Genomic DNA, 57,671 nt, shown 5'->3' with positions numbered 1-57,671 from the left:
TTCACTACCTATGAGTATGTGTAATTTTGAATTGAATTGAATGTAGGCTGCATCATCTGCTTTTCCTTTTAAATATCCGCTACTGTTTGTGCCTTTGTGAATTATACTTGAGGATATGATGTTGTTGTTATAGTCTAAAGCACTTAATAAATCGATTGCAATTACTTCATGAATTTCTCTGTCGATTGCATTAGTGTTTCTTTTGTGAAAAAGGATTCTGTATTTGTTTTCGAATTTTGTTAAGGCTAGGGGAAAGCTGTTTTGGTTTTGTCCATTCCACCCAGGTATCATTATCTCTTTTGGTTGTTGTATGATATTTAGGTTTTCATCTATTATCATGTAAGCTGATGTGTAATTGTTATTGGGTTGTTGAACACCTAATAAAACGAGATAATTTCCATTGTCTAATTTATATGGATTGTCTGTTGAGAAAACATTTCCGTTTATTTTTGCAAACGGTATCATATCGGTACTTAGAATTTTTTGATTATGGAATGTCCAATCTTCTAAATTACTACTTGTTGCAAAATAAATACTTCTTGTGTCATGTGATCCGAATACTACCGGTGTTAAAAGTACATAAGTTCCGTCTGTTTTTTCAATAATTCCACCTGGTTGCATGTAATTAAAAACGCCTTCGGTAACGCTAGTAGGGTAGGGATTGAATAGCGGACGATTATTTATTATGTTGTAGTTTATAAATGGGTTAAAGAACTCTATGCTTTCTCCTATATTCTTATTTAAACTACCTAAATATGTATTTCCAAGAGTAATCCAACCGGTTTGTAAATCTACGTTTTCAATTTCGACTAGGTTTGAAGCTTCCATACCTTGAGTTATAAACCAACTTTGACCACCACTGCCTTGAATTATTAAATTTGTTAGATTGGCATAGTTTGTTTTAATTCTATTATTAGTTGGGTCGTATGCGGTAATTTTTATGGGATTAAGCCTCTTAATATTACTTATGTTGTCTGAAATTAAAGCATTCGAGAAAAAGGTATTTAGACTACCTGCTGGAAAAACTTCTTCAGAACCAATTTCAGGCTCTATTTCAGGTGTAGTTTCAATTTCAGGTTGATTATTTTCAGTGTTAATTATGTCATCATTTCCACAAGAAGTGATGAATGAAATTATAAAGAGTACTATTATTTTTTTCATTTATTAATTTGAAAGCAAGGATTTAGACTTTTTGCTATTTAATTATGGCTGTGATTTTTATTAAAAGGATTTAACATCTTTATAATTATTGGTAAATATAAAAAGAAGTGATAAATTTTTAGTGTTTATTTGAAATAGTGCAAAAAAAAATCCTCAACGATATTTGTTAAGGGTTTTTTATTTAGTTTTTTTATAAAGCTTCTTCGTTTATTTCATCTTCATCAAGTTTTGTTTTTTCATTAGGTTTGATGATCATTCTAAAGTATTGGTCTTTGTAAATGTAATAACCTATCCAATTGACAAAAGTACGCAGTCTGTTTTTAAAGTTTACTAATCCCATGATGTGAACGAACAACCAAATTAGCCAAGCTAAAAATCCTTTGATGAAATATTTTTCGTTTGGTAAATCAAAAACAGCTTTGTTTCTTCCTATAATGGCTAAAGAACCTTTATTTGTGTATGTAAATGGTTTCCAGTTTTTATTATCTTTATCTAAATTCGTAGCTAAGTTGTCGGCTTGTTGAATAGCTGGTTGTGCTAATTGTGGATGACCATCAGGATAATTTGTATCACCAGAAAGTATAGCACAATCACCTAAGGCATAAATATTTTCATAACCTTCTACTAAGTTGAACGCGTTTGCTTTTAGTCTTTTTCCTCGTCCATAGCTTGATAATTCAAAACCTTCGAACGTTTTTGCCGATACACCTGCTGCCCAAATTAAGTTTCGAGATTCGATTTTACTTCCGTCTGAAAGTTCAATAACGTCTTTGTTAAAATCTTTTACTAAGCAATTCAGTTTTATTTCTACGCCCAGTTGTTGTAATTTTTGATACGTATAGTCTTGCGATTTTTTGGACATTACGTTTAAGACTGTTGGCATTCCGTCTACTAAGTAGATTTTAAGGATGTCTTTATCAGCTAATTCTGGGTAATCTTTTTTAATTATGGAAACATTCATTTCTGCTAAAACTCCCGAAAGTTCTACACCTGTTGGTCCAGCACCAGCTATTACAAAGGTTAGCATTTTTTGTCTTTCGACTTCGCTTGTTAATCTTGTAGCACGATCTAAACGTGTTAAAATTGTATTTCGTAAGGTTAAGGCATCACTAATGGTTTTCATAGGTAAACTATAGGCTTCTATGTTTTTATTACCAAAGTAATTACTTTCTGTTCCTGTTGCCATGACTAGGACGTCATAGTTTAGCTCTCCATTGTTCAGTATGATTTTGTTTTCATTAGGAACGACTTTTTCAAGGCTACCTAATCTAAATCGTGCATTTTTGCTGGGTCTAAGTATTTTTCTAAAAGGATAGCTAATTGCTGATGGTTCCATTAATCCGGTAGAAACCTGATATATTAATGGAGGAAAGAAGTTATAGTTGTTGGCATCGACTAATATGGTGTTGTATTTTTCGGAATTCCCTAGTTTTCTTATGAACTCTAAACCTGCAAATCCACCACCTACGATAACTATTGTCTTTTTCATTGTATGTTAATTATACAGTAAAGTTACGTTTTTTAAAGTTTTTATGACTTTAAATTGTCTTAAGATTTTGTTAGTTTTTCTTTATATGTTTATGGATACAAGCGCTAAGTAAGTTTGCAATTGTTTTTAATAAACTCCAGCTCCTGGATTCTTATATGTTCCATTTATTTTTTTAAATGATTGATTATTTAGAATTAGATAATGATCTTTATCAATTGTAGCTTTAATAGTATCTTTTTCGATGATGATTTTTAAAATTTCTTCGTTTTCTATAGCTGGATATTTTTTTGTATCATCTATATTAACACTGTAATAATCGCCAACTTTTGTAATAACGATAACTTTACTTTTATCGTCAATATTTACCCATTTTCCTTTAAAACCATCATTTGTATTCTTTTTACAAGAAAAAGAAGCTAAGACAAGTGCTACTAATAAAATAATTTTTTTAAACATAATTTATAATTTTATGATTTATAAAGTATTAGTAAGGATTTGAGTTAAAACGTTACAATAAGTGAAAATGTGGTAAATACTATTATTTCGCTTCAATAATCAAAAACACAGCTGTGCTATCTCCAATGTTTAATACTTCATGCCAAGTAACTTCACTTTTTGAAAAGGTTGTTCCTGTGGGTACATCAACTTCTTTGGTTCCGTTTTGGTCTGTAATTCTAAATTTGCTTCCTTGTAAAGTGTAGCCAAAATGTGGGTTATGGTAATGTTTTTCGTGTCCAACTCCAGGTGGAAAAGAACATTTTAGAATTCTTTGTTTGGCATTATCTTCTAAAACTTCGCAAACGGGTTGGTTGTTCCAACCTGCTTCTAAAGGATCTGGTAGGCTTTGTTTGGGTTTGCAATTTGTGAATAAAGTTAGTAGTATAATAAATTGAAAAAGTTTGAATAGTGGTTTCATTGGTTCGTTTTAAATTTTTACAATATTGTTTAATGAAATTAATAGTTCTCCTGTAATGTCGTAGCGATAATTTTTGGGAGGTTTATCTTTTTCGTAATCGTAATTTATGGTTGCAATTTGTAGTGTTTCGTTGTTTTCGAAATATAGAATAACTTCAACAATTTTAGATACTTTTTCTAATTTCATTGTGTAATCAATTACTTCATTAAAATCTAAAGTTTTAAATTTTACATCAACTACTTTTTTTCCAATTAGGTTGGACAGTTTTTTAGTTTCTTCTATATTTATTTCTTCTTCATTTTCATTATCGTATAGTTCTGTGAATGGAGTAGCTTGAAACATATTGTATTCATATTCAGATGAAAAACCGATTGAGAAGAAGCCTTTTTTAAATTTGAATTCAATGCCTTCAAAAATAAATAAATTTTCACTTTCTTCATGATAATAGAAATCATTTACTTGAAATATTTTTAAATCCATCAATTCACCTGATAAAAAAATGGATTCAAAATCGTTTAATAAGTATTGATTTATTTGAGGCACTTTAAATTCTAAATGAATTTCTTCATCTAATCTTTTTTTAATTTCTTCATTGTATATTTTATCTTCTTTATAAGCGCTTTTAAAAAAAAGAACAAAAATGATTACAACAATAACCGTTACTATTTGATATGTTTCCATTTATAAATTTTGATTTTAAACATAAAAAAATCCTCAACAATTTGTCAAGGATTAGTTTGCTAATTTACTTTTTTATGATTGTCATGTTTACCAAATGATTTCCTGAAACATATTCTTTTTTAAAAACAACTAGATAATTATCATTTTCAAATTGTCGATTTATGTCTATTAAAGGATTTTTTGTAGGTTCTTTTGAAATTTCAGTATAACCCAGAGCTTTAATTTTATTAGGAAAAGTATAAATTGAATTATGAGCAGTTATAAATGAAACCGAAGTTCCTTCTTTCATAATAAGTGATTTATAAGAATCATTTACCCAATTATTTTGATTGTAAACCCAACCATATTTTATTTTATTTAGCTGGTCTAAAACCTTATCATTTGGGGTTTCTAATAGGCTGAAAATATCGTCAATCGTTAAATCTCTTTCTTCTGAACCTTTATAATTTCTTATGTTTTCTTCTTTTATTAATAATTCAACATTTTGTGTGTCAATGGATGAATATAAAAGTTTTACGCTTTGTCCTTTATAAAAATTTCCGAATTCACTTTTAGAAATTTCTTTAGTAACCTGAATTTTTCTACCATCTTTTGTTCTGTATTCAATAACTAAATCAGTCATGTCAAAACTTTTTGAAGATAACGACGAACCAGAAACCACTGTTCCAACAGTTTCAACTTGAGTTTCTTTCAAAATAGTTTCTTGACCGTTTCCTAAAACCCAAGAAAAAATAAAATAAAACAAAACCATTGGAATAAACAACAATGCTATTGGAACTTCGCTATTTGGAGCATTTGAAACATTTCTTTTTTCTTCAATTTTTTCTTTTTTCCAACTTTTATAATATTTTAAAACATAGAATAATCCTATTGTCAAGAATATAGTACCAAATATGGAGAAGATTCTAACATGAACAAATGTTTTATATGGAAAAACAAAAAACATTAAAATTAGAGTCAATAAAACCAAACCTAATGCAACTCCAAATTTTATTTTATTTTCTAAAGGTAAAGAATCATTGTTTTTTTGTGTACTGATTTCTAGTGCTTTTACAATATATTCTTCAGCTTTTTCATCTGAAAAGCCTTTGGCTAATAAATAGCTTTTTAATTCTTTTTGTCTAGCAGATTTATTTTTCATTTTGATTAATTCTGCTATAATTTTTTCGTCGAACATATTTTTAAATTAGATTGGAACAAACATAAAAAAAAATCCTCAACAAATTGTCAAGGATTAGTTTTTGGAGGTATAAATATGTATAATTATTTATTGATGATTGATTCTAGATTTATGGTGAAATTAATATATCCTCCAAAGTTTCTTGTTTTATTTGTTTCAGAATCTAATGTATTGGTTAAATTAATTTCTGGTAGAAGTTCTAAACCAAAATGATGAGCAAAATTTACTCCAAAACCTAACATTGCTCCAAAATTTGATTTTTTATAAAAACCTTCAGTCTCTTCACCATCAGCTTTAGCACTTAATACATTTGTCATTCTGAAGCCACCAATCAAATAAAAGCCCTTGTTATATTCGCTATTGACATCATATTTCAACAAACCATGAATTTGTAGTGAATTCACTTTTAACTCATCAATTAATTTTCCATCAAAAGTACTTGTACTTCCTGTGATAAAATTATCTTCAACTACACTACTATAAAGTAGGTTTCCTTTAACACCAAAGTTATTATTAAGTTGATATTCTAAAAACCCACCAAAATTTAACCCACTAAATCCACTATTAGCAGATATTGGGCCATCGATTTGAACATCATAAGCATTAAATCCTAATAAAGCACCATAACTCAAATCTTGAGCATTTGTATTATTTAATCCGAATAGTAAAAAAGTTAAAAGTATAATTTTTTTCATAAAAATGTTTGTTTTAAAAAAATCCCCAACAAAACTGTCAGGGATTACTATATTTCTAAATTCTAAATTTCTTATAAGTGAATTACTTCTCCGTAAGCATCAGCAACAGCTTCCATTACAGCTTCACTCATTGTTGGGTGAGGGTGAACTGCTTTTAAGATTTCGTGTCCTGTTGTTTCTAGTTTACGCGCTACAACTGCTTCTGCAATCATATCTGTTACACCAGCACCAATCATATGACAACCTAACCATTCACCGTATTTTGCATCAAAAATTACTTTTACAAAACCATCTTTTGTACCAGCAGCACTTGCTTTACCTGATGCAGAGAATGGAAATTTACCAATTTTTAATTCGTATCCTTTTTCTTTAGCTTGTTTTTCTGTTAAACCTACAGAAGCAATTTCGGGAGTTGCATAAGTACAACCTGGAATGTTTCCATAATCTAATGGATCAACGTGTAAACCTGCTAATTTTTCCACTAATAAAATTCCTTCAGCAGAAGCAACGTGTGCTAAAGCTTGTCCTGGAGTTACATCACCGATTGCAAAGTAACCTGGAATATTTGTTTGGTAGAAATCGTTAACTAAGATTTTATCTTTGTCAGTAGCGATTCCAACATCTTCTAAACCGATGTTTTCGATGTTTGTTTTGATTCCAACTGCAGAAAGTAAGATGTCAGCTTCTAAAACTTCTTCTCCTTTTGCTGTTTTTACATAGGCTTTAACTCCTTTTCCAGAAGTATCAATGCGTTCAACAGAAGAGTTTGTCATGATTTTTACACCAGCTTTCTTCATTGATTTCTCCATTTGTTTAGAGATATCTTCATCTTCAACAGGAACTACATTTGGCATGAATTCTACAACAGTTACATCAGTTCCCATTGAATTATAGAAATGAGCAAACTCAACACCAATTGCACCAGAACCTACAACAATCATAGATTTAGGTTGTTCAGGTAATGTCATTGCTTGTCTGTAACCAATTACTTTTACACCATCTTGAGGTAAGTTAGGTAATTCACGAGAACGTGCACCAGTTGCGATAACAATATTGTCAGCACTATATTCTGTAGTTTTTCCGTCTTTATCTGTTACATCTACTTTTTTACCAGCTTTTAACTTTCCAAAGCCGTCTATAACGTCAATTTTGTTTTTCTTCATTAGGAATTGAACACCTTTGCTCATTCCGTCAGCTACATCTCTAGAACGTTTTACAACAGCACTAAAGTCTTTGTCAAATGATTCAACTATTAAACCATAGTCAGATGCATGCTTTAAATAATCAAATACTTGAGCTGATTTTAATAAAGCTTTAGTTGGAATACATCCCCAGTTAAGGCAAATTCCACCTAAGTTTTCTTTTTCAACAACAGCAACTTTAAAGCCTAATTGTGAAGCTCTAATGGCAGTAACATATCCACCAGGACCACTACCTAAAACTATAATATCGTATTTCATTTGTATTTATTTTTCAATTTGTAATAATGCTTGCGAAATTATGGAAATTATTTGTATCGTAAAAGTTTAATTGTGTAATTGTTTAACTGATAAATCGTAAGTTCATAATTTACAACTGATAATTCATAATTATCCTGCTACTTTAGTATCAAACTGTGCTTCATATAGATTTTTGTAGAAACCAGATTCTTTGGCTATTAATTCGCTGTGCGTTCCTTGTTCTACAATCATTCCTTTGTCCATTACTATGATTTTATCTGCATTAATAATCGTTGCTAATCTGTGAGCAATTACGATTGATGTTCTTCCTTTAGTAATGGTTTCGGTTGCAGTTTGAATTAATTCTTCTGAATACGTGTCAATTGATGAGGTTGCTTCATCTAAAATTAGAATACTTGGTTTGCTTACATACGCTCTTAAAAACGCAATTAACTGTCTTTGTCCAGATGATAACATTACACCACGTTCTTTTACGTCATAATCATAACCGTTTGGTAAGCTCATGATGAAATCGTGCACACCAATTTGTTTAGCACAAGTGATTACATACTCGCGAGTAATTTCTGGATTATATAGTGTGATGTTGTTGTAAACGGTATCAGCAAATAAGAATACATCTTGTAAAACGACAGCAATTTGTTGGCGCAAACTTTCTAAAGTAAAGTCTTTAATATCAATATTATCAATCTTGATTGTACCTGAATCAATTTCATAAAAACGATTTAGTAAGTTGATAATGGTTGTTTTTCCTGCGCCCGTACTTCCTACAATAGCAATAGTTTCTCCTGAATTTATTTCAAGATTTACACCTTTTAATACTTCTTCATTTTCTATATAGCTGAAACGAACGTTTTCTAAATCTACTTTTCCAGCAAAACTTGTCGCAACTTTTGTTCCTTTGTTCTGAATTTGACTATCTGTTTCTAAAATTTCGAATACTCTTTCGGCAGCGATAATTCCCATTTGCATGACGTTAAACTTATCTGCTATTTGACGCAATGGATTGAATAACATAGTTATAAACATTGTGTAAGCAAAAAAGTCTCCAAAGGTTGTTGTGTCACTTCCATCAAGAATGTTTATTCCTCCATACCAAATAATTGCACCTAAAGTTAAAGATGAAACGATATCGGCAATAGGGAAGAAGATAGAGTTATATAAAATATTTTTTTGCCAAGCATTGTTGTGTTTCTCATTAATGGCTTTGAATTTCTCAAATTCTATGTCTTCTCGGTTAAATAGCTGAACAATTTTCATTCCTGTTAATCGTTCCTGCACAAAAGTATTTAGGTTAGAAACTTGTGTACGTACTTCATTAAAAGCTACACGCATTTTCTTTTGAAAAATATTGGTTGCCACGATCAAAATAGGCATGGCTAGAAGTACGATTAAGGTAAGTTTCCAATTCATGTAAAGCATTATTCCGAGAATAACAACCATTTTTAGCATGTCACTAACAATCATGAATAAACCTTGACTGAAGATACTTGCAATAGATTCAATATCTGAAACAGAACGCGTTACTAATTTACCAACAGGTTCATTGTCAAAGTACTTCATTTTGAACGAAGCAATATGATTGAATAACTTATTTCGAATGTCTTTAATTATATCTTGACCCAACCAATTTGCCCAATACGTAAAGAAAAATTGCGAAATAACTTCAACGATTAGAACAATTCCCATTAAAATTATATAGAATAATAAGCCATTTCCATCTTTGGGTTCCAAGTAATTATCAACAGTCTGTTTTAATAGATAGGGACGTATAGCTGCAAATAAAGCTAGAACTATAGCCCAAACAATTACCCAAATAAACCGAGATTTATAAGGCTTTGCGTAAATGAGTACTTTTTTTAATGACTTGATTTGTATTTTGTTTTTCATGTATTTCTAATTGAAATCCTGTGTGTTTTTTCCGTTGGCTAAACCAAACTTATTTATTTTCTAAAAAAGGATAATCTACTTTAACCAAAAACAATCCATGAGCAGGAACAGAAAATCCAGCTTTTGAACGGTTTTTACTTTCAATAATTTCTTTAAATTCTTCTAAACTAGTTTTTCCAGAACCAATATTAATCATGGTTCCGACAATTGCTCTTACCATATTTCGTAAAAATCTATCAGCTTTTATAGTAAAGATTAGTTGATTGTCTTTTTGTTTCCAATTAGCTTCGGTAATAGTACAATTGAATGTAAATACTTCTGTATGCACTTTTGAGAAACATTCAAAATCTGTATGTTTGAATAATATCTTACAAGCTTTGTTCATTAAATCGATGTCCAACTGCTGAAAACAATACCAACTTATATCTTCTAAAAATGCATCTTTAAAAGTATGAATATAGTATTCATAAGTTCTTGCAGAAGCTTCAAAACGAGCATGTGCATCTTCTTTGACCTCAAAAACATCATATATTACAATATCTTTCGGTAAATAAGAGTTCAATTTTGGCAACCAATACGAAGTCTCTAAAGGATTTTCTATATCAAAATGAGCAAACATTTGCTTGGCATGAACTCCAGAATCAGTTCTTCCGGCACCAACGATTTCAATAGATTTATCGATTAACAACTGCAAAGCTTTTGTCAGTGTTTCTTGTACAGACGTAGCATTAGGCTGTGTTTGAAAACCGTGATAATTTTTTCCGTTGTATGCGAATTCTATGAAATATCTCATTTTTGAGGTTAAAAGGTTATGTGTTTAAAAGTTTAAAGATTTAGCACATAATCGACAAATTTACAAAATTCGAGAGCATTGACAATTTCAATTTCAATAATTAAGTTATTTTTGTGACATGATTAAGATATTATTGCTTTCCGACACGCACAGTCACATTGATGATACCATTTTGAAATACGTTAATCAAGCCGATGAGGTTTGGCATGCAGGAGATATTGGAAATTTGGTTGTAACTGATACAATAAAGAAATTAAAGCCTTTACGTGCTGTTTATGGAAATATAGACGATGAAAAAGCTCGAATGGAATTCCCTCTTATTAATCGCTTTATGTGTGAAGGTGTTGATGTTTTAATTACACATATTGGTGGTTATCCTGGAAAATACAATCAAGCTATTCGGGAAGAACTTTATAAAAATTCACCGAAACTTTTTATTTGTGGACATTCTCATATTTTAAAAGTCATGTTTGATAAGAAATTAAATTTATTACACATGAATCCTGGTGCAGCTGGAATTTCTGGATTTCATCAAGTTAGAACGATGTTGAGATTTGAAATTGACGAAGAAAAAATCCAAAAACTTGAAGTAATTGAAATTGGTAAAAAGTAGTATGAACCCTTAAAATTTTATTAAAGCGCTTGATTTTTTCATTCATTATTAGTATGTTAATATTATATTAGTATGTTAATATTATAATTTAAATATATATATGATGAAAAAAGTAGTAACAATCTTAATTTTATGTTTAACATTTTTAACAAATGCTCAAGAAAAAATTACATTACCAGCAATTGTAGAAGCTAATTTTGAGAAAGAATTTAAGGATATTAAAGATGTCAATTGGTCTATTTTTTATAGAGGAAAAAACAATAATGACCTTAGATTTGAAGCTGAGTTTTTAAAAGGTAATTCAAGACTTCTAATTAGTTATAGTGATGATGGTGTCATTAAAGCTATTCAAAAAAGTATTGCCTTAAGCTCTTTAAAAGAAAAAATTAAAAAATATTTAGTAGATAAATACCCAACATACCAAATTAACGAGGCTTCTTTAATTATCAAACAAGATCAAAAAACGTATTATGATGTAGGAGTTTCTGATGAAACGAATTATTTTATTTTAGTTTTTGATGGTGAAGGAAATTATTTATACTTAACACCTCTTTCTAATAGACTTTAAATTTTTAACCACAAAAAAACCCGAAACTTTCGAATCGGGTTTTCTTCGCACTAATAAACTAAGATGATAGGTTTATCGTAGACGATCCACAGATTTTACGAGATCTTCGTCCTTTTTAATAGCTTTGTTGGCCAAAACTAGTAACACGATAGAAACTAAAGGAACAAACATCGCAATACCTTTCTCAGAAACCGAAGCTTCTCCAGATAAATTTAGCGTTCGATACACAAATAATCCTATTAAAATAAAGTTCAATATGATATTCAATCTGTTTAAAACAAACTGATTTTGTCTCTTTTTAAATAACAATATGCTAATTAAAGCCATTGTTGCAATTAATCCAAACCCTACAATATATATAATATCACTTGTAAAATAAATAGGCATTTGTTTTGCATCTTTCCACAAAGGAAGAAACATAGGCACTAAAGCCGACAACAAGGCACACACAAATAAATATAAAGATTGTATTCTCTGAATCATTTCTAAAACATTATTAGGCCAAAATTAAGTTTTCTTTTTTAAAAAAACTATTGTTTTATTGTAAAAATATCGTATTATTGCATAAGAAATTCGTAATCACTTCTTTACGAATCGTTACAAATCTTTACTTACAAAGAATCATATTATACATTCTGTATCAACTTAACATTACGAAACCTTCATGTTTGACATTGAAAAATTAAATGAGATGAAACTCTCAGATTTGCATGAAATTGCAAAAGCGGCCAAGCTAAAAAAAGTAAGCGCCTTAAAAAAAGATGAATTAATTTACCAAATATTAGATCATCAAGCTTTAAACCCAATTCCTGTAGATGTTGTAAAAACAGATGCTCCAATCGAAAAAAGAGCTAAAGTTACAACTCCAAAAACAAAAAAACCAGTAGCAACCAAGACTACAAAACCAGTTGCTGAAAAAGCTATAACAACAGAAGAAACTCTAGTTGAAAAAGCACCAATAGCTAAACCTATTGCAAAACCAAAGTTTACTAAAGAAGCAAAGACTACTCCAAAACAGGAAGCAATAGATTTTGAGGAAAATCCAAAACCTGAAAAGAAAGCTCCACAATTAACGGAAGAGCAAAGAAAAGCTATCATTGAGAAAGCTAATCAAAACAATCCCAATCACCCAAGTTATATTGGCCCAAAAACCACAAACGGTGATGCACAACCCAAAAAAGAAATTAAAAGTACCCCACATAAAAAAAATAATTACAGAGAACCTGATTATGAGTTTGATGGAATTATAGAAAGTGAAGGAGTTTTAGAAATGATGCCTGATGGTTATGGTTTCTTACGTTCTTCTGATTATAATTATTTAGCTTCACCCGATGATATTTATTTGTCAACTTCTCAAATTCGTTTATTCGGATTAAAAACAGGAGATACAGTAAAAGGTGTAGTTCGTCCTCCAAAAGAAGGAGAAAAATTCTTTCCTTTAGTGAAAGTATCCAAAATAAACGGACATGATCCGCAAGTTATTAGAGATAGAATCTCATTTGAACATTTAACACCAATTTTCCCAAAAGAGAAATTTAATTTAGCTGAAAGAGGTAGTACAATTTCTACACGAATTTTAGATTTATTTGCTCCAATTGGAAAAGGTCAACGTGGAATGATTGTAGCACAACCTAAAACAGGTAAAACTATGTTGTTGAAAGAAATAGCAAATGCTATTGCAACCAATCACCCAGAAGTTTACTTAATAGTGTTACTTATTGACGAAAGACCTGAAGAGGTAACCGATATGCAAAGAAGTGTAAAAGGAGAAGTTATTGCTTCAACTTTTGACCGTGAACCACAAGAACACGTAAAAATTGCAAATATCGTTCTAGAAAAAGCAAAACGTTTAACGGAATGTGGTCATGATGTTGTAATCTTATTAGATTCAATCACACGTCTGGCTAGAGCTTATAACACAGTACAACCAGCTTCTGGAAAAGTATTGAGTGGTGGTGTTGATGCAAATGCGTTACAAAAACCAAAACGTTTCTTCGGAGCAGCTCGTAATGTTGAAAATGGTGGTTCATTAAGTATCATTGCAACAGCTTTAACCGATACAGGTTCTAAAATGGACGAAGTTATTTTTGAGGAATTCAAAGGAACTGGAAACATGGAACTTCAATTAGATAGAAGAATTGCTAACAAACGTATTTTCCCAGCTATTGATTTAGTTTCTTCAAGTACGCGTAGAGATGATTTATTGTTAGACGAACAAACAATCCAACGTATGTGGATTATGCGTAAGTACTTAGCAGATATGAATCCGGTAGAAGCAATGGACTTTATCAACGATAGATTCAAGAAAACAAAAAACAATGAAGAATTCTTAATTTCGATGAATAATTAATTTAGATATTCGGATTTTCAGTTTTCAGATTTTCAGATATAAAACTCTCATTAATTTGGGAGTTTTTTTTATACAAAACTCAAAAACCTTTTAAACTCATAAACTTTTAAACTAACTTTGCTCAAAATAAATCAAAATGCTACATTTAGGACAATACAATACCTTAAAAATACTTAGAGACACACAAGTTGGAATCTTTCTTGGTGACGGAGAAAACGAAGAACATGACGTTTTACTTCCTAATAAATACGTTCCCAAAGAATTTTCTATTGGAGATGAAATTACTGTTTTTGTATATTTAGATCATGAAGAACGTCCTGTAGCGACAACAATAAAACCTTATATCAAATTGAATGAATTCGCACACTTAAAAGTGAATTACATTAATAAATTTGGTGCTTTTATGAATTGGGGTTTAGAAAAAGATTTATTTGTCCCTTTTAAAGAACAAGCACGTCCTATGGAAATTGACAAACGCTATTTAGTGTATTGTTATATGGATGAAAAGACCAATAGATTAGCTGCAACGAGTAAAACGAACCAATTTTTATCTAATGATAATATTGATCTGCAAACTAACGAAGAAGTTGATTTAATCGTTTCTCACATTACAGAAGCTGGAATTAATGTTATCATTAACGAAAAGCACAAAGGTTTGGCCTATGCGAATGAAACGTACCAAGATATAAAACCTGGTAAGCGATTAGTAGGATATATTAAGCAAGTTCGCGAAGACGGAAAAATTGATGTTTATTTAAGAAAGGTTGGAGTAGAAGCTATTGAACCAACGTCTCAAATAATTTTAGATGAATTGAAAGCTAACAGAGGTTTTTTGCGTTTAAACGACAATTCGCATCCAGAAGATATTAAAACAGTTTTGAAAATGAGTAAGAAATCATTCAAAAAAGCAGTAGGAAGTTTATACCGTCAACAATTAATCGAGATTAAAGAAGACGGAATTTATTTGATTTAATTTATTTATTGAGTTGAAATGCCATACATAAAAGATTCAAAATATGATAAATCAATACCTTTTTTACATAAAAATGCACATTTTTCCACTATTTATGCCGCAAAAGTAAAAAACTTCTCAGCTCCAAAGTATAAAAGAGAAAAGCTAGAACTTTCTGATGGTGATTTTTTGAATGTAGATTATAAAATGCAATCTAAAACTAAAGCAGTTGTTTTATGCCATGGTTTAGAAGGCAATTCACATAGAACTTACATTAACAGTTGTGCTGATTTTTTTTTAAAAGAAGACTTTTCTGTTTTTGCTTGGAATAATCGCAGTTGTGGTGGCGAAATGAATCGTTTGCCAAGACTGTATCATCATGCTACTATTGACGATTTGGATGCTGTAGTACAATTTGCATTAAGTAAAGAGATTCAAGAAGTATATTTAATTGGATTTTCAATGGGTGGAGCACAAGTCATGAATTATTTTGGTAGAATTTCTGAAATTAATTCAAAAGTAAAAGCTGGAGTAGCTGTTTCTGTTCCCGTTGAAGTTAAAGCGAGTGCTGAATCTTTAAAGAAAGGTTTTAATCAAATATACATGAAAAATTTCGTGATTGATTTAACTAAGAAGCTTAAAATAAAATCCAAACAATTTCCTGAACTAATGGATTGGAATAAGATTAAAAACATCACTAACTTCGATTATTTAGACGATAATTTTACAGCTCCAATTCATGGTTTTACAGATAAAGATGACTATTATAATAGTGTTTCCCCAGCACGAAGTATAGAAAAAATAAACAAGCCGGTTTTGGTGTTAAATGCGCTAGATGATCCTTTTTTAGGCGATGGATGTTTTCCGATTCAATGGGCAGAAAAAAATTTATTTCTTCATTTGGAAACTCCAAAATATGGCGGACATTGTGCTTATCCAATGAGAAATTCGTCATATTCCTATGCAGAAATCAGAGCTTTCGAATTTTTTAAATCCTTATAAGATGATTACCAAAAAGAATATTTATTTAGGTTTAAGCGTTTTAGTCTTTGTCATGACTATGTTTTCAATTTTGACAAGTAATAAACCTGATGGAGTTTTAGATAATTCTCTTTCGATTCAATGGATTATACTTTTAGTATTTGCTCTTTTGTTACCCATTTTTAATTTAGCTGAAATCATTATTAATAGAAATGATTGGAGTAAACTTTATTGGTTAGGTTTAGTTTTTAATGTTTTAACAATTATTTTTGTAATGAGATTTTTTGAAATTGGATTGTTCTAATTTTTTAATCAAAACTTACTCACTTTCCTCATTCAACTTAAAAGGATAATCACCAAAAAGTGCCGAAGCTTTCATGGTTTGATACACTTTTCTTGAATACTTGTTTGATAAAGCAATCATAGTAACCGTATCATTTTTTAAAGTTATGTAAGAAGAAGTGTTTCCATGCCACCAACCATTGTGATAAAAGACTTTCTGACCAGAATCCCATTCGCGTAAACGAATTCCTAAACCATAATTCTTAATTCCTTTTTTCTCGTAACTATAACCTTTGTATATTTCTTTTTTTAAATCTTCCGAAATAAAATCAGGTTTATAAGTAGCTAAGTCAAATTTTAACAAATCTTGAGGTGTAGAATAGATGTTTTTGTCACCATAAACTGCATCTAATTGATCATATCGTATTTTTTCTTTTGTGCTTTTATAAGTTTGACTAACAATATCTTTATCTTTTTCGAATTCAAAAACAAAAGTATTATTCATTTTTAAGGGTTTAAAAACAAGACTTTGCATGGCTTCAGGATACTTTTGCGAGGTCAGATTTTCAATAATTAAAGCTAAAATTGCATAATTAGTATTGCAATAAGCAAATTTGGTATTTGGTTGAAATTCTAAAGGAATACTTTTAGTACCTAATAAACTTAAGATATCACTATTGTGAAGTGTTTTTTTCTTTCCCCAAATATTATCGGGTTCTGTAAACCTTGAATATTGTGCCAAACCACTTCTGTGATTTAATAGCATTCGAACAGTAATTTTTAAATAAGGAAATGAGGGTAAAATTGTTTTTACTTTTTCGTCTAATGTCAATTTTTCAGCATCAACTAATTTAAAAATTGCAGTTGCTGTCAATACTTTACTTATAGAAGCTAAATGAAGAGCAGTAGTTTCAGTAATATCTTCATTAGTTGAGAAATTTGATTTTCCTTGATACTTTTCAAAAATAATTTGACCATTTTTTGCCACTAGAAAACCACCATTAAAATCTTGGTTGTTATTGATATGAGCCTTAAAAAAACTTTCTACCAAAAAGCTTTTTTGTTGTATATATTCTTCGGGTAATTCACTAAAAATAGATTTAGGCAAACTATCATTTTCTATATCATTATAAGAAACATAGTTATGAGTAAGTGAATTTTTAGTATCGTCTTTACACGATAATAGAATTAGCAGAAGGATTATATATATAGGGTTTTTCAATGTAATGGGATTTGTTTTTACAAAAATATAAAAAACAGTTAGACTATTTTTTTGAATTTAAAATTTTGTGAACAATTTAATGTGTATAAACCTAAATACTGTAAAATAATAGGAAGTTTAAAATTTAAATTATTTCTATTGTTGGATTAATTTCTAAAAGTTGAACAATAAAATCAGCTTCATTTTGAGGTGAAAGATAAATATCATCATACTTATTGTAAGTAATGATTAAACCAACTTGACTTAAAGCCGGTTTCCAGACAGTTGGAACAAAAATGCCATCATGATGTTTTATTTTAATAATAGTTTTGATATCAATTTTGCCATAAAAAGGTCCAGATTGCCAATAAAGTTGGTTGTTCTTAATTCTGTATTCAGTTTTTAAAATAATAGAAAGTAAAAGTAAAAGCGTCAATAAATTGATACCAACAACAATATAAAATTCATTTCCTATATCATTTAATAAAGCCGGAATTGTTACACCGATAATAATGATAAATGTTAAAATAAATATTACATTTAATCGTTTGCTTTTTTTTGATTTATAGACTTTCATAGCCTATTTTAAAGGTTTAATTTCTTTTTAGAATCTTTAATTAAAGCATCTTTATGTACTAAAACCGAAATAGTTTTTAATCGCATATAAGGAACACTCATGTAAACAAATCCACCATTGGTAACTCTTTTTTCGTCTGTTCCCCAAGAATTTTTTACTTTGTAGTACATATTTCCTTTTTGATCTTTTACTTTTCCAACAATATGCATTAAATGATCGTCAGTAGTGTCATAATTTTCAAATTGAGCCTGACGATATGCTTGTGAAATTGGCATTTCTTCAATGATTTCAGCTAAACCAGTTTTCGTGTCATCTTCATTTTTAGGAACAAAAGCAACACCATATTTTGCAGAAAAAGTAGCTTCAGAAACATCACAATCTAAAGACAACGAATAGCCTTTTGCTAATGCATTATCAATATTTTGCATTAACTCATCTAGAGGTAAGTTATACATTGATCCATTAGAAAAATTATCAGGAATATTTAGGATAAAAGAACTATAAAAAGGTTGGTGTGAAAACGAAGTTAAAGTCAAATAATTATCAGGTTTAATTTTTACAAATTCAGCAAAACTCTTTGGAGAATATTTTTTTCCTTCAAAAGTGAATACAGTTGGATTTTTACCTAAATAAACATCCAAAACACCAGAAACTGCTTCTTTCCACTTTGGAGATAATTTTCTTCCAGGATTATCAATATATACTTTTAACATAGCTTCTAAAATAGCTTCTAATTCGCTATGGTTGTGTTTTTTTTCGTCTTCGGTTAAACCAGAATATACATCAATAGGAACTAAACCAAAATCAGCCACACTATTAATTACGTCATGAGCTAAACCACCTTGACTAAATTGCGCTTTTCCTTGACGCATAACAAAATTGTCTGCTTTTTTTGGATATGTATTTCTAACCTGATACATTTCCGATAAATCAATTTGCTTTCCTGTTAAACGAATAATTTCTGACTCTAAAAATGATGAAGTTGAAAAACTCCAACAAGTTCCAGTGATGTCTTGCGAAATAACTGGAGTCGTTTCGATATCTATAACCGACTGAAAGTCATAGATTTGTGCATTTGAAGTCAAAAATCCAAAACCAAGCAATAAAGCAATATATGTTTTTTTCATAGTAGTAATTCATTTGAAGATGCAATATAATGTAAAAAATGGTTTATTTTTACGTGAAATTTCATTTTAACTTTAACTTGATTTTTTAGAAAAACAGATTAAAGAAATTAGAGTAATTATTATAATCTCTTAATTTGTACTTAAAATCATAACTAAATTTTTAATACAACATGAGTCAAATCAATTGGAAAACCGTAAAAGAATTCGAAGATATAACCTATAAAAAATGTGATGGTGTAGCACGTATTGCCTTCAATCGTCCAGATGTGCGAAATGCATTTAGACCTAAAACAACACGAGAATTAATCGAAGCATTTTATGATGCTCAGGAAGATACTTCCATTGGAGTAGTACTTCTTTCGGCTGAAGGACCTAGTTCTAAAGACGGAATTTACTCATTTTGTAGTGGTGGAGACCAAAAAGCACGTGGTCACCAAGGTTATGTTGGTGATGATGGATATCACAGATTAAATATTTTGGAAGTACAACGAATGATTCGTTTTATGCCAAAAGCTGTGATTTGTGTAGTTCCAGGTTGGGCCGTTGGTGGTGGACATTCACTTCATGTAGTATGTGACTTGACTTTAGCAAGTAAAGAACACGCAATTTTTAAACAAACGGATGCTGATGTTACTAGTTTTGATGGTGGTTATGGTTCAGCTTATTTAGCCAAAATGGTTGGACAGAAAAGAGCAAGAGAAATTTTCTTTTTAGGAAGAAACTATTCAGCTCAAGATGCTTTTGAAATGGGAATGGTAAATGCAGTTATTCCTCATGCTGAATTAGAAGATACAGCTTTTGAGTGGGCTCAAGAAATATTAGAAAAATCTCCAACATCAATAAAAATGTTAAAATTCGCAATGAATTTAACCGATGACGGAATGGTTGGACAACAAGTTTTTGCAGGAGAAGCTACTCGTTTAGCCTACATGACAGACGAAGCCAAAGAAGGAAGAGATGCTTTCTTAGAAAAACGTAAGCCTAATTTTGAAAAGAAATATTTACCTTAGAAATTTAGAAGTCAGAATTTAGAATTTAGAATTCAGAAAAACAGAAACTATAGATGAACGAATTTACAAATCAAACAATAGATATTTCAACCTTACCCAAGTTTGAAGAAACAACTTTAAATCCTTTGCAAAAAGACTATTTCAAAGTCATGCTTATTCAATTTGGAATCGTCTTTGGAATACTTTTAATCGGAATCATTGCACTTTACTTAATTTCTATTGAAGAGTTAATCCAAAATAAAATTATCTATTTCATTATAGGTTGGTTGGTTTTGTTGCTATTGAGTTTTCTATATTTAAAAATAAGTTTTGCTAAAAAAGGATTTGCCTTACGTGAACATGACGTGATTTTTAGATCAGGTGTAATTAGTGAAACTACTACAATTGTAACCAACAACAGAGTACAACACGTAGCTTTACATCAAGGTATGCTTTCTAGATATTTTGGATTAGCTTCTATTGAATTGTTCACAGCTGGAGGAAGTGCAAGTGATTTGAAAATCAATGGTTTATTATTGGAAGACGCCAAAAAAGTAAAGGAAAGTGTTTCCCTAAAAATCAATGAAATAGAAGCTGAAGTTGTTGAAGAACAAATTAATGAGGATCAAATTCAAGTTTCAGAAAATAATTTAAAAGAAGATTCAGATGAAATCTAATTTTGATTTTTCTATTCCTCAAAGACAATCCTTAATTGGTGTTGTTGTTTTGTTTGCAAACACCTTACAGAAATCTGTTCGTGCACTTTGGCCATTTATATTAATAGTTTTCTTTAAAAAAGATTCTTACAGTGCTATTCAGGTTTATTTAGGAATAGTTGGAATAATTATATTTATTGCTATTATCGCATTTTTAAGATATTGGTTTTTTAAATTCTACATAGATTATAAGTTGGAAGAATTTGTTATTGAAAATGGAATTTTAAACAAAACCAAAACAACTATTCCTTTTCACAAAATTCAAAAAGTCAATATTGATCAAAGTTTAATTCAACGCATTTTTAACGTTCATAAAGTAGAATTAGATACAGCAGGGAGCGATAAAAAAGAAGCTTCAATAAGTGCAATTTCTCAAGAAATGGCTGTTGAGTTAAAACAACATTTGTTAGAAAACGCGGATAAAAATACAAATTCAACGAGCGAAGTTTTTCATGAAGAAGAACCAAAATCGTTTATCACAATAGGAATTCCAAGTCTTTTAAAAATTGGAATTACAGCTAATTATATTAAGAGTTTTGCATATATTTTTTTAGTTTTCACTACTGTTTCAGATAATTTAAGACAAATTGGCCGTGATGATTTGATTGATGACAATATTAATCAGTTAGAACAAATTCCAATTGCAAGTTTAATTCTTGGTTTTCTGATTTTTATTTTTACTGCTATTATTGTGGTGAATTTATTTATCACAGTAATTAAGTATTTCAATTTCACGATCAAGAAAGATAAGAAATCATTTGTGTTGACTTACGGATTATTAAATATAAAAAACACTATTATTAATCCTGAAAAAGTTCAAATTATTAAGTTGACGCAAAACTTTTTTCAGAAGAAATTAGATGTTAATACAATTGAAATATTTCAAGCTTCTAGCGATATTAAGCGAGCTAGTGCAAAGGATAAAACAAAAGTTCCAGGTTGTAATAAGTCAGAAAAAGAGCAAATCTTAAAACTGCTTATTGGAAAATTGCCACAACATCAAAAAACCTTAGTTCCAAACATTAGAAAATTACTTTTAAGTCTATTCTTTTTAATTCTAATTCCTGTTAGTATTGGACTAATCATAAATTATAACATCAATAAATTTACCTTAATAGAAATGGTAATTGTAATTTCAATTTACGTTTTATTTTTTGGAACAATTTTATATTTTTCATATCGTAATTATCGATTGTTTATTTCTGATGAGTTTATTGTAAAACAAAGTGGTGCTTGGGATATTGATCATGAAATTATGATACCATATAAAATTCAAGCTATTGAAACCCAACAATTCATATGGCAAAAAATCACAAATATTGGTTCAATAGTTTTATACACTGCTGGTGGAAGAGTTTCTTTTTCAACGGGTAATTACACAGAAATTAAGGAACAAGTTAATAAGTGGTTGTATCAAGTAGAAATTTCTAAGGAAAGTTGGATGTGATTTTAGTTTTAATGTTGCAAAGAAAAGAAGCTTAGTAGCTAAGTTTAATGATTAAATTAATAAAAAAGTAGTATGTTTGATATTTCACAATTCATAGTTACTCTCTTTGGAATTTTCTTAATTTTTGCTAGTTTTTTGATGTTTTTTAGTCCTGAAAAAGTTAGAAATATTATTGCAAAAGCAGGAAGTACTTATTTAATTAATTATTCAGAATTACTAATTAGATTTATTGTAGGATTAGCATTCCTTAATTCAGCAATATTTTCAACATATGGGTCATATCTTGAATTAATTGGCGAATTTTTGATGATTACTGCTGTTTTATTAATGTTTGTGCCAATAAAATTACATAATAAATTTGCAAAAAATGCAGCAGATAGATTAAAACCTTTTTACTTGAAGTTAGTAGCTCCAATTTCTTTATTTTTGGGAATATTTTTAATAAGAGCAATAAAAATTGGTTATATAAACTTTTAAAAACAATGAAAAACTGGATACAAGCCGCAAGATTACGAACATTACCTTTATCACTTTCCGGAATAATTGTAGGAAGTGCTTATGCCTATCACCAAGGATTTTATGATTATAGAATTTTGGGATTAGCTCTTTTAACTACTTTAGGACTACAAATTTTATCAAACTACGCTAATGATTACGGAGACGGAATAAAAGGCACAGATGCCAATAGAATAGGAGAGAAACGAATGGTTGCTGCTGGATTTATAACAGCAAATCAAATGAAGAAAGCTGTAATTATAACTGCTATTATTACTTTGTTTCTTGCTTTAGCTTTAATTTACGTTGCATTTGGCAAAGAAAATTTTGCATTAAGCATGATTTTTATTCTTTTAGGAATAGGTTCAATTGGAGCAGCTATAAAATACACTGTTGGAAGTAATGCTTATGGTTATAATGGTTTAGGAGATTTATTTGTTTTTATTTTCTTTGGATTTGTTTCTGTTATAGGTTCAAATTTTTTATACACTCATTTTTTAGATTGGAAATTGTTTTTACCTGCAACAGCAATTGGTTTGTTGAGTGTAGCAGTTTTAAATTTAAATAACATGAGAGATATTGAAAATGATAGAATTTCTGGAAAAAGAACCTTAGTTGTCAAAATGGGATTGAAAAAAGCTAAAAATTATCACTACTCATTATTTATTATAAGTTTTATATGCATGTTAATTTTTGCTAAATTGATTCATCTTACATTAATACCAATTTTAATTGTTAATATACTTTTCATAAAACATATAGACACGGTAAAAAAAGCTAAAGAATTCAAAGATTTTGACCCTGAACTCAAAAAGGTTGCTTTGGGAACATTTGCTTTGAGTTTACTGGTAAGTCTTAGTTTAATATATTTGTCTAAATAATAAAATCATCAAAATTAACCATGAAAAAAATCCTTTGTATTGCTTTACTATTTTCAATTAATCTAGTAAAATCTCAAACAACAACTCAATTAGCAGTTTCAGAAAGTCCAGAATTTAAAGATGAAATTTCTGTGGATGGTGTTTTGGCTATTCATACTACAGAAAGTGGAAAAACCGGTTTGGTTAGAGCCAATAAGAACAACTTTCTATTAGATGTTTTTGATGCTAAATTGAATAAAATTTTCACAAAAAGAGTAGAAAGTAGTAAAAAAGAAAGTTTTGATGGTTATGTGAGTTTTGAAAACGAAATTAAGTACATAACCGTTATGTCACCAAGCAAAAGAGAACGCATTGTGTATTGTAATACTTTCAATATTGAAAGCAAAACCTACTCTCAAAAAGAACTTTTTAAAGCTGATGTAGAAAAAGGTGGTTTGTTTACTGGTAGAAACAAAAGAGGTACAAATGTCTCTATCTCGCCAAACGGAAAGTACATTGCCATTGCAACGGACAACATAAAAAAGAACTTAAATTCTTATAAAATTCATGTTTTTGATTCGGAAACACTTAATTTGGTCTTTCAAAAAACATATCAAGAAGATAAAGATAATTATTTTGAACCTAATGATTTAGTTGTCGATGATGAAGCTAACGTTTTTGCATTAGGTAAATTGTTTATCAGTGGAAAATCACAAAAGAAAAATGGTGATGCCAATTATGATTTTGTGTTGAATAAAATTTCAAAAAGCAACAATCAAAACATTAAAATTAGTTTAGAAAGTGATAATTTTATATCTTCATTAGCCATAAATTATTATGAAAATAAATTAAGTTTAGTTGGGTTTTACTCGAACGAAAGAGAAGGAAATATAAAAGGTGGATGTAATTTTCTAATAAATGCCTTGTCGTTATCAATTACAGGTAAAAAGAATTCAGAATTACCAAAAGATGTTTATCAGGATTTGTATGGTGATGCAAAAGCCGAAAGACATGATAGAAAGAAAAAAGAACTAAACTCTTTTTATGTTGATTATGTGGTTAGAGATAATATGGGAAATACGTTTGTATTAGCCGAAGAATTTTATGTAACTCAAACCTATGTTGCTACAGGAATGAATGGAGCTGGTTATTGGACTACAACGTATCATTATGATGATATTTTGATTTTAAAATTTGATAAAAGTGGTGAAATAAGTTGGGGAAGAAGTATTTTTAAAAGATCAACAGTTCCTTCTTATAACGCATTTTTAAAAGATGATAAATTACACGTAATATTAAATTCAGGTAAAAATTTGACTGAAAAAAGTGATGGAAGAACCAAAGTATCTAAAGGTTGGTTTGAATCCTCTGCTTTATATGACTTTACTTATTCTCCTGACGGAAAAGTTGAGTACAATAAAATTCAAGATAATAAAGGAAATACGTATTATTTGCCTTTTTACGGAACCTATAATTTAGATACATTCATTATGATGAGTGATGGTGGAAGAAAAAAACAATTTATGATACTTCAATAATTTAAATATACTAACTATGAAAATTACATTTTACGGTCACGCTTGTGTAGGAATCGAAATTGAAGACATAAATATTCTTATAGACCCATTTATCACAGGAAACCCAAAAGCTTCGCATATTGACATTAATTTGCTTAAAGCGGATTATATTTTGGTGACTCACGCTCATCAAGATCATGTTTTAGATGTTGAAACTATTGCTAAAAGAACGGATGCAGTAATTGTTTCTAATTATGAAATTGCTACTTATTACGGAAATAAAGGTTTTCAATTTCACCCAATGAATCATGGAGGAAGTTGGGATTTTGAATTTGGAGTGGTAAAATATGTCAACGCAATTCACACTTCAGCTTTTGCAGATGGAACTTATGGCGGTCAACCTGGAGGATTTGTAATCGAGGGAGAACGAAAAAATATCTACATTGCTGGTGACACTGCTTTAACAATGGATATGAAGTTAATACCAATGAGAACAAAACTAGATTTAGCCATTTTACCAATAGGAAGTAACTTTACAATGGATGTAGAAGATGCAATTTTTGCTTCAGATTTTGTAGAATGCGATAAAATATTAGGGTATCACTATGATACTTTTGGTTACATCGAAATCAATCATGAAGAAGCAAAACGTAAATTCTTTGAAAAAGGTAAAGACTTAATGCTATTAGAAATTGGTGAATTTATAGAGTTATAATATTGGAAAAAACGGCATATAATTTGCAAACTTGTTTCAAACGCAATTCATGAAAAAAATTATTATAGTAGCAATCTTGTTTTCATTTAAAACATTTGCACAGAAAGAAGGATATTGGGACAAGGAAAGAGCGACTTCAAAAGAAGTTACGCTTTCAGCTGGAAAAAGAACACTTATTAAATCGGAAGATTTACCTGTTGGAACAACCGAATTTATTTATAGAATTACAGTTTTAGACGAAAATCAGAAATTGAGTGGTAGTTTGGTTTCGGTTTTAAAAGCGATTCCTGATCCTTCTGGAATTAGTCAAGGTGCTGCTGGAGCAATTCATTTAACATCAACAATTGCAGGAAGCGATAAATGTACCTATGCTTTGTTTTCATCTGCAGATGCTGCAAATTTATTTTTAAAGGAAGCAAAACTTGATGGTGCTTGCTTAACTGATAAAGAGAAAGTTAATAAAGTAGCTCGTTTAGTTTCAACAAGTTCTACTTGCTTAATCAATATTCCTTATTTGTGGTTCGGAATTGAAAGTCAAAATTGGGTAATGAACCAAAAAATAGTTGTCGAAGTTGTACCATGGGTTGATTATAAAGCTAGTAGAGGTTGGGATTTATCGGCTAAAAATGAAATAATTTCACTTGTCAAGAAATTACCGGTTTATTCAAAGCTAAAAAATACAGATTTATTTGCGGGAAATTTTATCAATTTACTTTCTACAACATACACTTACAAAGAGTTTACGCAATTGGTTGCAGCTGAAAAAACAGTTGCTATTGAATCTATTACTGAAGGCAGTTTAAAGAAAACAGGTGAAACTAAGGTATTTTATGATTTAATTAGAGATAAATCATATTTTGAATTTAAGAAAGGAAATACCGATAAAGCTATAGCTATTATTCAAAATGAAATCTTTACTAAAAAAAGAGAAACATATATTGATTTTGGAGTTTTAGGAGATTATTATTTGTTTTCAAAACAATTTACTAAAGCAGAAGAAGCATATAATAAAGGATTACAATTAAATGCAACTGAACTAAGCTTTTATTTGAATTTAGCCCATGTTTATATGTTTACTGATAGACTTTCAGAAGCTAAAGTAATACATAAAAAATACGGAAACGAGTCAGTTTCTAGTAAAACAACATGGAAACAACAAGTTGAAAACGATTTTAAACTATTTGAATCTAAAGATTTACCAACAGAAAATTTTAAAAAAATACTAAGAGTTTTGGATTAGTGTTCAGTTAGTAGAAGGTAGATTTCAGATTTTATAAATTTAACTAAAAAGTTCACAAAGAATCTATCTAAAACTATGCTAAGCAAAGTGATTTTTACATAAACAAAACTCTATGATTCTATGTTTTTAAAATAACTCTGTAATACTTAGTGAAACCTTTGAGAAACTCTGCGTAAAAAAAAAAAAAAATTGAAAGCAACTTACAAAAAATACATACTAAACTTTAAACGACCAAGCGGAACTTCAAGAGGAGTTTTAACCGAGAAAGAAACTTGGTTTATTATCTTAGAAGAAAACGGAAAAATTGGAATAGGAGAGTGTGGAATTTTGAGAACATTATCCATTGATGATCGACCAGATTATGAAGAGAAATTGCAATGGGTTTGTGAAAATATTCATTTAGGAAAAGACACACTTTGGGAAGCACTTTTAGAGTTTCCTTCTATACAGTTTGGAGTTGAAACAGCATTCCTTTCTCTGGTTTCTAAAACACCTTTTGAGTTGTTTGAATCTGAGTTTACTTCTGGACAAAAAAGCATGCTGATTAATGGTTTGGTTTGGATGGGTGAAGAAGCTTTTATGAAGCAACAAATTGAAGAAAAACTAGCTCAAGGTTTTACTTGCATAAAATTAAAAATTGGAGCGATAGATTTTGAAAAAGAATTAGGATTATTACGTTTTATTAGACAACATTTTGACGAAAAAACTATTGAAATTCGTGTTGATGCTAACGGAGCTTTTAGTTCAAACGATGCTTTATATAAATTAGAACAATTATCTGGTTATCAATTACATAGTATTGAACAGCCAATTCAAAAAAACAATACTGACAGGATGTCAGAGCTGTGTAAAATCACTCCTTTACCCATTGCTTTGGATGAAGAGTTGATTGGTGTGTTTTTACCTTCAGAAAAGGAAACTTTGTTGCAAAAAATTAAGCCACAATACATCATTTTAAAACCAAGTTTAGTGGGTGGTTTTAGAGGAACTTTAGAGTGGATTACGATAGCTGAAAAGCTAAAAATTAAGTGGTGGATTACATCTGCTTTAGAGAGTAATATTGGTCTGAATGCTATTGCACAATTTACTTATACTTTGCATAATTTGTTGCCTCAAGGATTAGGAACAGGTGGTTTATATACTAATAATTTTGACTGTCCTTTAGAGGTTTTAAACGGACAAATTTGGTATAATAATGAGAAGAATTGGGAAGTAGATTTTAAAGATTTTGCATAAAAAAAAACCAACAAAATCTAATTTTTCCGACGATACTTTTTTTTGTTCTAAAAAGATGTGAATTTAATAATAAATTTAAAAAAAAATACTTCATATTCTTGCCTTGAAAAAATTTAAATTTTTAATCAAGCATTGAGTATCTGATATTTTTCAAATAAATTTATGTTAATTTTTTAACAAATAACTTATTTTGTTTAATGTTTTTTTATATTTGTTAAACAAAAATAATAAATTCTTACTTATGAAATCCTTTTTTATAAAATTCGCTTGTCTATCTTTTATCTTTTTTATGTCATTTAAACCATCTGTTCCTGATTTTCAAGGTCAGGCATATTATTTTTCAAAATCATCAATGGATTTAGGAACTTGGGGAGCACGAATGAGCGAAGAACAGAAAAAAGAGACTCAAGCTCGTCTAAAAAACAGATTGGAAAAATCATACATATTGAGCTTTAATAAAGAAGAATCTATCTTTAAAGAAGAAGATAAAGTAGATGCTATTTCAGGAGCAACTGATTCTTGGGGTAGTAATTTTACTCGTGGAGAACAATATAAGAATGTAAAAGAAAACCGTTTAGTACAAAGTCAAGAATTTTATGGTAAACGTTTCTTAGTAAAAGATTCCTTAAATTCAATTCCTTGGAAAATGGGTAAAGAGACTAAAAAAATTGGGCAATATTTGTGTTTTAAGGCAACAGCATCTATTCCCACAAGCGAACTTTCATGGTATGATTTTTCATGGAACGATTTAAGAGAAACTGAACAAAAAGATGATTCAACACAACCTGCTGAAGTAAAAATGACGTCTGTAGAAGCGTGGTATACTTTACAAATTCCTGTGAATAACGGTCCTGCTGAATATTGGGGGCTTCCAGGTCTAATCTTAGAAGTTAGTGCTGGTAATACGACTATTCTATGTTCTAAAATCATTCTAAACCCTAAAGAAAAGCTTGTCATTTTAGCACCAGATAAAGGAAAAGAAATTACAAAAAAGGACTATCAGTCAACTATTCAAGAAAAAATGCTTGAAATGAGAAACAATCGTGGTAGAAGAAATTAAATCCTATTTTGTTAATTTAAAGATCTAAACGTACAGAAATACAAGACCATGAAAAATATTATTTATATACTGTTACTTTTGGTAGCTAGTTTCTCTAATGGCCAAATAAAATTAGAAGGTGTAGTTAGAGATAGTCTAAAAAATCCATTAGAGTTAGCCAATGTAGTTGCTTTAAATCAACAAACAAGTAGTTTAGAATCGTATGCTATTACTGATAAAGAAGGAAAATATAAGCTTGAATTAGGAAAAAATGGAACTTATACCATTCAAGTTAGTTACATTGGTATGAAAACTTTTGAAGAAGTATTATCTACAAATGAATTGAACATTCAAAAGGATTATACATTAATTTTCGAAAATACGCTTGATGTAGTTGAATTGATTTATGAAATGCCAATTTCAATTCGTGGCGACACACTTACTTATAATGCTGACTCATTTAATACAGGAACAGAACGTAAGCTTGGTGATATTTTAAAAAACTTACCTGGTGTAGAAATTAATGAAAATGGTCAAATAGAAGTAGAAGGAAAAGTAGTCAATAAATTAATGGTAAATGGTAAAGATTTCTTTGATGGTGATACTAAATTAGCTTCAAAAAACATTCCATCTAATGCTGTTGATAAGATACAAGTTTTGCGTAATTATGCCGAAGTTGGTCAGTTAAGTAGTGTGCGAAATAACCAAGATAACTTAGCCATCAATATAAAATTAAAAGAAGGAAAAGAGAATTTTTGGTTTGGTGATATTACTGCAGGAGCTGGAGCTTCTCCTGATAAAGCACTTTATGTAGTTCAACCTAAACTATTCTATTACAGTCCAACGCATAGTATAAATTTTATTGGAGATCTTAATAACACAGGTGAATTGGCTTTAACAAGACGTGATATTAGAGGTTTTGGAGGTGGTTTTAGGCCACCAAGTAATAATAATGGAACAAGTATTAGTCTTGGGGATAACAGTCTTAATTTTCTAACAAATCAAGCTAATGCACTTGAAATCGATAATAAGCTAGCTACTGGTAACTTTAGTTATGCAGCTTCAAAAGCTTTAGATTTAAGCGGTTTTTTGATATACAATAGCAGCCGTATTCTCTCAAAAGAGACCAGTTTTGTGCAATACACTAATCCAGAATTAGGTATCCCTGATGAAGCTACAGAACAAAAAAGTGATGAACGTTCTAATCAAGGTTTACTTAAGTTAAGTGCATCGTATAAACCAAATGCAAGCAATCAAATGGAGTATGATGTGCTAAGTCGAATTTCTAATGACAGACAAAATCAAAATGTGTTTTCATCTGTAATTGGAAATACTAAACAATTGGATGAAGTAACACCTTATAGTATAAATCAGAATATCAATTATTACTATACTTTGGATGAAGATAATATTTTTGCTTTTGAAGCTCAACATTTATTTAAAAATGAAAACCCTTTTTACAACGCTTTATTGGTTAATGATCCCAATGGAGTTGATGCTTTTGATACAACAGCATCAGCATTGGGTTTAGATACTTCTTTAATCAACTATGATTTGAATCAAAATAAACGCATTAAATCAAACCAACTTGATGCAAAGTTAGATTATTATTATATCATCAATCAGAAGAGTAATCTTAATTTAACAGCTGGAACCATACTAAGTCGTCAAGATTTTAATTCGAATATTTTCCAATTCTTAGAAAATGGCAATAGCTTTCAACCAACACCAACTTTCAATGATGTTCGAGCTACAAATGATACAAAATATATTTTTAGTGATTTGTATTTAGCTTTTCGTTATCGTTTTAAAACAGGTAAGTTTACAATGACACCAGGTTTTTCGGTCCATTCATATAGCAATAAAAACACTCAATTTGGGGAAACATTTAAAAACAATTTTTTCCGTTTTTTACCAGATTTTGAAACCCGAATTCAATTCAAAAAGAGCGAATCTTTGACATTACGTTATGATATGCGAAATCAGTTTACAGATGTGACTCGATTAGCAGAAGGATTAGTACTTAATAATTTTAATAATATTCAGTTTGGTGAACCTGATCTTCAAAACGCATTGTCACATAACGTAAGTTTGTTGTATTCAAGTTTTAATTTATTTAATTATACAAATGTATTTGCTCGAGCTGCTTACTCTAAAAATATTGATCAAATACGAGGTCTTACAAATTTTGAAAATGTAATCCGAACAAGTACCTATTTTAATTCTAATTTTGCTGATGAAAATGTAAGTGTTGTAGGGCAAATTCAACGAACTTTTGGTAAAGTTAGAGCTAGTTTAAACGGAAATTTTAATTATAGTAAAATCAACCAGTTTATTCAAGGACAACAATCTTTAAATGAAGCATATACACAAACATATACACCAGGTTTACGAACTAATTTTAAAATCGCTCCAAATGTAAGCCTCAGTTATAGATATAGTGTAACAGAAAATAATCAAGGTAGTCGTAAAACAGTATTTAAAACAAATGCACCAACAATTTCTTTTGATGCTTACATTTGGAAAAAAATAACAGCTAAAAGCAATTATAGTTATACAAGTCAAAGTGATGGAAGTGGTGAATCGCAATCCTTTCAAAATTGGGATGCTACGCTTTCTTATAGAAAAGATAAAGATGCAAAATGGGAATATGAAATGCGAGCAACTAATATTTTAAACATAGATTCACAGGTTCGAAATAGCGCAAATAGTGTTTCTGTTTTCTCTTCTGAAACATTTATTCAGCCACGTTTTTTAACCTTTAGATGCACTTATACGCTATAAGTATTCCCAATAATTAGAAATTATGATTTTTTAACTATAATTTTATATTTTAAAGATTTTACATAAAAAAAACCGACAAAATTTGTCGGTTTTAATCTTTTTCTTTTTCAATTTTTTCTATATTCTATTTTTCAACTTTAACAGTTCCAGAACCGTCTTTTACTTCAACTTCTGTTTTTTTATCTCCATCTTTTGTTGAAAATTCTACACCGTCAGAATTTACGCTAATAGATGTTCCATCATTTTGTTCTGCTGCAGGTGCTGCTTCTTTTTCAATAATAACAGTTTCTTTTTCAACTACTGTTTCTTTTTCTTGATTATCCTTACAGCTTACTGTTGCAAATATTGCTAAACTAGCTAATATTAATGTTACTTTTTTCATCTTTTTAGTTTTAATGATTATGGTTGCAAGATAGTCACAGAATTACGTTTTTGTGTTATAATACTTTTATGAAGTTTTATAGAATTGCCATTTAAGAATGTATTTTATCAATCAAAGTTCCAATAATTATTACAAGAACATAAAAGCTTATAAATCCTAAAATGTAAGCAAATAAAGCTTTTAGATAGTTCATTTTCTTATTTTTATCAAAGAAATTACCAATTGCCCAAGAAATATAAATAAACCCAATAATGCCTCCAATTTGTAGAACTTTCAAACCAGTTAAACTTTCAAATAATCCAAAAACAGAATATATCAACATTCCAATTCCCATTACAAAACATAGGACTATTAGTATTTCATAAAAGTTGTATTTGTATTTTTTGAATAACAGTTTTGTCCAAAAAGCAATGAATACTCCCATTAGAATGTTGGCATAACCATAATTATTCTGAATCCAATCCATAAGAATTGTGACCGTTGTTTTTTTGGTATTGCTATATTTTACATAACCATCTTCAAACCTAAAAATCTCTTTGAATAATGTGTAAATTAAAGATGATATAATGATAAAAATTAATGGTTTAACTAGTCTGTTCCTATCGTTTTCAATAAAGTCTTTGATTGTTTTTCCTGGTCTGATTACTAATTCTCTGATGGTATAGAAAATTCCTTTGTCAAAATTTATGATACTGCTAATTTCGTTTAGAACATAAGCTCTATCAATTCTATTTAATTCAATAGCTTGTCCGCAGTTTGGACAGTAGTTGCTGTTGATTTCTATGTTACAGGTTTTGCAGTGGTTCAAGTTGTTTTGGTTTAGACTAATTAAGAAAGTATTAGTTTGATTTTAAGTTATAGGCTTGATTTTATATTTTTAATTATTATTCAATGCTTTATATTCCTGCATTACTTTATTAAATAAGTCTAAACTTAATTTAGAATTAATAATCCTATTTTGAAATCCTGATATTGCAAACAAAAGTGGAAGTTGTTGAGTATTATATTCATTATTTCTTATTACTTCTTTCCAATCTTTTATTTGAAATTTATCTTTTAAGGTTAATAATAATTCTTTTTGAAAATTTTCAGCTTCTTTTGTACTAAAATATTCAGGCAAAGCGTTGCAACCAATTGCTTTTTGATATAATTCTCGTATTTCAATTTCTTTTTCAGAAACTTTATTTCCAAAGTAAAAGAAAAAATAAACTGATGATAAAAGCATAATTCCTCCAATTGTTAAAGATAAAAGTGGGTTTAAAGGAAAAACATTTCCAAAACTAGCTCCAATAAGAAAAATAATAGAAAATAATAAAGTAAACCAAGAGAGGTATGTTTTAAACATACTCTTGTAATTTAATCCTATATCAATTATGTTTAATTCACTTATATAAAACACACTATGTACAGGTATTAATGGGATTCCGATAATAAAAAATATAGTTTTAATATATTGTTCATTCAATCCATCAGTTTTTCCTAACTTTCTTAATCCAAATATCATATTTCAAATTTTACATTAGAATAATTAAGAACTCATGAATGTTAAAAATTTTATTTATTATCATGAATCTAAATTTATTATCAGCTGTAAATATAAATAAAAACCACAAAAAAAATCCAAAAGCAATCACTTTTGGATTTTTGATATAAAATTTGTTTGTTTTTTAGTTTTTACTATAAGTTACAGCCAAAAGGGATCTGTTACATTATCTGAAAAATTTTCTTCGGAATGATTTGTTTTTATTAGTTGTAATTGCTCTTCTGTGGCAATTGTTTGAATTTCACCGAACAAAACTCGTTCTTCAAACCGAATGTGACTTTCCAATTCTACTTCAATTGAAGTTAAATTTTTTAGGATATCTGTTTTTGATTCAAACAAGCAAATTAACCTTCGATGTTCAGTCAATGCTTTTTTTACGAGTTCATGTTCATTACCTAGAATTGTAAAAATGTATTTTTCTTCTACTTCAAAATGTGGAATTAAATGGTTTTCATAAAACCAATCTACATATTTTTTGATGCGAATAGGATCAACTTCTTTTTTAAAACCCGTTCTTATTTTCCAACAGAGCAATAAGCCATGATGATGTTCACGACTAATTGCTTTGAGATATTCATTTCTTTTTATGGGCATTAGTTTAATTGTTTTTCTAATTCAATTGCTTTAGGAAACAAGATATTGTTTTCTAAGTGTATATGCAAATGTAAATCTTGTTCAAATTCTTTTAATAAAGCAAATGTTACTCGATATGTATTACAAGCATCTTGTGGAGGTGTATAATTATTGCTTATTTCTTCAATTTTTCTAAATCTATCGCCTTCTGTTGTATGTTCGTCCATCATGGCTTGAATTGGGAATTGAACAGATTCAAAAACTGGAGTTTCTACTTTTGTGTTTTCTTGTTGTGATTTTACCATTTTTCTGATAAACGGAAAAACCATAAGCTCTTCTTTTTTCATGTGCATTGCTAATTCACCTGCAGTTGCGTTAAAATGTTTGTTGATTTCATATAATTCGGGATGACGTTCACCATGAACACGACATATTTTATCCAAATAGGGTTTTATTTCTAATGTTTTTTCTTCCACATAACGATGGTGTTTTTTCTCAATATAATCGGCTAATAAATCTAGTGGCCAACTTTTAAAGTCGATTGAACTATCAGATTGAGATTGCATAAGTGCATTCAAATCTGAAACAACTAATTTTTCATCAATTTTTTTTGCTTCACAAGCATCATTAATGGTTCTGTTTCCTTGACAGCAAAAATCTATATTGTATTTTTTAAAAACTGATGCTGTTCGGTAGTCATTTGCTACCAATTCTCCGATAATTTGATCTTCTTGAATATTCATGATATATTTTATTTATGATTTGTTGAATAATTTAATTCCAAAAATTGTTAAGCAGGCAACTTTAATAATTTCCATTCCTACATAATAAAAATGAAGGTTTGAAGCTGGTGGTTTTTGCCCTTGAATGTAAAGTTCTGCTCTAGTATCTAATGCTGGTAACGCCCAAAAGGTTTCAATTATCAATATTAATAAAGGGATAAAGTAGAGTGTATTTTGTAAAGTAATAAATTTTGTTTTTGAGAAAAGTAGGTTGCTAATAATAACCAAAGCAAAAACCCATTCTACAAGATTAAGTGCGGTAAAAACCAATCTTCCAATACCTAAACCAATAGGAATTGTAACTCCAGGAGCACGGAACTTTAGCCATGCTTCCATAAAACTTATAGCACAAACAAATCCTATCCAAAGGAATGTGCTTGCAATAGAGATTTTAAATTTTGATGGTATCATAGTAAAGGTGTTCCAGGGTAATTTTTATAATATTCTATTTTTGAATGAAACATTTCTGCCATTCGTTGCCCTTGCCATTTAGCACGTTCGGCTTTTTCTCCTTCAAATAAGTCATTAACTGTTGTATTAAATAAGATTAGCCACTTTTCAAAATGTTCTAAATCTACAGGTAATTTTGCGTGAGGTAAGAAAGGACTTCCATAATACGTATGTTCTTCTAATAATACGGTTTGCCAAAAAGTATACATTTTTTCAAGATGTTGTGGCCAACGGTCTTCTATTTTGTTATTGAAGATATCTTTTAATAATTGATCTTCGCGAATTTTATCGTAAAAAGTATTTACTAAAAGTTTAATATCGTTTAAGTTTTTAATATCGTTTTTCATTATCTCTAAATCTTATTTTTCTGAAGCATCATAAACCTGATTAATGATTTATCTTTTTCTAATTTATTATTGGATGCTTTTGTCCACTATTTAATTAATTTTTTTTATCGTTTTAAAAAGGTTAATCCTTTTTCAAAGTCATCAGCCAATGATTTTACTGTTGTATTTTCAAGCATCATTTTAAGCTCATCTCTTATTAACTTAAATTGATTATGTACAGGACAAGGTAATTTTTCATTACATTTATTTAAACCTAATCCACAACCAACATAAATATCATTTCCATCAATTGCTTGTACAATGGTGCATAGTTTTAACTTATCCAATTCAACTTTATCAATTGAAAATCCACCTGTTGGTCCTTTGTCAGAATTAATAATTTTGTTTCGTGATAATAGTTGTAGAATTTTTGAAGTATAAGCAGATGGTGATTCAATTGCTTTAGCAACTTCAACTAAACTTACTTTTCTATCTAACTGTGATTGTTCAGCTATATATATTGATGCTCTAATTCCGTATTCACAAGCTTTTGAAAACATATAAGATATTTATTTGATACAAAGATAAGTATTTTTTTTAATAATGGATAATATTGTCCATTATTATTATGTTATAAATTCAACCTACAAAAAAATCCAAAAGAAGTCCCTTTTGGATTTTAATTTTTGTTTTAACTTTTCAATTCGTTTTACTAAAACTGTTTTAAAAAGAATTATAAAAAACAAGTTAGCTTATTCTTTAATAATATTCCTAAAAGTTGATTTTCCATTAGCTTCAATATTAATAAAGTATGTTCCGCTTGATAGGTTAGATAAATCAATTGTGGTTGTGTCAGAATTTATATTTAAAGACATGATTTTTTGACCCACAACTGTATAAACATTAATTGTTGAAATTAATTCTTTAGCCGAAATAGTAAGTTTGTTTTTTACTGGATTAGGGTAATAATTTAATCCTGAAATATCAAAAGTATCCATTGCTAAATTACATGGTTGAGGCAAAACTGTTACAGAAATTGAGTTACTTTGTACGCTGCCTTCTACTGTATGACAACCTTCTCCATCATTTAAATTACACATATAAACTCCGCTTTCAGTTGGTGTATGTGAAATTATCGGACCACTTACTTGACCAGAACCTCCTCCTTGAATATAATTTCCATTAAAAGTCCAATTATAATATGGAAAGGGACTATTGATATTAACTCCTGTTGCATTTAAAGTTACACTATCTCCAGCACAAATAGTTGTAACATTTGCTGTTATAGTTACCGACAAAACAGTAGGAGCAACAATGGAAACTGTGGTACTTACACTAGCATAAGGTGAATTAACGCATGCAGCATTACTAGTTAAATTACAACTAACCACATCATTATTTTGTAGCGAAGTGGTTGAGTACGTATTTTGGTTTGCGCCCACATCAATACCATTTACTTTCCATTGATATAATGGATTTGTTCCACCATCTACAGCTGTTACTCCAAAATACGCTGTTTGCGAACCACAAATTGGTTGATTGCTTCCACTATAAAAAGTAAGTTTTGGAGCTGTTACATTTTGACTTACTATAAAGACTATTTGTTCTGTTATTCCATTAATACTAGAACAAATGGGAGTGATTTCAATTCTATATTTATCATTACAATTAGTTTGGGAGAATGGGAAAGAGATGGAGTTGGCTGGATAATTTAAAGTTGTAAAAGCTGTCCAACTAGAAGTAGCATAATTGTATAATCTAATTTTTTGAGAAACACCTATTTCTGCTAGCCAAGTTGCATTAATAGTATTGCCTACTGTTTCATAACTTACATCAATATTAGAAACTTTTTGATTATAACACGGTTCTGAGATACAGTTGGCTATGCAAGATAACGTATTTATCGAATTGTTAATAGTTGTAATAGATTCGGGTGCCCAATTGTTTGAACTATTTATAGACGGATTCATTATAAATCCTGTAGTGTGTTGACAACCAAAATTATGACCTAATTCGTGCGATAAAATATTTCGTGTATAATCAGAATTTGAAACGTAGTTTTTTACAACAGAAGTACCGGAAGTGTTGCACATGTTTAAGGAACCTAAACCAATAACAGAGCCTGGTCCACCTTGATTTTGAAAAAGCACTTTAATATCATACGGATTGCTAAACATTTGATTAGCGTTCCATGAAAAATTATTGTAATTTTCATATATATCTAATGTAGTTGTCCAGTTATTACAATCGTTACAAGTAACTATAAAATGTTCATTTACTTTAAAATTTACATCGTCTGAAAGTCCGTTAACTATTGTATAATTAACTTGCGAAAGATTTATAAGTTCTAAAGTTCTATTTATTGCACCGCTTATAGATCCATAAGTTGCGTACATTGAATAATCAACCGCAAAATTAATGTCTACAGTTTTGCAACCACCAGTTGCTGTACTTTTTTGATTGCTTATAGGTGATTTTTTTTCTTGATTTTGAAGTCCACAAGTAAGAGTAGTTTCTTTAATAATGTCTTTTACCTCATAATAGATGTACAAATTAGAAGTTGCATTTTTATCAAAGTTTTGCAGTGATTCTATATAAAATTCTTTACTTGGGTTTTTGATATATAAACTATATCGATCTTCAAACATTGAAAACGCTAGTTGACTATTAGAATTTGAGTAATTAAGAAAATACTTTCCGTCAAAACCAATTTCATCAAGATGTTTTCTTTCAATACCGCTTGAGTTTTTTATTGATAAAATATGATTATCTGAGATAACTCTGTTTTCTTTTAATTTAAAAATATACTCTTTATCTAAGGCAATTATTATTTCTTCTCCATCGGAAATTCGTTGTAGTTTATCATCAATTTCTAAAATTTTATACGATTTGAAATTTTTTGATAAATTAAATTCATTTGAATTTTTTTCAGAAAATGAAATTCTATTTTGAGCAATTCCTTGAAAAACAATTGAAAAAAATAAAAAAAGTAGGTATTTATTTTTCATAATTTATTGATTTTAGGTGTGTTAAATTAAACAAATGTACTATAATTCAATTATTTATTTTAAAAATCAATTTCTTTTTTTAATAGTAATCATAAAATTAAAAAGCACAAAAAAATCCAAAAGAACTAACTTTTGGATTTTTTATATATTTTATTGGATTAACGGTTTGTTGAAAAGTTTCCCACTTTCGTGGGAAAGATAATTGTTGGTTAACGCAAAGTAGCTCCAACTTCTTTTTCAAAGTTAGCTTGTAGTTTTTGCATTACTTTTTCAATTTGTTTTTCTTCTAATGTTTTCTTCTCATCGTTCATTATAAAGCTCACAGCGTACGATTTTTTGTTTTCTGGTAAATTGTTACCTTCATACACATCAAACAGGCTTATTTCTTTGATAAGTGTCTTGTCTGTTTGTTTTGCAATTTTGTAGATGGCTTCAAACGTAACTTCTTTATCTACTAACAAAGCTAAATCTCTACGAACTTCTGGGAATTTTGAGATTTCAGTTAATTTCAATTTGTTAGAAACATATTTTTGAATGGCTGCCCAATTTAAATCTGCATAAACAACTTCTTGTTTGATATCAAAAGCTTTTAAAACTGATTTTTTTACGATTCCAAATTCCGCAATGGTTTCTCTTCCAATAACAAAAGATAATCCTTCTGAAAAAACATCATTTTCTACTGGAGATGAATTTACTTTTTGGTCTAAACCAATTCGAGTAAGCAAAGCCATAACATAACCTTTCATCAAAAAGAAGTCCGATTTTGTAGCTTCAGTATTCCAGTTTTCAGCTGTTTTATTTCCCGTAAGGTATAAACACAAACGTTTTCTTTCATCATACCCATTTTCCACTTTGTGATACGTTTTTCCGAATTCATACAAACGTAAATTTGATTTTTTACGATTAATGTTGAATGAAATAGCTTCTAACCCTGAAAACAATAAAGATTGTCTCATAGCAGAAAGTTCAGTGCTTAATGGGTTTATAATAGTAACGGTTTCAGATTCAAGTAACTGCTCTGATAATTTAATATAGTCAGGAGTAGTTAAAGAGTTTGCCATCATTTCGTTGAACCCTTGTGAGCACAATTGGTCTGATATGATGTTTTGTACTTTGTATTCTTCAGTTCTAGGAGAATTGGCAATCGTTGCATTCACTTTGGTAGTAAATCCAATGCTGTTGTAACCATACACACGAAGAATTTCTTCGATAACATCAATATCTCTTTGTACGTCAACTCTATAAGATGGAATAGTTAATCCTAATCCATTTTCGGTCATGCTATTTACTTTAATTTCTAACGAAGTTAAAATGGTTTTGATGGTTTCTTTTTTTAATTCTTCACCAATAACTTTATTGATTTTATCGAAAGTCACGAAAACGCTAAAGTCTTCAATCTTCTTTGGATAGAAATCTACAATATCGGAAGTAATTTCTCCACCAGCTACTTCTTGAATTAATAAGGCAGCACGTTTTAAAGCATATTCTGTAATGGTAGGATCAATTCCTCTTTCAAAACGGAAAGAAGCATCTGTATTTAAACCATGACGTTTAGCTGTTTTACGAACAGAAACGGGATTAAAATAAGCACTTTCTAAAAATATATTTTGAGTATTCTCAGAAACACCTGATTTAATTCCACCAAAAACTCCAGCAATACACATTGGGTCTTCAGCGTTACAAATCATAACGTCTTCCTTGTCTAAAATACGTTCCACACCATCTAATGTTGTAAATTTTGTTCCAGCTTTAACCGTTTTAACGATTACTTTGTTTCCTTTTATTTTGTTGGCATCAAAAGCATGTGTTGGTTGACCTAATTCGTGCATTACGTAATTAGTAACGTCCACTATGTTGTTTTTTGGCGTTAATCCAATTGATTTTAAACGATTTTGCAACCAAGTTGGTGAAGCTTTAACTGTAACTCCAGAAATAGTAACCCCACAATAACGAGGAACTAATTCTTTGTTTTCAACTTCGATATCAATTTTTAATGTTCTTCTATCAACATTAAAACTACTTACTGAAGGAGTTATTAATTCAGAATTAATATTAGTTTGAACTAAACCTGCTTTTAAATCACGAGCAACTCCCCAATGACTCATTGCATCAGCACGATTTGGTGTTAGACCGATTTCAAATACTTCATCTGTTTCAATATTAAAAACATCTTTTCCTAAAGTTCCAGGTTTTAAATCTTCGTTTAAGATTAGAATTCCATCGTGACCTTCACCAAGACCTAATTCGTCTTCGGCACAAATCATTCCGTGACTTTCTTGTCCACGAATTTTACCTTTTTTTATTTCGAAAGAATTCCCTTCTTTATCGTATAATTTTGTTCCAATAGTTGCCACAGGTACTTTTTGACCAGCTGCTACGTTTGGAGCACCACATACAATTTGAATTGGAGCATTTCCGTCTCCTAAATCAACAGTTGTAATTTTTAATTTATCAGCATCAGGATGTTTTTCACAAGTCAACACATGACCTACAACGATTCCTTCTAAACCACCTTTTAGGCTTTCAAATTTATCTACACCTTCTACCTCTAAACCTAAATCGGTAAGCAAAGCAGCAGTCTCTTCTGATTCCCAGTCGATTTTAATAAATTGTTTTAACCAATTGTATGAAATACGCATTTTGTTCGAATTTTAAGGGTGCAAAGATACTTTTTTAAATTTAGAATTTAGAATTTAGAATTTAGAATTTTTGACCTTTCTGAAAATCCAAAATCTGAAAATCTGAAAATCCAAAAGCTATCTTATATAATTTCTTCTACGTGTTTTTTGATATTACTAGCTAATTTCACGGTTGGTAAATCATTAGCATCATTTCCGAAAGGATCTTCAATTTCTTCTGCAATTAATTCTAAACTTGCCAAAACATAGAAAGTAAATACAACTACAGGAATTACATAATACCCCAAACTAAAGACATATCCAAAAGGCAAGGTCATAATATAAAAGAAAATAAATTTCTTTATGAATGAACTGTAAGAGTAGGGAATAGGTGTGTTTTTAATTCGCTCACAAGCACCACAAATATCTGTAAAAGATTGAATTTCGTTGTTGATAATGATTAATTGATCACCTGAAATTTTTCCACTTACATGTAGATCATGTATTTTTTGAAACATCATTTTGGCAATTTGATTGGGTCTGTGTTTGTGGTGATCGATATCTAAATCCAAATCTTCAAAAAGCATTTTGGCCGTTTCTTCGTCATTTAAGTGTTTTTGTAAAATAGAAGCATAACCAGGAATTACTTTTCTGAAGAAGTTTTTGTCGTGTTCGTCTTTTAGAATTACAGATAATTTAATAGCTAAGTTTCGACTATTATTAACCAATGCTCCCCAATGTTTTCGACCTTCCCACCAACGATCATAAGCTGTATTTGTTCTAAAAACTAGAAGTAATGAAATTACAAAACCTAACATTCCATGCATGATGGTTATGTTTTTTACGTGGCTCTGTTCTGATAATTTCCAGTATTCCAATTCTAAATAAGCTACTCCATAAGAGAATAAGCCTATAGTTATCATCATTGGAATTAATTGACGAAAAGTATCGGCTTTATGAAATCTGAAGATGAATGTAATCCAATCTTTTGGGTTGTATTGTACCATTTTTTATTTTAAGGTTAAGGGTTATAGGTGATAGGTTATGGGAGTTTTTTTGATAATAGTTTGCCTATTGCCAATTACCCCAAAACCATTACCTAGCTTATATAATTCCAAATATTTTTCTTTTTGCTCATGGCTATGAAAACTTCGCGAAGTCTTTTGTGCTCTGGTTTTTCCATTGGTGCATCAGCTTTTAAAAGTTTTATTGCTTCATGTCTAGCTACTTGAAGAATATCTTTATCTCTAACCAAATCAGCAATTTGAAGATTAAGCACACCACTTTGTTGTTTTCCCATTAAATCACCAGGACCACGAAGTTTTAAATCTACTTCAGCAATTTCGAAACCATCATTGGTTTTTACCATTGTTTCCATTCGTGTTTTACTGTCATCACTTAATTTGTGGCTTGTCATAAGGATGCAATAACTTTGTTCAGCACCACGACCAACTCTTCCACGCAATTGGTGTAATTGTGATAATCCAAAACGTTCGGCACTTTCAATAATCATTACAGAAGCATTAGGAACATTAACACCAACTTCAATTACAGTTGTTGCAACCATTATATTGGTTTTGCCTTCTGAAAAGCGTCTCATTTCTTCTTCTTTGTCAGCAGGCTTCATTTGTCCGTGAAGAATAGAAATAGAGTAGTGAGGTAAAGGAAAATCTCGAGAAATACTTTCGTAACCATCCATTAAATCTTTATAATCCATTTTTTCAGATTCTTGAATCAACGGATAAACAATATAGATTTGTCTGCCTTTTGCGATTTCATCTTTAATGAATTTCCAGACTTTTAAACGATTGCTGTCAAAACGATGAACGGTTTGAATAGGTTTTCGTCCTGGTGGCAATTCGTCAATTACAGAAATGTCTAAATCGCCATATAAACTCATGGCTAATGTTCTTGGGATTGGTGTTGCAGTCATCACTAAGACGTGTGGTGGAATTGTATTTTTTTTCCACAATTTACTTCGTTGTTCTACACCAAAACGATGTTGCTCATCAATAATGGCCAAACCTAAATTTTGAAATTTGACTTTGTCTTCTAATACAGCATGTGTTCCGATTAAGATGTCTAAAGTTCCGTTTTCAAGAGCTTCATGAATTAATCTTCGTTCTTTAGTTTTACTTGAACCCGTTAGGATTTGTATGTTAATATCTAAATCTTTAGCTAATTCGGTTAAACCTATAAAATGTTGATTGGCTAAGATTTCTGTAGGAGCCATTAAGCAACTTTGAAAACCGTTGTCTTTTGCTATTAGCATGCACATTAAGGCTACAATTGTTTTTCCTGAACCAACATCACCTTGTAATAATCGGTTCATTTGAGCATTGCTTCCCATGTCATTTCGAATTTCTTTTAGTACTCTTTTTTGAGCATTTGTTAATTCAAATGGTAAATGGTTTTTGTAGAAATTATTAAAATTATCACCTACTTTTTCAAAAGGATGACCTTTGATTTTATGTTTTCGAATTAAGTTTTTTGTGATGAGATGTAATTGAATGAAAAACAATTCTTCAAACTTTAAACGAAATTGCGCTTTAGCTAATAAATCCTGATTTTTTGGAAAATGAATATTGAATAAAGCGGCATTTTTTGGAATTAATTTAAGTTGATCAATTAAATATTCCGGCAAAGTTTCAGAAAAAAGAGCTTGAGTTTCTACAAATAATTGTTGCATTAACTTATTGACAACTTTATTAGTAATTCCTTTATTGTTAAGTTTTTCTGTACTTGGATAAACAGGTTGCATAGCGGAACGAAGGCTGGCTTTATGTTCGGCTAATAATTCCATTTCAGGATGAGCCATATTGAACGTATTTCCAAATTGAGTAACTTTTCCAAAAATGACATAAACTTCATTGATTTTCAAACCTTCTCTAATCCATTTTTGACCTTGAAACCAGACCAACTCCATTTCACCAGTATCATCAATAAATTTTGCTACTAAACGTTTTCCTCGTTTTTGTTCAACGGTTTTTAAGTTTATAATTTTTCCAATTATTTGAAACTCTGAACTGGTATTTTGTAATTGATTTATTTTAAAATAATGAGTTCTATCGATATATCTATTGGGAAATAAATTGATTAAATCAGCATATTTATGAACATTTAATTCTTTTCGAAACAACTCTCCACGCTGTGGACCGACACCTTTTAGGTATTCTATGGGAGTTTCTAAGAGATTGTTCATATATTAATTCCTGTTTATAAGTTTGATTTTTTTATAAAAAACTATAAAGCGAAGATAAGTTTAAATTACTAAATTTGATAGTCAATCTTTACTAAATTTTAATAGAATTAAACAATTTATTTAATTAAATATATAAAATTATGAGGTATTTATTTTTACTTTTAATAAGTAGTATCTGTTTTAGTCAACAAACTTCAAATGTTGACTTTAAAGTGCTTACCGCAGATTTAGTTCCAAATGAAATAACAAAATCGATTTCTGGAAAAGTAACTTATGAATTTGAAGTGTTATCAGAAATTGATATAATAAAAATTGATGCTATTGATATGAAATTTAATAAACTCACTATCAATAAAAAGGAAGTTAATTTTATTGCAACAGAAAAACAATTGGTTTTAACAGAAGGATTCAAAAAAGGTAAAAATGTTTTATATTTTGAATATGAGGTCACACCCAAACAGGCTTTGTATTTTAATGGAAATGGCTCTAATTTGCAAATTTGGACACAAGGTCAAGGAAAAAATACTAGCAATTGGTTACCAAGTTTTGATGATGTAAATGAAAAAGTAATCTTTAATTTGTCTTTAACTTTTGATAAATCCTTTTATGCACTTACTAACGGAGAATTAAAAAATAAAGATTTTAAACCTAATGATACTAAGTGGACTTATGAAATGAAAAAGCCCATGAGTTCTTATCTTGTAGCTTTAGTAATCAGTAAGTATGAAAAACAAATTATCTATTCTGATTCAAAAGTTCCAATTGAACTATATTTAGGAAAAATAGATGACGATAAATTTGAATCTACTTACAAATACACAAAGGATATTTTTGATTTTTTAGAAAAGAAAATAGGAGTAGATTATCCTTGGGAAGTCTATCGACAAGCACCAGTTAGAGATTTTTTATATGCAGGTATGGAAAACACAACATTTACAATATTCTCAGACGAATTCGTAGTTGATGCTGTAGGTTTTAACGATAAAAATTACGTGAACGTAAATGCTCATGAATTAGCACACCAATGGTTTGGAAATTTAGTTACTGCCAAAGAGAGTAAACATCATTGGTTACAAGAAGGTTTTGCAACATATTATGCACTTTTAGCCGAAAGAGAAGTTTTTGGTGATGATTATTTTAATAATGAGTTATTAAAAATGGCGGAACAATTAAGAGAAGCTTCCTTACAAGATGATAACCCTATTTTAAGTGATAAAGCTAGTTCATTGTCTTTATATAAAAAAGGTGCTTGGGCTTTATTTGTTATTCAAGCAAATATTGGTGAAAGTAAATTTGATAAAGCGGTTAAGAATTATTTAAAAAAATATCAATATGGAACAGTAGAAACGGATGATTTCTTGGCTGAAATTAAAAATGTTTCAGATTATGATGTTGAATCATTTAAAAAGAAATGGTTAGAAAATGCCTTTTTTGATTGGAATGAAGCGATGAATTGTATCAAAGACAGTAAATTCATGAAAGATTATTTAGCCGTTAGACAATTGGAAACAGTCTATTTTAATAATAAAAAAGTTAACTTCAATAACATTTTACAAGAAAAATATTTTCATCCAATATATCAAGAGATAGTATATCAATTAAAAGAAATCCCTTATTTAGATAAAAGAGAGTTAGTTTTCCAACTTTTTGCATTAAAAGATATTAAAGCAAAACAAACTTTAGCAGAATCTTTTCAATTAATTCCTAAAGAATTAAAGACTGAATATGAGAAAATGTTTGCAGATCATTCTTATATAAATAGAGAAATAGCTTTATATAAACTCTGGACTACTTTTAGAGAAGATCGAGAAAGGTATATAGACATTAGTAGAACTTGGGTAGGACAAGATTATAATTTAAGATTTGCACATCTAATTTTAAAGGCAATAACTTTTAAAAATGATAAAGTAATCTATAGCAATACAATTGCTGAACTTGAACAAATGACTAGAGAAGAATATAATATAACCGTTAGAGAAAAAGCTATTGAAAATTTATTGCAATTAAATGAAGTTTCTGATGTAGTATTAACATCTTTAATTGATTTATCATCACATATTAAATGGCAAGCAGTGAAATTTTCAAAAGACACTTTGAGAAAACTTTTAAAAAATAGCGATGTAAGAAACCAATTGACACAATTAAAAGGGAAAAGTTCTTCAGTTCAAAAGGACAGAATAGATTATTTTTTAAGCGAATAATATTACATTTTTTATATCTTTAAGAAAAATTAATTTGAATGAAAGCATTAGTAATTTCAGGTGGTGGAAGTAAAGGAGCTTTTGCTGGTGGTGTAGCACAATACTTAATACAAGATTTAAAAAGAGAATATGATATGTATTTTGGAACTTCGACGGGTAGTTTGTTAGTTTCACATTTAGCTTTACAAAAAGTTGAAAAAATTAAAGAAATATACACTTCAGTAAACCAAAATAGCATCTTTAGTAATTGTCCATTTACCATAAAAAAGAAATTTGGAGAAGATATAATTGAAATTAATCATTTTAATGTTTTAAAAAATTTTTGGAGAGGCTCAAAAACCTTTGGAGAAAGTAAAAATTTAAGAAAATTAATTAATAAAGTATTTACAGAAGAAGAGTTTGAAATTTTAAAAAATTCTTCTAAAAATATATTTGTTACTGTTTCAAATTTATCGCTAAATACAGTAGAATACAAATCTATCAATGATTATTTATATGAAGATTTTTGCGATTGGATTTGGATTTCGTGTAATTATATTCCATTTATGTCATTGGTTAAAAAAGATGGTTGTGAATATGCTGACGGTGGTTTTGCTAGTATGATTCCAATTGAAGAAGCTATAAAAAATGGTGCTACAGAAGTAGATGCTATTATCTTACAGACAGAAACTCCTTTGTACAATAGATTGCCAGCAAGAAGTGCATTTTCAGCGCTAACGAATTTGTTTGCCTTTATGATGGATAGAATTGAATACCAAAACATCAAAATTGGAAAATATGAAGCCAAATTTAAAGGAGCAACAATCAATTTTTATTTTACACCTTCAGTTTTAACAACCAACTCATTAATCTTTAACAAAGAAAAAATGAAAGAATGGTGGCAAATTGGTTATGATTATGCCAAATCTAAAGATGTAGATACACAAGAAATTCCAATTGAAGAATAATTTTTTTTAACGCAACCTTTTTTAAAAAATTACATCTTGTAATAAAATAACTATAAAAAGGAAATCTTATGAAAAAATTACTAATCTTAACAACTGGATTGTTATTGCTTGCGTGTACTAATGACGACACTAATTCTGAACTAAATTTAACATCAGGACCTAAAATTGTAGGTTTTGATAAATCTTTTGAGTCAATTGCATTTTTTGAAGACCTTGGTCAAATTGAAAAAACTTTTGCCGTAAACTTTATTGGATTAGGTGATGGTAAGACCTCTACTTCAAATATTACACTAAATTATGAAGTGGATTTATTAAACTCTACTGCCACAGAAGGAGTTGAATTTGATTTTGTTAATAATACAAATGAAATTACAATTCCAGCAGGAAGTACTTTTGCAACAATTCCATTAAACGTAAACACAGGGCAATTAAATCCTACAGAAAAAACGGAATTAGTTTTAAAATTAACATCAAATACTGAAAACGTAGTCGTTGGTCAACAATATAAAACTATAAAAATTGTTTTTGTTGGTTGCGAAACTAATTTACAAGGTACTTATACAAATAGTTCGGGAACTAGAACTGCAATTGTTACAAAAACAGCTCCAAATGCATATAGATCTTCTTACTTACCCAACTTCTCTACTTATTATTGGTTTGATTTCGTAGATATTTGTGGAGAATTAACAATTGTTGATTGGGAATTTCAAGGAGGAAATCCTTTGAGTTCTTTTAGTTCTGAGGATGGTTTAGTAAAAGGATTTATAACAGATACTAATAACTTAACATTTGAAGATGCTAATGTACAAGGTATTTCTTGGTATGTTAACTTAACTTGGACGTTAGTAAAACAATAGTAAATTTCAATTATAAAAAAAGCCTTCAATTTTGAAGGCTTTTTTTATAACACACTTTTCAATTCTTCCTTAATAAAACTAATAGCAACACTAGTTGGTGCTTCCATTTCAGTTAATTGTCTTAAAATAGCTTCTCTCAATTGATTTGCATTAGCAATTTCAGTATTCAAAGAAGTTTTGCGAATCATTTGAACCGTAGTAGTTTTAGATTTATTAATCACATCCCAGCATTCATTGGTAATATAGATTTGTTGCGTTAAATTATGTTCAAATTCTGTTTGAATAGCATGAATCAATAAAGTAGCATAATCGTTTTTATCTTCAGTTGGTGGAATAACTCTTAATAACAATTGTGCAGGATGAATTCGTTCTAAAAACAAAACCATTCTTTCATACGCTTGTAATCTTAAAGGCAAAGATTCTTTCTGGTTTTCCTTTAATAATAACCAACGTCTTGTATTTTGTTGGTCTTTAAAATAAGATGTGAAAAGAAAATAAGCAACTCCACCAGTTATTAAAGAAGGTAAAGTGTAAGAAACAATTTCAAGTATTTTGTCAATATTCATTTTAATATTTTTAAAGGGTAAAGAAAATATTTTAAATTCAATTGCCGTTCGGCTTTAGCCAACGGAAAACAATTTAAATAATCTTTGAAGTATCTATTTATATGTTTTTATAAGTCACAAAGAAAACATTAAAAAAATAAAATTCCAATAATAAATTTTTAAAAGATTTCTCAAATTTCAGAAATCTGTGTTCCAAAAAACTATTATAATTTGATTTTTGAAATTGCTATTGCACTTGAACTTGTAAACACCTAAATTTGTACATTACTTAAATTCCTATGATTCAAGACCACATTAATAAATTAAACGAAGCACAAAGAGCACCTGTTATTCAGAAAGACGGACCAATGATTGTTATTGCTGGAGCTGGTTCTGGTAAAACTCGTGTTTTAACAGTTCGTATTGCTAATTTAATGAGTCAAGGTGTAGATGCATTTAATATTTTGTCGCTAACATTTACCAACAAGGCAGCACGTGAAATGAAAAAACGTATTGCTGATATTGTAGGAAGTAACGAAGCCAAAAACCTTTGGATGGGAACTTTCCACTCTGTCTTTGCTCGAATTTTACGTTCAGAAGCTGATAAATTAGGTTATCCATCTAACTTTACGATTTATGATACGCAAGATAGTGTTCGATTAATTTCAGCCATTATCAAAGAAATGCAATTAGATAGAGATGTTTATAAACCTAAACAAGTTTTAAGTAGAATTTCATCTTTTAAAAACTCATTAATTACAGTTAAGGCTTATTTCAATAACCAAGATTTGCAAGAAGCTGATGCAATGGCAAAGAAGCCACGTTTGGGAGAGATTTATCAAAATTATGTTGATAGATGTTTTAAAAGTGGTGCTATGGATTTTGATGATTTGCTATTGAAAACTAATGAGCTTTTAAATCGTTTCCCAGAAGTTTTAGCAAAATACCAAGATAGATTTAGATATATATTAGTTGATGAGTATCAAGATACAAATCATTCACAGTATTTGATTGTTAGAGCTTTATCAGACAGATTTCAGAATATTTGTGTGGTTGGAGATGATGCTCAAAGTATATATGCTTTCCGTGGAGCAAACATCAATAACATTCTGAATTTCCAAAAAGATTACGAAAATGTTCAAATGTATCGTTTGGAACAAAATTATCGTTCTTCTAAAAACATAGTTGAAGCTGCAAATAACATAATTGATAAAAACAAAACTAAGCTAGATAAGATTGTTTGGACTGCAAATGATGATGGGGAAAAGATAAAAATTCACAGAAGCATGACCGATGGTGAAGAAGGTCGTTTTGTAGCTGCAACCATTTTTGATCAAAAAATGAATAAGCAGCTGAATAACGGACAATTTGCTATTTTATATAGAACCAACGCACAGTCACGTGCTATGGAAGATGCTTTGCGTAAGCGTGACATTCCGTATCGAATTTATGGAGGTTTATCATTCTATCAAAGAAAGGAAATAAAAGATGTTTTATGCTATTTGAGATTAGTCATCAATCCAAAAGATGAAGAAGCTTTAATTCGTGTCATAAATTATCCTGCTAGAGGAATTGGTAATACAACTATAGAAAAACTAACAGTTGCAGCCAATCATTATAAACGTTCTATTTTTGAAGTTTTAGAGCATATTGATAAAATAGATTTAAAATTAAATGCTGGGACTAAGAATAAGTTACAAGATTTTGTGACCATGATTAAAAGTTTTCAGGTAATTAATGAAAATCAAGATGCTTTTTATTTAGCAGAACATGTGACAAAAAAGACTGGTTTAGTTCAAGAATTAAAGAAAGACGCTACACCAGAAGGAATTGCTCGTATTGAAAACATCGAAGAACTTTTAAACGGTATAAAAGACTTTATTGAAGGTCAAAAAGAAATTGATGGAGCAAGAGGAGCTTTAGCAGAATTCATGGAAGATGTAGCTTTAGCAACTGATTTAGATAAAGACACTGGTGATGATGATAGAGTAGCACTAATGACTATTCACTTGGCAAAAGGACTTGAGTTTCCATATGTTTTTGTAGTTGGATTAGAAGAAGATTTGTTTCCAAGTGCTATGAGTATGAGTACGCGTAGTGAGTTAGAAGAAGAAAGACGTTTGTTTTATGTTGCATTAACTCGCGCAGAACATCAAGCTTATTTAACTTATGCTCAATCTAGATACCGTTGGGGAAAATTAGTAGATAGTGAACCTTCTCGTTTTATTGAAGAAATTAATAGCGAATATATAGAATATTTAAACCCAACTGACACATCAAATTATAGATACAAACCTATGATGGATGTTGATATTTTTGGAGACATTGATAAATCTAAATTACGTTTAGCTAAACCAACAGCAGGAACACCTCCAAAACATTTGAGTTATGATGAAAAACCAAGCTTAAACATTAGAAAATTAAAACCAGTTTCAAGTAATTCAACTTCAAACACCAATTTATTTGACACTAATTTAAATGTTGGAAATGTAGTAATGCACGAACGTTTTGGAAAAGGTGAAATCCTAAATATCGAAGGAGTAGGAGGAGACAAAAAAGCAGAAATTCGTTTTGAAGTAGGTGGAATTAAAAAATTATTACTTCGTTTTGCTAAATTGCAGGTTTTAGGATAATTAAAATTTATTCTGAATAAAAGCAATCATTTTTAAATTAGCATCTAATAAATCTGTTTGTGACCAATTTCCGTGACCACCATTATATAGATTAAACTCATTATAAACTCCAAGCTGGTCTAACTTAGTATGTAAATCAACTCCTTGTGATGTTGGAATTAATGGATCAGCATTTCCGTAAAACATAATTGTGGGAACAGATGAAGAAGTAGCTCTATATAATGGACTTAATTGCTCGTAATAACTTGGATTATCTGCATAATGAACACCTGTTAAGTTAAAATATAAATCCAACCAAGCTGGATTATTGACATAATTTGAATCTGTAAAATTTGTTGGGCCAACAATGCTACAAACCATTTTTATATTATTATTTGAATTATATCCATAACTATATAATAGCGATAAATGACCACCAGCACTTGTTCCTATGAAACCAAAATCATCAGAAATACCATAATTTTCAACTTTTAGTTTCTGAACAATGGCATTAATATCATCAATTTGCATGGGAAAAGCATAGTTTCCAGTTGTTGCTAATCTATAATTTACGTTTGCAATAGCATATTCAGGTAAAAATTGCTTGATTATATCAACAGCATAATTCATATCAACTTTATCACCTTCAATCCAACCACCACCATGAACTAAAATCAAAGTTTTTGTTGAAGTTGAGCTTCTATTTGCAGGAAGATATAAATCAAAAACCTGTTGCAAATTTGAGCCATAACTTACATTAATCATAGTTTTTGCTACTGATAAATCTTCTGTAGTTGAAGCATTATCATTAGAACATGAGTAAATAGGAATAAGTAAAAATAACAGTAAACCGAAAAATAAATTGTTTGTTTTCATAGCTAATCTATATCTTTGAACTAAAGTTACTTAATTAAAACGATTATTTGGTTTAAAAAGTATCAAAAATAGATCCAAAACAAGTTGCAATGGCAGAATTCATAAGAATATACGAAGACAAACCTAGCGAAGCTTCTATAAAAAAAGTAGTTGAGGTTTTAAGAAATGGTGGATTAATTATTTATCCAACAGATACTGTTTATGGTTTAGGTTGTGATATCACAAATTCTAGAGCTTTAGAACGAATTGCCAAAATCAAAGACATCAAGTTAGAAAAAGCCAATTTTTCATTCATTTGTAACGATTTAAGCCATATTTCTGATTATGTTAAGCAAATTGACACAGCTACGTTCAAAATCCTTAAAAGAGCATTGCCTGGACCTTATACATTCATTTTACCAGGTAATAATGATTTGCCAAAAGAATTCAGAAAAAAGAAAACAGTCGGAATTCGTGTTCCAGCCAATAATATTGCGTTACAAATCGTTGAAATGTTAGGAAATCCAATAGTTTCAACATCTATTCACGATGATGATGAGGTAATAGAATATTCAACGGATCCAGAATTAATTTTTGAAAAATGGCAAAACAAAGTCGATTTAGTAATTGATGGTGGCTATGGTGATAATGTTGCTTCAACAATCATTGACTTATCAGGACATGAACCAGAAGTTATTCGTGAAGGAAAAGGAAGTTTAGACATTTTATAAGTTGCAAATGAAAAAAGTAGTTACATTTATTTTATTATTGAGTTTTTCGGCTTTGTTCTCACAAAGTATTACAGGTATTGTTGTAGATAAAAATGATGAACCACTAGCTGGTGCAACAGTTTATTTTGACGGTTCTTCTTTTGGCACATCTACAAATATGGATGGAAAATTTAAAATAACACTTCCATCTGAAATTAGTGCCACATTAGTAGTCAGTTTTGTTGGGTTTGATAAAGTGTACCTAAATAAGTTAAGTTTTGATAAACCTTATAAAATCATATTAAAAGAATCTACAGAAGATCTTAGAGAAGTTGTATTGACAGACAATAAGTTTTCAAGAAAGCAAATGATAGCTCTCTTTAGAAATCAGTTTTTAGGCACAACAAGAGCTGGAAATCAATGTAAAATAGAAAATGAAGATGAAATTTATTTTTCTTACGACAACGATAGATTTGTGCTTACAGCTTATGCTGACAAACCTTTAATCATAGATAATCCGTATTTGGGCTATAAAGTTTATTTTGACTTAACCACTTTTGATGCAAAATTTAATCAATATAGTATTGAAAGAAATGATGTTTACTCAAGTATTTACGTAGGAACATCTCGTTTTGAAGAAATTGATAATAGCGATAGAAAATTAAAAAATAGAGAAAAAGTTTTCAATGGTTCTTTTCTACAATTGTTTAGAAACATGGCTAATAAAGAATGGAGTAAAGATAAATTTACATTGTTTAATGGAAAGTTTCAAGCTAATTCAGTCGAACATTTATATATTAAAGACACATTAGGAGTAAAGCAAATATTCATTAAAAAACAAGAAAGAGGTTTGCATGCAAAAGATTTTGTGGCTGAGTTTAGTTTGTTATACAACAGAAGAGAACAATCTAAAATTATTTTTCACACCGATAATTTTGTAATTGATCGATATGGATTATTTTCCAACTACGACAAAATTTATTTTTCGGGAGATTTATCAGAAAAGAAAATAGGAGATATGTTGCCTTCTAATTATGGGATTGAGTAATATTTTTTTTAATTTTTATTGGAAAGCTTTTTTTAAAACCAGTGTATCTCTATTTTTTTGTGCAGCTAGAATTTCGTTTAAGTAAGGCTGTGTTATTTTTTCCATTTCCGTTTTTGTAATGTCAATTGATTTTGGATTAGAAATTAAATTATGCCATGGTTTAGCCGAAGAAAAATCATATTTACCAAAGATTACAACTGGAGTTCCTTTAACAAGTATAGTGTATTGGTCAGCTAGAACCCATTGATCTGCCCAATAATAAAGAAATTTTGCATCCTTTTTTTGAAGTCTTAAACAAGAATGAGAAGCGGGATAACCAGGCAAACTATATTCATGCCATCCAATTCCTTCTTTATTTAAAATATTAAAGTTCCAATTTAGAATCCAATCGTCATCAATTGTACTAATTTTAACTTTGGCTTTCCAATTTGTAAAGTAAAGACCTGTTGGCGTTAAATATTCTTCTCTACCCATATTGGTTGGGCCTGTAATTTTTAATATTCCTTTTTCGTACGCTGCGAAAGTTTGTGTTGGGTAAGAAAAAAAAATAATTTTATTAATACCTTTTAGATAATTTACTTCTAAAGGAAAAGGAAGGTATTTTGCTTTATCATAACGAAAATCAGTTGGTATAATAACTGAATCCATTCGTGTAAAATTAGATAGATCTGTTCTGTTTATAGCAAAAGCAATTTGTTGTTTTAAAGTATCAGTTTCATGCTCTAAAAGCCATTCTTTAGGATATGTCCATTCATAAGTGATTATTGTAGTATCAATTGATTTTTTTGAATTTTCAATTTCGGAAGAAGCTTTCTTAAGTTGTTGTTGAGAGTCAATATCTTTATCATCTGGGTATTTTGTCTGTTGGCATGAAAAAAGTACTAGTACAAGGTTTATAACTATAAATTTTTTTTTCATTTTTTTTTCTTGTTTCAAATTTTAGTCTAGATGTTTTTTAAATTTCTACTTAAAAAGACTATCAAATCACCTTTTAAATATAAGAAATATTTTAGAATTAAAAAAACGCATTAGTAATTTATAATCCATTATAAACATAAAAATATTGCACAAAAAAAATCCAATAGAATTACTATTGGATTTTTTAAATATTTTATAAATTTTGAATTATTTACTCAAATTCTTCATTTCTTTTTCAATCATGTCATAAAACTGATCGATTTTTGGTAAAATGATGATTTTAGTTCTTCTGTTTTTTGCTCTGTTTGAAGGAGAATCATTATCCGTTAATGGAACATAAAAACTTCTTCCTGCAGGAATTAATTGTTTTGGATCAACTCCTAAGTCATTTTGTAATACTCTTACAATTGCTGTAGAACGTTTTACAGATAAATCCCAGTTGTCTAATAAAACATTAGATTTGAATGGAACACTGTCTGTATGACCTTCAACCATACATTCGAAATCTGGTTTGCTGTTAATTACTCTAGCTACTTTAGCTAAAACATTTTTGGCACCATCACTTACTTCATAACTTCCTGATTTAAATAACAAGTTATCAGCAATTGATATAAAAACAACTCCTTTTTCTACATTAATTTTAATATCTGGATCATTAATTCCAACTTCTTTCTTTAAACTTGTAACTAAAGCCAATGTAACACTGTCTTTTTTAGTTAAAGCATCTTGCAAACGGTTGATTTTTAAATCTTTTTCTTTTAAACTCTCTAACGATTTCTCAAGATTTGTTGCACCTTTTGAAGTTAAAACTGTTAATTCTTTGGAACTGTTAATTAAATCTGAATTGTTTTTTTTCAAATAATCAAGTTGATCAGCAAAAGCTTTCTTTTCTGTCAAACAGTTATTCAACTTAATGGTCGCAGTATTTAATAAATCTTGCGTTTCCTTGTTCTTAGCTTCTAATGAAGCAATCTTTTTCTTCGATCCACAAGATGTCATTGTGAAAGCGATTACCAATAGCGATAAAATTAGTTTTTTCATAATCTTCAAATTTTTAACAAATGTATATAGAATTTGATTCTCATAAAACTATGGTAAGATAAAATATTGTTAAAATAATTCTAAAAAAGTTTTTTGTTTTTTGATAAAATAAGCCATAACTATTGAATTAAGCTTGAAGTAGTTAGCTTTTAAACTTGATTTTCTTTTTGAGAAAAATATGTTAAATTTTAAGTAAAAATAAAAATGTGCTTTACCAACAGCAAGAAAATGATTTGGTTTTCCTTGAAATAAAAATTTAAAGGCAGCAATTCCATCTAAAATCATTCGAATAAATAGAACTTGAATAAACTGGTTTAAAGGCAAATTCTTAACCAACATAAATAGTGAGTTCCTGAAATTTAGAAAAGTTTTTCTTGGATTGGCAACATCTAAAGTAGCACCACCAACATGATAAACTAAAGATTTTGAAGTATATTTTGCTATATATCCTAAATTAAAAGCTCTCCAACACAAATCAATTTCTTCTTGATGAGCAAAAAAATCAGCATCAAAACCTTCTAACTCATGATAAACTTCTTTACGAATAAAAAAACATGCTCCAGATGCCCAAAATATTTCAGTTTTATCATCATATTGACCTTTATCTTCTTCTATAGTATCAAAAATTCGACCTTTGCAAAAGGGATAACCATATTTATCAATAAAACCACCAGCTGCACCAGCATATTCAAAATGTGATTTCTTTTTAAAATCTAAAATTTTAGGCTGAATTATGGCAGTTTTTGTTTCTTTATCAAATAATTCAATAATCGAATTTAACCAGTTTGCTGTAACTTCAATATCTGAATTTACTAAAGCATAATATGGTTCTTCTACAAATTTAAGTGCTTCATTATAACCTTTTGCAAAGCCATAATTTTCTTTATTCTGAATAACTTTTACAGTTGGAAAATCACGTTTTAAAATAGCAATAGAAGTATCAGTAGAAGCATTATCAGCCACATAAATTGAAGCATTTTCAGAATACTGAATAATAGAAGGTAAAAACTGTTGTAACAATTTCTCTCCATTCCAATTTAATATGACAACTGCTATTTTATTCATGTAAAGTAAAATGAGGTAATTCTCTTAAAAAACTATA

At 29.4% G+C, this 57,671-nt stretch carries 55 protein-coding genes (2 of these 55 only partly in view); 23 read left to right on the top strand and 32 right to left on the bottom strand.

The genetic code is table 11. The annotated features are described in order from the left end of the window. The 10 genes from AAC008_RS01605 to truA form a co-directional block, all read right to left on the bottom strand. Positions 1 to 1,161, bottom strand: the 5' portion of a protein-coding gene (locus AAC008_RS01605) for a hypothetical protein (protein ID WP_339887009.1). Its footprint begins 270 nt before the window's first position; the window shows 1,161 of its 1,431 coding nt (coding positions 1–1,161); its start codon is at positions 1,159 to 1,161; its stop codon lies beyond the left edge, outside the window. Positions 1,162 to 1,351: 190 nt separating this feature from the next. Beyond that, positions 1,352 to 2,650 carry an NAD(P)/FAD-dependent oxidoreductase gene (locus AAC008_RS01600; RefSeq protein ID WP_339887008.1) on the bottom strand — a complete coding sequence of 433 codons (1,299 nt, stop codon included), beginning with the start codon at positions 2,648 to 2,650 and terminating at the stop codon, positions 1,352 to 1,354. Between the two features lie 126 nt (positions 2,651 to 2,776). After that, positions 2,777 to 3,106, bottom strand: a complete 330-nt coding sequence (locus tag AAC008_RS01595; RefSeq protein ID WP_339887006.1) for a hypothetical protein — start codon at positions 3,104 to 3,106, stop codon at positions 2,777 to 2,779. Between the two features lie 82 nt (positions 3,107 to 3,188). Then, the gene (locus tag AAC008_RS01590) at positions 3,189 to 3,566 is read right to left on the bottom strand and encodes a cupin domain-containing protein (RefSeq protein ID WP_339887005.1); all 378 of its coding nucleotides are present in this window, start codon (positions 3,564 to 3,566) and stop codon (positions 3,189 to 3,191) included. Positions 3,567 to 3,575: 9 nt separating this feature from the next. After that, positions 3,576 to 4,247: a hypothetical protein gene (locus AAC008_RS01585; protein ID WP_339887004.1), complete on the bottom strand. Its 672-nt coding sequence runs from the start codon at positions 4,245 to 4,247 to the stop codon at positions 3,576 to 3,578. A gap of 64 nt (positions 4,248 to 4,311) precedes the next feature. Further along, positions 4,312 to 5,424, bottom strand: coding sequence for a hypothetical protein (locus AAC008_RS01580; protein ID WP_339887003.1), 1,113 nt, complete (start codon positions 5,422 to 5,424; stop codon positions 4,312 to 4,314). 86 nt (positions 5,425 to 5,510) lie between these two features. Then, a complete protein-coding gene (locus tag AAC008_RS01575) occupies positions 5,511 to 6,122 on the bottom strand; it encodes a porin family protein (protein ID WP_339887002.1) in 612 nt (203 codons plus the stop codon). Positions 6,123 to 6,193: 71 nt separating this feature from the next. Beyond that, positions 6,194 to 7,582, bottom strand: coding sequence for a dihydrolipoyl dehydrogenase (gene lpdA, locus AAC008_RS01570; protein ID WP_339887001.1), 1,389 nt, complete (start codon positions 7,580 to 7,582; stop codon positions 6,194 to 6,196). Between the two features lie 129 nt (positions 7,583 to 7,711). Further along, on the bottom strand, positions 7,712 to 9,469 hold the full coding sequence (locus tag AAC008_RS01565; protein WP_339887000.1) for an ABC transporter ATP-binding protein: 1,758 nt from the start codon (positions 9,467 to 9,469) through the stop codon (positions 7,712 to 7,714). Between the two features lie 49 nt (positions 9,470 to 9,518). Beyond that, positions 9,519 to 10,262 carry a tRNA pseudouridine(38-40) synthase TruA gene (truA, locus tag AAC008_RS01560; protein WP_339886999.1) on the bottom strand — a complete coding sequence of 248 codons (744 nt, stop codon included), beginning with the start codon at positions 10,260 to 10,262 and terminating at the stop codon, positions 9,519 to 9,521. A 118-nt stretch (positions 10,263 to 10,380) separates the two neighbouring features. Here truA and AAC008_RS01555 point away from each other — a divergent pair, with 118 nt between their 5' ends. After that, complete coding sequence (locus tag AAC008_RS01555) at positions 10,381 to 10,875, top strand: metallophosphoesterase family protein (RefSeq protein WP_339886998.1); 495 nt, start codon at positions 10,381 to 10,383, stop codon at positions 10,873 to 10,875. A gap of 103 nt (positions 10,876 to 10,978) precedes the next feature. Then, positions 10,979 to 11,443 carry a hypothetical protein gene (locus tag AAC008_RS01550; RefSeq protein ID WP_339886997.1) on the top strand — a complete coding sequence of 155 codons (465 nt, stop codon included), beginning with the start codon at positions 10,979 to 10,981 and terminating at the stop codon, positions 11,441 to 11,443. 72 nt (positions 11,444 to 11,515) lie between these two features. Here the strand turns inward: AAC008_RS01550 and AAC008_RS01545 are convergent, their stop codons facing one another. Continuing rightward, positions 11,516 to 11,926 carry a DUF4293 domain-containing protein gene (locus AAC008_RS01545; RefSeq protein WP_339886996.1) on the bottom strand — a complete coding sequence of 137 codons (411 nt, stop codon included), beginning with the start codon at positions 11,924 to 11,926 and terminating at the stop codon, positions 11,516 to 11,518. Between the two features lie 181 nt (positions 11,927 to 12,107). Between AAC008_RS01545 and rho the strand changes: the two genes are divergently transcribed. The 4 genes from rho to AAC008_RS01525 all read left to right on the top strand — a co-directional run bounded on the left by rho (position 12,108) and on the right by AAC008_RS01525 (position 16,030). Further along, on the top strand, positions 12,108 to 13,793 hold the full coding sequence (rho, locus tag AAC008_RS01540; protein ID WP_339886995.1) for a transcription termination factor Rho: 1,686 nt from the start codon (positions 12,108 to 12,110) through the stop codon (positions 13,791 to 13,793). A gap of 136 nt (positions 13,794 to 13,929) precedes the next feature. After that, positions 13,930 to 14,766 carry a S1-like domain-containing RNA-binding protein gene (locus tag AAC008_RS01535; RefSeq protein WP_026715961.1) on the top strand — a complete coding sequence of 279 codons (837 nt, stop codon included), beginning with the start codon at positions 13,930 to 13,932 and terminating at the stop codon, positions 14,764 to 14,766. Positions 14,767 to 14,784: 18 nt separating this feature from the next. Then, complete coding sequence (locus AAC008_RS01530; protein WP_339886994.1) at positions 14,785 to 15,747, top strand: alpha/beta fold hydrolase; 963 nt, start codon at positions 14,785 to 14,787, stop codon at positions 15,745 to 15,747. A 1-nt stretch (position 15,748) separates the two neighbouring features. Beyond that, positions 15,749 to 16,030, top strand: coding sequence for a hypothetical protein (locus tag AAC008_RS01525; RefSeq protein WP_339886993.1), 282 nt, complete (start codon positions 15,749 to 15,751; stop codon positions 16,028 to 16,030). A gap of 15 nt (positions 16,031 to 16,045) precedes the next feature. Here AAC008_RS01525 and AAC008_RS01520 read toward each other — a convergent pair whose 3' ends face one another. The 3 genes from AAC008_RS01520 to AAC008_RS01510 all read right to left on the bottom strand — a co-directional run bounded on the left by AAC008_RS01520 (position 16,046) and on the right by AAC008_RS01510 (position 18,913). After that, a complete protein-coding gene (locus AAC008_RS01520; protein ID WP_339886992.1) occupies positions 16,046 to 17,230 on the bottom strand; it encodes a serine hydrolase domain-containing protein in 1,185 nt (394 codons plus the stop codon). Between the two features lie 124 nt (positions 17,231 to 17,354). Beyond that, the gene (locus tag AAC008_RS01515) at positions 17,355 to 17,786 is read right to left on the bottom strand and encodes a PH domain-containing protein (RefSeq protein WP_339886990.1); all 432 of its coding nucleotides are present in this window, start codon (positions 17,784 to 17,786) and stop codon (positions 17,355 to 17,357) included. Between the two features lie 8 nt (positions 17,787 to 17,794). Continuing rightward, the gene (locus tag AAC008_RS01510) at positions 17,795 to 18,913 is read right to left on the bottom strand and encodes a C1 family peptidase (RefSeq protein WP_339886988.1); all 1,119 of its coding nucleotides are present in this window, start codon (positions 18,911 to 18,913) and stop codon (positions 17,795 to 17,797) included. 170 nt (positions 18,914 to 19,083) lie between these two features. Here AAC008_RS01510 and AAC008_RS01505 point away from each other — a divergent pair, with 170 nt between their 5' ends. From AAC008_RS01505 to AAC008_RS01455, 11 genes are all read left to right on the top strand, one after another. Next, positions 19,084 to 19,923, top strand: coding sequence for a 1,4-dihydroxy-2-naphthoyl-CoA synthase (locus AAC008_RS01505; protein WP_339886987.1), 840 nt, complete (start codon positions 19,084 to 19,086; stop codon positions 19,921 to 19,923). Between the two features lie 53 nt (positions 19,924 to 19,976). Continuing rightward, entirely contained in the window at positions 19,977 to 20,579 is a 603-nt protein-coding gene (locus AAC008_RS01500; RefSeq protein WP_339886986.1) for a PH domain-containing protein, read from the top strand. Continuing rightward, entirely contained in the window at positions 20,569 to 22,065 is a 1,497-nt protein-coding gene (locus AAC008_RS01495; protein WP_339886985.1) for a PH domain-containing protein, read from the top strand. Before AAC008_RS01500 ends, AAC008_RS01495 begins: the two co-directional genes overlap by 11 nt. A gap of 72 nt (positions 22,066 to 22,137) precedes the next feature. Beyond that, a complete protein-coding gene (locus AAC008_RS01490; RefSeq protein WP_339886984.1) occupies positions 22,138 to 22,542 on the top strand; it encodes a hypothetical protein in 405 nt (134 codons plus the stop codon). Positions 22,543 to 22,547: 5 nt separating this feature from the next. After that, positions 22,548 to 23,441 carry a 1,4-dihydroxy-2-naphthoate octaprenyltransferase gene (menA, locus tag AAC008_RS01485; RefSeq protein WP_339886983.1) on the top strand — a complete coding sequence of 298 codons (894 nt, stop codon included), beginning with the start codon at positions 22,548 to 22,550 and terminating at the stop codon, positions 23,439 to 23,441. Between the two features lie 20 nt (positions 23,442 to 23,461). Beyond that, positions 23,462 to 24,958 carry a hypothetical protein gene (locus tag AAC008_RS01480; protein ID WP_339886982.1) on the top strand — a complete coding sequence of 499 codons (1,497 nt, stop codon included), beginning with the start codon at positions 23,462 to 23,464 and terminating at the stop codon, positions 24,956 to 24,958. A gap of 16 nt (positions 24,959 to 24,974) precedes the next feature. Further along, complete coding sequence (locus tag AAC008_RS01475; protein ID WP_339886981.1) at positions 24,975 to 25,652, top strand: metal-dependent hydrolase; 678 nt, start codon at positions 24,975 to 24,977, stop codon at positions 25,650 to 25,652. 49 nt (positions 25,653 to 25,701) lie between these two features. Beyond that, positions 25,702 to 26,892: a hypothetical protein gene (locus AAC008_RS01470; RefSeq protein ID WP_339886980.1), complete on the top strand. Its 1,191-nt coding sequence runs from the start codon at positions 25,702 to 25,704 to the stop codon at positions 26,890 to 26,892. A 189-nt stretch (positions 26,893 to 27,081) separates the two neighbouring features. After that, positions 27,082 to 28,128, top strand: a complete 1,047-nt coding sequence (locus tag AAC008_RS01465) for an o-succinylbenzoate synthase (protein WP_339886978.1) — start codon at positions 27,082 to 27,084, stop codon at positions 28,126 to 28,128. A 241-nt stretch (positions 28,129 to 28,369) separates the two neighbouring features. Next, the gene (locus AAC008_RS01460) at positions 28,370 to 29,188 is read left to right on the top strand and encodes a GLPGLI family protein (protein ID WP_339886977.1); all 819 of its coding nucleotides are present in this window, start codon (positions 28,370 to 28,372) and stop codon (positions 29,186 to 29,188) included. A 48-nt stretch (positions 29,189 to 29,236) separates the two neighbouring features. After that, the gene (locus tag AAC008_RS01455) at positions 29,237 to 31,951 is read left to right on the top strand and encodes a carboxypeptidase regulatory-like domain-containing protein (protein ID WP_339886975.1); all 2,715 of its coding nucleotides are present in this window, start codon (positions 29,237 to 29,239) and stop codon (positions 31,949 to 31,951) included. A gap of 124 nt (positions 31,952 to 32,075) precedes the next feature. On the opposite strand, the gene AAC008_RS01450 is transcribed toward AAC008_RS01455, so the two are convergent. From AAC008_RS01450 to recG, 12 genes are all read right to left on the bottom strand, one after another. Next, positions 32,076 to 32,333, bottom strand: a complete 258-nt coding sequence (locus AAC008_RS01450) for a hypothetical protein (protein WP_339886974.1) — start codon at positions 32,331 to 32,333, stop codon at positions 32,076 to 32,078. 91 nt (positions 32,334 to 32,424) lie between these two features. After that, positions 32,425 to 33,141 carry a DUF3667 domain-containing protein gene (locus AAC008_RS01445; RefSeq protein ID WP_339886973.1) on the bottom strand — a complete coding sequence of 239 codons (717 nt, stop codon included), beginning with the start codon at positions 33,139 to 33,141 and terminating at the stop codon, positions 32,425 to 32,427. A 69-nt stretch (positions 33,142 to 33,210) separates the two neighbouring features. Next, positions 33,211 to 33,837 carry a hypothetical protein gene (locus tag AAC008_RS01440; RefSeq protein ID WP_339886972.1) on the bottom strand — a complete coding sequence of 209 codons (627 nt, stop codon included), beginning with the start codon at positions 33,835 to 33,837 and terminating at the stop codon, positions 33,211 to 33,213. Positions 33,838 to 34,017: 180 nt separating this feature from the next. After that, positions 34,018 to 34,470 carry a hemerythrin domain-containing protein gene (locus AAC008_RS01435; RefSeq protein WP_339886971.1) on the bottom strand — a complete coding sequence of 151 codons (453 nt, stop codon included), beginning with the start codon at positions 34,468 to 34,470 and terminating at the stop codon, positions 34,018 to 34,020. Next, positions 34,470 to 35,192 carry an iron-sulfur cluster repair di-iron protein gene (ric, locus tag AAC008_RS01430; RefSeq protein WP_339886970.1) on the bottom strand — a complete coding sequence of 241 codons (723 nt, stop codon included), beginning with the start codon at positions 35,190 to 35,192 and terminating at the stop codon, positions 34,470 to 34,472. Before ric ends, AAC008_RS01435 begins: the two co-directional genes overlap by 1 nt. Positions 35,193 to 35,204: 12 nt before the next feature. After that, the gene (locus AAC008_RS01425) at positions 35,205 to 35,642 is read right to left on the bottom strand and encodes a hypothetical protein (protein WP_339886969.1); all 438 of its coding nucleotides are present in this window, start codon (positions 35,640 to 35,642) and stop codon (positions 35,205 to 35,207) included. Continuing rightward, positions 35,639 to 36,028, bottom strand: coding sequence for a group III truncated hemoglobin (locus AAC008_RS01420; RefSeq protein WP_339886968.1), 390 nt, complete (start codon positions 36,026 to 36,028; stop codon positions 35,639 to 35,641). The genes AAC008_RS01425 and AAC008_RS01420 overlap by 4 nt, the downstream gene beginning before the upstream one ends. Before the next feature lie 104 nt (positions 36,029 to 36,132). Then, the gene (locus AAC008_RS01415) at positions 36,133 to 36,567 is read right to left on the bottom strand and encodes an Rrf2 family transcriptional regulator (protein WP_339886967.1); all 435 of its coding nucleotides are present in this window, start codon (positions 36,565 to 36,567) and stop codon (positions 36,133 to 36,135) included. Positions 36,568 to 36,759: 192 nt separating this feature from the next. Then, positions 36,760 to 39,015 (bottom strand): zinc-dependent metalloprotease, encoded by a 2,256-nt coding sequence (locus AAC008_RS01410; RefSeq protein ID WP_339886965.1) that lies wholly within the window; start codon positions 39,013 to 39,015, stop codon positions 36,760 to 36,762. 209 nt (positions 39,016 to 39,224) lie between these two features. Continuing rightward, entirely contained in the window at positions 39,225 to 41,654 is a 2,430-nt protein-coding gene (pheT, locus tag AAC008_RS01405; protein WP_339886964.1) for a phenylalanine--tRNA ligase subunit beta, read from the bottom strand. A 122-nt stretch (positions 41,655 to 41,776) separates the two neighbouring features. Continuing rightward, on the bottom strand, positions 41,777 to 42,640 hold the full coding sequence (locus tag AAC008_RS01400) for a bestrophin family ion channel (protein ID WP_339886963.1): 864 nt from the start codon (positions 42,638 to 42,640) through the stop codon (positions 41,777 to 41,779). Between the two features lie 92 nt (positions 42,641 to 42,732). Then, on the bottom strand, positions 42,733 to 44,835 hold the full coding sequence (recG, locus tag AAC008_RS01395) for an ATP-dependent DNA helicase RecG (RefSeq protein ID WP_339886962.1): 2,103 nt from the start codon (positions 44,833 to 44,835) through the stop codon (positions 42,733 to 42,735). A gap of 140 nt (positions 44,836 to 44,975) precedes the next feature. Between recG and AAC008_RS01390 the strand changes: the two genes are divergently transcribed. The 3 genes from AAC008_RS01390 (at position 44,976) to AAC008_RS01380 (ending at position 48,840) form a co-directional block, all read left to right on the top strand. Further along, a complete protein-coding gene (locus AAC008_RS01390) occupies positions 44,976 to 47,036 on the top strand; it encodes a M1 family metallopeptidase (RefSeq protein ID WP_339886961.1) in 2,061 nt (686 codons plus the stop codon). Positions 47,037 to 47,074: 38 nt separating this feature from the next. Further along, positions 47,075 to 47,983, top strand: a complete 909-nt coding sequence (locus AAC008_RS01385) for a patatin-like phospholipase family protein (RefSeq protein WP_339886959.1) — start codon at positions 47,075 to 47,077, stop codon at positions 47,981 to 47,983. A 68-nt stretch (positions 47,984 to 48,051) separates the two neighbouring features. Next, on the top strand, positions 48,052 to 48,840 hold the full coding sequence (locus tag AAC008_RS01380) for a hypothetical protein (RefSeq protein ID WP_339886957.1): 789 nt from the start codon (positions 48,052 to 48,054) through the stop codon (positions 48,838 to 48,840). Between the two features lie 44 nt (positions 48,841 to 48,884). Here the strand turns inward: AAC008_RS01380 and AAC008_RS01375 are convergent, their stop codons facing one another. Continuing rightward, on the bottom strand, positions 48,885 to 49,406 hold the full coding sequence (locus AAC008_RS01375) for a hypothetical protein (protein ID WP_339886956.1): 522 nt from the start codon (positions 49,404 to 49,406) through the stop codon (positions 48,885 to 48,887). A gap of 281 nt (positions 49,407 to 49,687) precedes the next feature. Between AAC008_RS01375 and AAC008_RS01370 the strand changes: the two genes are divergently transcribed. Next, positions 49,688 to 52,018 carry a UvrD-helicase domain-containing protein gene (locus AAC008_RS01370; RefSeq protein WP_339887200.1) on the top strand — a complete coding sequence of 777 codons (2,331 nt, stop codon included), beginning with the start codon at positions 49,688 to 49,690 and terminating at the stop codon, positions 52,016 to 52,018. Here AAC008_RS01370 and AAC008_RS01365 read toward each other — a convergent pair whose 3' ends face one another. Next, on the bottom strand, positions 52,019 to 52,873 hold the full coding sequence (locus tag AAC008_RS01365; RefSeq protein WP_339886955.1) for an alpha/beta hydrolase: 855 nt from the start codon (positions 52,871 to 52,873) through the stop codon (positions 52,019 to 52,021). 89 nt (positions 52,874 to 52,962) lie between these two features. Between AAC008_RS01365 and AAC008_RS01360 the strand changes: the two genes are divergently transcribed. Continuing rightward, complete coding sequence (locus tag AAC008_RS01360; protein WP_339886954.1) at positions 52,963 to 53,583, top strand: L-threonylcarbamoyladenylate synthase; 621 nt, start codon at positions 52,963 to 52,965, stop codon at positions 53,581 to 53,583. A gap of 7 nt (positions 53,584 to 53,590) precedes the next feature. Then, entirely contained in the window at positions 53,591 to 54,610 is a 1,020-nt protein-coding gene (locus AAC008_RS01355) for a carboxypeptidase-like regulatory domain-containing protein (protein WP_339886953.1), read from the top strand. A 15-nt stretch (positions 54,611 to 54,625) separates the two neighbouring features. Here AAC008_RS01355 and AAC008_RS01350 read toward each other — a convergent pair whose 3' ends face one another. The 4 genes from AAC008_RS01350 to AAC008_RS01335 form a co-directional block, all read right to left on the bottom strand. After that, positions 54,626 to 55,528, bottom strand: coding sequence for a L,D-transpeptidase (locus tag AAC008_RS01350; RefSeq protein ID WP_339886952.1), 903 nt, complete (start codon positions 55,526 to 55,528; stop codon positions 54,626 to 54,628). A gap of 207 nt (positions 55,529 to 55,735) precedes the next feature. Further along, complete coding sequence (locus AAC008_RS01345) at positions 55,736 to 56,569, bottom strand: OmpA family protein (protein WP_339886951.1); 834 nt, start codon at positions 56,567 to 56,569, stop codon at positions 55,736 to 55,738. A gap of 69 nt (positions 56,570 to 56,638) precedes the next feature. Then, on the bottom strand, positions 56,639 to 57,634 hold the full coding sequence (locus tag AAC008_RS01340; RefSeq protein ID WP_339886950.1) for a glycosyltransferase family 2 protein: 996 nt from the start codon (positions 57,632 to 57,634) through the stop codon (positions 56,639 to 56,641). Further along, positions 57,627 to 57,671, bottom strand: partial view of a type I restriction enzyme HsdR N-terminal domain-containing protein gene (locus tag AAC008_RS01335; protein ID WP_339886949.1) — the 3' portion only. The gene runs 408 nt beyond the window's last position; only the last 45 of its 453 coding nucleotides appear in the window; its start codon lies off the right edge, out of view; it ends in the stop codon at positions 57,627 to 57,629. The genes AAC008_RS01340 and AAC008_RS01335 overlap by 8 nt, the downstream gene beginning before the upstream one ends.

The sequence above is a fragment of the uncultured Flavobacterium sp. genome, assembly GCF_963975515.1.
In the GTDB taxonomy this organism is placed as follows: Bacteria; Bacteroidota; Bacteroidia; order Flavobacteriales; family Flavobacteriaceae; genus Flavobacterium.
Note: the sequence above shows the minus strand (reverse complement) of the source record. Positions and strands in the feature narration are given on the sequence as shown.

Coding starts and splice junctions, on each gene's coding strand:
- AAC008_RS01600 (WP_339887008.1), bottom strand. CDS start 2,650: ATGAAAAAGACAATAGTTATCGTAGGTGGTGGATTTGCAGGTTTAGAG.
- AAC008_RS01595 (WP_339887006.1), bottom strand. CDS start 3,106: ATGTTTAAAAAAATTATTTTATTAGTAGCACTTGTCTTAGCTTCTTTT.
- AAC008_RS01590 (WP_339887005.1), bottom strand. CDS start 3,566: ATGAAACCACTATTCAAACTTTTTCAATTTATTATACTACTAACTTTA.
- AAC008_RS01585 (WP_339887004.1), bottom strand. CDS start 4,247: ATGGAAACATATCAAATAGTAACGGTTATTGTTGTAATCATTTTTGTT.
- AAC008_RS01580 (WP_339887003.1), bottom strand. CDS start 5,424: ATGTTCGACGAAAAAATTATAGCAGAATTAATCAAAATGAAAAATAAA.
- AAC008_RS01575 (WP_339887002.1), bottom strand. CDS start 6,122: ATGAAAAAAATTATACTTTTAACTTTTTTACTATTCGGATTAAATAAT.
- lpdA (WP_339887001.1), bottom strand. CDS start 7,582: ATGAAATACGATATTATAGTTTTAGGTAGTGGTCCTGGTGGATATGTT.
- AAC008_RS01565 (WP_339887000.1), bottom strand. CDS start 9,469: ATGAAAAACAAAATACAAATCAAGTCATTAAAAAAAGTACTCATTTAC.
- truA (WP_339886999.1), bottom strand. CDS start 10,262: ATGAGATATTTCATAGAATTCGCATACAACGGAAAAAATTATCACGGT.
- AAC008_RS01555 (WP_339886998.1), top strand. CDS start 10,381: ATGATTAAGATATTATTGCTTTCCGACACGCACAGTCACATTGATGAT.
- AAC008_RS01550 (WP_339886997.1), top strand. CDS start 10,979: ATGAAAAAAGTAGTAACAATCTTAATTTTATGTTTAACATTTTTAACA.
- AAC008_RS01545 (WP_339886996.1), bottom strand. CDS start 11,926: ATGATTCAGAGAATACAATCTTTATATTTATTTGTGTGTGCCTTGTTG.
- rho (WP_339886995.1), top strand. CDS start 12,108: ATGTTTGACATTGAAAAATTAAATGAGATGAAACTCTCAGATTTGCAT.
- AAC008_RS01535 (WP_026715961.1), top strand. CDS start 13,930: ATGCTACATTTAGGACAATACAATACCTTAAAAATACTTAGAGACACA.
- AAC008_RS01530 (WP_339886994.1), top strand. CDS start 14,785: ATGCCATACATAAAAGATTCAAAATATGATAAATCAATACCTTTTTTA.
- AAC008_RS01525 (WP_339886993.1), top strand. CDS start 15,749: ATGATTACCAAAAAGAATATTTATTTAGGTTTAAGCGTTTTAGTCTTT.
- AAC008_RS01515 (WP_339886990.1), bottom strand. CDS start 17,786: ATGAAAGTCTATAAATCAAAAAAAAGCAAACGATTAAATGTAATATTT.
- AAC008_RS01510 (WP_339886988.1), bottom strand. CDS start 18,913: ATGAAAAAAACATATATTGCTTTATTGCTTGGTTTTGGATTTTTGACT.
- AAC008_RS01505 (WP_339886987.1), top strand. CDS start 19,084: ATGAGTCAAATCAATTGGAAAACCGTAAAAGAATTCGAAGATATAACC.
- AAC008_RS01500 (WP_339886986.1), top strand. CDS start 19,977: ATGAACGAATTTACAAATCAAACAATAGATATTTCAACCTTACCCAAG.
- AAC008_RS01495 (WP_339886985.1), top strand. CDS start 20,569: ATGAAATCTAATTTTGATTTTTCTATTCCTCAAAGACAATCCTTAATT.
- AAC008_RS01490 (WP_339886984.1), top strand. CDS start 22,138: ATGTTTGATATTTCACAATTCATAGTTACTCTCTTTGGAATTTTCTTA.
- menA (WP_339886983.1), top strand. CDS start 22,548: ATGAAAAACTGGATACAAGCCGCAAGATTACGAACATTACCTTTATCA.
- AAC008_RS01480 (WP_339886982.1), top strand. CDS start 23,462: ATGAAAAAAATCCTTTGTATTGCTTTACTATTTTCAATTAATCTAGTA.
- AAC008_RS01475 (WP_339886981.1), top strand. CDS start 24,975: ATGAAAATTACATTTTACGGTCACGCTTGTGTAGGAATCGAAATTGAA.
- AAC008_RS01470 (WP_339886980.1), top strand. CDS start 25,702: ATGAAAAAAATTATTATAGTAGCAATCTTGTTTTCATTTAAAACATTT.
- AAC008_RS01460 (WP_339886977.1), top strand. CDS start 28,370: ATGAAATCCTTTTTTATAAAATTCGCTTGTCTATCTTTTATCTTTTTT.
- AAC008_RS01455 (WP_339886975.1), top strand. CDS start 29,237: ATGAAAAATATTATTTATATACTGTTACTTTTGGTAGCTAGTTTCTCT.
- AAC008_RS01450 (WP_339886974.1), bottom strand. CDS start 32,333: ATGAAAAAAGTAACATTAATATTAGCTAGTTTAGCAATATTTGCAACA.
- AAC008_RS01440 (WP_339886972.1), bottom strand. CDS start 33,837: ATGATATTTGGATTAAGAAAGTTAGGAAAAACTGATGGATTGAATGAA.
- AAC008_RS01435 (WP_339886971.1), bottom strand. CDS start 34,470: ATGCCCATAAAAAGAAATGAATATCTCAAAGCAATTAGTCGTGAACAT.
- ric (WP_339886970.1), bottom strand. CDS start 35,192: ATGAATATTCAAGAAGATCAAATTATCGGAGAATTGGTAGCAAATGAC.
- AAC008_RS01425 (WP_339886969.1), bottom strand. CDS start 35,642: ATGATACCATCAAAATTTAAAATCTCTATTGCAAGCACATTCCTTTGG.
- AAC008_RS01420 (WP_339886968.1), bottom strand. CDS start 36,028: ATGAAAAACGATATTAAAAACTTAAACGATATTAAACTTTTAGTAAAT.
- AAC008_RS01415 (WP_339886967.1), bottom strand. CDS start 36,567: ATGTTTTCAAAAGCTTGTGAATACGGAATTAGAGCATCAATATATATA.
- AAC008_RS01410 (WP_339886965.1), bottom strand. CDS start 39,015: ATGAAAAATAAATACCTACTTTTTTTATTTTTTTCAATTGTTTTTCAA.
- pheT (WP_339886964.1), bottom strand. CDS start 41,654: ATGCGTATTTCATACAATTGGTTAAAACAATTTATTAAAATCGACTGG.
- AAC008_RS01400 (WP_339886963.1), bottom strand. CDS start 42,640: ATGGTACAATACAACCCAAAAGATTGGATTACATTCATCTTCAGATTT.
- recG (WP_339886962.1), bottom strand. CDS start 44,835: ATGAACAATCTCTTAGAAACTCCCATAGAATACCTAAAAGGTGTCGGT.
- AAC008_RS01390 (WP_339886961.1), top strand. CDS start 44,976: ATGAGGTATTTATTTTTACTTTTAATAAGTAGTATCTGTTTTAGTCAA.
- AAC008_RS01385 (WP_339886959.1), top strand. CDS start 47,075: ATGAAAGCATTAGTAATTTCAGGTGGTGGAAGTAAAGGAGCTTTTGCT.
- AAC008_RS01380 (WP_339886957.1), top strand. CDS start 48,052: ATGAAAAAATTACTAATCTTAACAACTGGATTGTTATTGCTTGCGTGT.
- AAC008_RS01375 (WP_339886956.1), bottom strand. CDS start 49,406: ATGAATATTGACAAAATACTTGAAATTGTTTCTTACACTTTACCTTCT.
- AAC008_RS01365 (WP_339886955.1), bottom strand. CDS start 52,873: ATGAAAACAAACAATTTATTTTTCGGTTTACTGTTATTTTTACTTATT.
- AAC008_RS01360 (WP_339886954.1), top strand. CDS start 52,963: ATGGCAGAATTCATAAGAATATACGAAGACAAACCTAGCGAAGCTTCT.
- AAC008_RS01355 (WP_339886953.1), top strand. CDS start 53,591: ATGAAAAAAGTAGTTACATTTATTTTATTATTGAGTTTTTCGGCTTTG.
- AAC008_RS01350 (WP_339886952.1), bottom strand. CDS start 55,528: ATGAAAAAAAAATTTATAGTTATAAACCTTGTACTAGTACTTTTTTCA.
- AAC008_RS01345 (WP_339886951.1), bottom strand. CDS start 56,569: ATGAAAAAACTAATTTTATCGCTATTGGTAATCGCTTTCACAATGACA.
- AAC008_RS01340 (WP_339886950.1), bottom strand. CDS start 57,634: ATGAATAAAATAGCAGTTGTCATATTAAATTGGAATGGAGAGAAATTG.